The sequence below is a fragment of the Carboxylicivirga taeanensis genome, assembly GCF_051851475.1.
GTDB lineage: Bacteria > Bacteroidota > Bacteroidia > Bacteroidales > Marinilabiliaceae > Carboxylicivirga > Carboxylicivirga taeanensis.
Genome location: NZ_JBPUSJ010000006.1, coordinates 115343 through 173013, shown reverse-complemented (window position 1 = coordinate 173013; position 57671 = coordinate 115343). Strand labels below are relative to the sequence as shown.

Here is a 57671-nt window from a genome sequence, read left to right as displayed (position 1 = left end):
CATCTTTAAGTACTTCAACTACCTCCTCAATGGTTTCATCAACAGGGTTCTCTTGCTGAATTACCTGTAGAATCATATTTAATACCACAAGCACTCTTTGCGACTCGGCCCCTGGCAGCATCATATGCTGAGTAATTGATGGCATAACTATCACATATTGATTGCCATTAAGTTACATAAAAAGCTTTAGAACTGCCTACTGAAAAGTACTTCTACAGGTCGAATTATCATCTTACGTTAATACCAATGAATAAGAGCACATAATAATCGCAAATTGAAAATATATTCCTTAACTTTTTTTATTAAAAATCGCTATAACCAAATCCTGATTTATTGAAAGAAAGTGTGCTAAAGGGAATAGCAGGAAACCATAAAACACTCGAGTTTGATATTAATAACCCTTTAAATGCAACGACTATGTCACACCTTTCATCATTAAACACCTCGGCATTTATGGCTGAGTTAATCGCCAGAAACCCGGCCGAACCAGAGTTCCATCAGGCTGTTCATGAAGTTGTCGAATCACTTGACTACTTTCTAAACGAAAACCCAAAATACAAGCATGCTCAAATTCTGGAACGCATGGTTGAACCAGAACGGGTCATTATGTTTAGAGTTCCATGGGTAAATGATAAAGGCGAAATGCGCGTTAATAGAGGCTACCGAATTGAGATGAACAGTGCTATAGGTCCTTATAAAGGAGGATTGCGTTTTCATCCAACTGTGAATTTAGGCATCCTTAAATTTCTGGCATTCGAGCAGGTTTTCAAAAACAGTCTAACCACCTTACCCATGGGAGGTGGTAAAGGCGGTAGCGATTTTGATCCTAAGGGGAAATCAGACAATGAAGTAATGCGATTTTGCCAGAGCTTCATGACGGAACTCTATCGCCATATTGGGGCAAATACAGATATACCTGCAGGGGACATTGGGGTAGGCGGACGAGAAATAGGCTTTTTATACGGACAGTATAAACGCATAGTGAACGAATTTACAGGCGTACTAACAGGAAAAGGGTTAAACTGGGGGGGCAGCCTCATTCGTCCTGAGGCCACAGGCTATGGCAATGTATACTTTGCTCAGGAAATGCTGAACACCAGAGGAGAAAGCTTTCAAGGGAAAAGAGTACTTGTATCAGGAGCAGGCAATGTTGCACAGTATACGGTTGAAAAAGTTAATGAATTGGGCGGAAAAGTGGTTACCTTGTCCGATTCCAATGGATACATATATGACCCGGATGGCATCTCTCCCGACAAATTGAAATTTGTGATGTACCTTAAAAACAACAAGCGGGGACGCATAAAAGAATATGCAGATAAATATGGCGTTAAGTACACCGAAGGAGAGCGCCCGTGGCATGAAAAAGCAGACATTGCTTTACCCAGTGCCACCCAGAATGAGATTAACGAAACTGAGTCTATCAATCTCATAGCCAATGGCTGCATTTGCGTGTCTGAAGGTGCCAATATGCCATCTACCCCCGAAGCAATAGAAGTTTTTATAGAAAAGGGCATTCTGTTTGGGCCAGGCAAAGCGGCCAATGCCGGTGGTGTTGCTGTTTCAGGCCTAGAAATGGCTCAGAATAGTATGCGCCTAAACTGGACCCGCGACGAAGTTGATAAGCGCCTCCATCTTATTATGCACAGTATTCATCAAACCTGTCGTCAATACGGCACGAAAGATAGTGGATTCATTAACTATGTTGATGGCGCGAATATTGGTGGTTTTGTAAAGGTTGCTGATGCCATGCTGGCTCAGGGAGCCGTATAAGTTAAACATTAAAGCAATATCGATGGATATCCTGTAAGCGTTAAATCGAACGCCAATCCTGACATTATTTTGAGGAGTTGCTCGAAATAAAAAGGGGAAGCCAATTTGACTCCCCCTTTTTACTATATCGATAAGTGATTATCTTTCTTTCACCATTTCGGCTGCTGAGTAGTTAATCTTCAACGCGGCAGCCTTACGTAAAGCCTGCTTAATATCAGTAATAATACCCATTGGACACTCCTTATCAGCTTTAATAGACACGGTCATTTTAGGCTGATCACTCTCACGCATTGCATCGCGCGATTGTGCAATATAACTTTGAATATCCGGTACAGACGCAAACTGGTCGTTCAACTGAACACGTGGTTCACTTCCGTATAAAGCCTGGAACTTTTTAGCAGGAACACCTACGTAGATAAAAGTAACCAACTCTTTTTTCTCCAATTTCGCTAACTCAGTTGCTTGAGCCGGTGCAATTTGCACCTTCAAATCAACCTCTTTCATAGTAGTAGACACCATGAAGAAGAAAAGCAACATGAAAACGATATCTGGTAATGAGGCCGTGTTAATAGCTTGCTGGCCTCCGCTCTTCTTTTTTCTGAACTTTGCCATACTAGTTACCCCCTATGTTTTTAGGTTCAGCCTCGGAAATCTTTTGAGGAAATACATCACGAACAGCACTTTGCTCTTCCTTTTCTAACTCCTCATAAATTTTACCAAATTTCCTTTTAGCTAGATCGTCTCTTAATTCATTATAGGCTCTTTGAAGTTCGTTTTGAACCATCAAATAAGTCTGATATTCAGTATCACGGTCGTTCTGCAGAGAAATTACTCCTTTAGTGACCTCTTGAACACCTAAAAGTTCTACCTCAATCTCCTTTTTCTCAGGAAGATTTTCATCATCCATTGGGTTTAAGATAAACTCTTTAGTTGCTTCTGTCAGGTCTCTTATCTCCATTGGCTTACCTTCTACCAATAATTGGTTCTGACTGTTGATAAGCACTGTGAATACGTTTCGCTCTTTAATAGGCGGCGTATCCTCAGGTTCTTCTTCTACGGGTGGTGGAAGAAGACGTGCTAAACCGGTGTCAGTATCCATGGTAGTGGTTACCAGGAAGAAGATAAGTAACAAGAAAGCAATATCTGCCATTGACCCTGCATTAACTTCTTGTACTTCTCTTTTTGCCATAGACAATTAATTTTATGATCCTTTTTCAGGATCGGGCCATTATTTAAACAGACGTGATAATTCTGTATACAGAATAGCTACAAGCACTATTCCGAACAGCAAATAAGTTCCATAAAGCATAGTACCAGCCATGGTTAACATGCTAGGAACGTTATCGGCACCTTGATAACCTATCAGTTGAAGAGGCGTATCGTCAGACAAGCCATATGCCACTAATGTAATAACTCCTAAAATAGCTATTGAAACTAATGAACGAACAGCATTTCTAGGATTCATCACCAAGTGGAATACTTCAAATAATAGTGATACACCAGCTGTAACATAAATTAATAGCTTTGCCCAGTTAAGGAAAGTCTCTGTATAGACTGGTGTGTCATGTGCTACACCATCTGCTTCTGTTAACCATTCGCCAAAATAGAACATTCCGGCAAATACCAAGGTTATTGCTAACAGCAGGTATAGTACAATATTTAAAATTTTCGAAAGCTTAGTCATAATGACAATTATTTTTTCATGTTATATTTTACCAAAATATCCAGTAGAGAGATTGAAGCATCTTCCATAGTATTTACAATACCATCAATTTTAGAAACGATGTAGTTGTAGAATACTTGAAGGATGATAGCTACGATCAAACCAGATACTGTGGTAATCAACGCTACTTTAATACCACCTGCTACAGCTGTTGCAGAGATAGTACCCATTGCCTGAATGCTATCGAAAGCATCGATCATACCGATTACTGTACCCATGAAACCAAGCATAGGCGCTAGTGAAATAAATAATGAAATCCAGGTAAGACCTTTTTCCAAAAGACCCATTTGAACTGAACCGTATGAAATAACTGATTTCTCAACTACTTCGATACCTTCGTCGAAACGGTCAAGTCCTTGGTAGAAAATAGATGCTACCGGACCTCTTGTGTTACGACACACTTCTTTAGCTGCTTCAACACCGCCGTCATTCAAGGCGTTCTCGATGTTCTGCAACAACTTCTTAGTGTTTGTAGAAGCTAAGTTCAGGTAAATAATTCTTTCGATACAGATTGCTAGACCGAAAATCAAAGCTAAAAGTACAAAGCTCATAAACATTGCACCACCTTCGATAAACTTGGCTTTAATCTGCTTGTGAATACCTTTTGGAGCCTCAGCAACATCTTCTGAAACTGCGGCAGGTTCTTCACTTGGAGCTGTTTGTTCAGCCACCTGTTCTGTAGCTTCGCCAGCTACATTTTCTTCTTCCTGAGCATAAACGGTATTGGCACCGGCACTCAGCATTCCAATTACTGCTAAAAACGCAAATAGCTTTTTCATAGTCTGCTAAAAATTTTGATTTGTATTAGTATTGTTAATACTCAAAATAGTTTAATGTCGTCCCCTTTTCCCTCCTTAACTGTAAGTTACAAAAAGGTTCAAACCCTTTAATTTTTCAGGGTTGCAAATTACAAAAAAAAAGTCAATTACAAACTCTGAACTGTTAATTTTCGTTATTGTCTACACTTTGTTTTACTCACGGAAATGAATTGATAAAACGCAATGTACCAGAGATCTCATTCTAAACTGTAACCTTCTATCTACTAAGCATCAATGCGACACCCGAATAATTGTTACAGCAGAATAACAAAGTGCATTCTAAATATGAATTTCGCCCTGAAGTGATTTCCCCAGCTCTACCTTCACCTGTTCTGTTGACGAACAATTGGCCAAAAGATACATCAACTTAGTTATTGCTGCTTCTGTCGTCATATCGTATCCGCTCACTACCCCAAGCTCGAGAAGGTGAACACCGGTTTCGTAACGCCACATTTCAACACTACCAGCCAAACATTGCGTCACATTTAAAATTATTATATTTCGATCGAGGGCCTCTTTCACCGCATCAAGAAACCATTGGGCAGTAGGGGCATTACCAGAACCATAAGTTTCCAGTACGACAGCCTTAATATTAGGAGCATTTAATATGGCTTTTACAACATCTCTATTTATCCCTGGAAAAATTCGCAACAAGGCCACATTGGTATCCATCTTTTTTGACACCCGAAAGGTGCCATTTAGGGTGGTGTACCTGATGTAAGGATAATTATACTTCAAGTGAATGCCTGCTTCTGCCAGGGGCGGATAATTATCGGAGCGAAAGGCATTAAAATGCTCTGCATTGTATTTGGTAGTGCGATTTCCTCTGAACAACTTATCCTTAAAATAAATACACACTTCGGGCACCAAAGCCTGCCTGTTTTTTTGTGCAGCTGCAATTTCCAAGGCGGTAATCAGGTTTTCTTTTCCATCGGTGCGGATAGTTCCAAGTGGCAACTGGCTTCCGGTAAGAACCACTGGTTTCTTAAGGTTTTGCAGCATAAAACTTAAAGCACTGGCTGTGTAGGCCATTGTATCGGTTCCATGCAATATAACAAACCCATCAAACAAGCTGTAGTTTTCCTCAATGATCTCGACCAGTTTAATCCACACATCAGGATGCATATCTGATGAATCAATAAGCGGCTCAAAAGAGAGACTTTTCACCTGGAAATCAAACCGTCTTAACTCAGGCACCTGTTTAGATATACTTTCAAAATCAAATGGCACCAACGAGTTGGTCTCCGGATCGATAACCATTCCAATCGTACCACCGGTATAAATAATTAATATCTTTCTCTCTTCCATAACCATTAAATTTTAATCTAAATATGGAACAACTGCTTGGCATTGGCAGTTGTTTGTTGCACCACTTGGGAAACCTCCATGTCAAAAACTGAAGCAATAGTTGCAGCCACTTTGTCTAAATAGGCTGGCTCATTTCTTCGTCCACGCATTGGAACCGGTGCAAGGTAAGGTGCATCGGTTTCTAACACCAGCCTCTCCAATGGCAAAACCTTAATGACGTCTCTCAGGTTAGTATTCTTAAATGTTACAACCCCATTAATCCCTACCATAAATCGTTCGTAAGCCAGAATGCGTTTCGCTTCCTCATGACCTCCACCAAAACTATGAAAAACTCCGGTCAGTTGCTCATCTGCCTGCGCATCGAGCACCTCAAAAACTTCAGGAAAAGCATCTCGGCAATGAATAACAATGGGCACCTGTTTTTCCTTGGCCCATTTTATTTGTTGCTCAAAAGCCTCCATTTGCTCTTTACGAAATGTTTTATCCCAGTATAAATCGATTCCTATTTCGCCAATAGCGATATAAGTTCGCTGATCGATGTAGTTCCGTGCAAGCGCTAAAGCCTCCTGGTAATTCTCATCAATGGCGGTAGGATGAATCCCCATCATTGCATAGCAGTAATTGCCGTAGGTCGCTTCTAGCTGATGCATAGCTTCAATCGTTTCAACATCTACGTTGGGCAACAAAATACTTTCAACCCCCTTGGCTTTGGCTCTTTTTACCACCTCTTCTCTATCCGAATCAAACTCAGGAAGGTAAATATGAGAATGCGTATCAATCACTTTTATTCATTTTGGTAAGCCACAAAAATACCAATGTTTATGGAGTTTCAAGCACTCCTGCGACTATTTACAGCCTCTTTCACTTACAAGAAGGCCGCCCCGGGGAGGAGACGGCCTGTATTTGTTGCATCAAGAAATATTTAAACAACACCCTGAGCGATCATGGCATCGGCTACTTTCACGAAACCACCAACGTTAGCTCCTTTGATGTAATTCACTTTGCCGTTTGGCTCAGTACCATACTTTATACATGCTGCATGTATGTCAGTCATGATTTGATCCAAACGCTCGTCCACTTCTTTCTCTGTCCAGTTTAAGCGCATGCTGTTCTGTGTCATTTCCAAACCAGAAACAGCTACACCACCAGCATTTACAGCTTTACCAGGAGCGAATGTGATTTTTTCAGATGCCAGGAACGCTGCCTCAGCAGTACATCCCATGTTCGAAGCTTCAGCAATCAACTGACAACCGTTAGCAATTAGAGTTTTAGCATCCTCCTCGTTAAGCTCATTCTGGATAGCACAAGGAATAGCAATGTCAACTTTCTGCTCCCAAGGCTTTTTACCTGCAAAGAACTGGGCACCGAATTTTTCGGCATAAGGCGCTACGATATCCTGGTTTGAAGCACGCAACTCAAGCATGTATTCAATTTTCTCACCTGTTACACCCTCTGAATCATAAATATATCCATCAGGACCAGAAATAGTTACCACTTTAGCACCATATTCCACGGCTTTTGACACGGCGCCCCAGGCTACGTTACCAAAACCTGAAACAGCAACGGTTTTACCCTTCATCATTTCTCCTTTGGCAGCTAGCATTTCGCGCACAAAATAGATGGCTCCGAAACCAGTTGCTTCCGGACGAATTAAACTGCCACCGTATTCGCGTCCTTTACCAGTTAATACACCAGTAAATTCGTTACGCAGTTTTTTATATTGGCCAAACATATAACCAATCTCACGACCACCAACACCTATATCACCAGCTGGCACATCGGTATTTGGCCCAATATGACGGAACAATTCGCTCATAAAGGCCTGGCAGAAACGCATAATTTCATTATCAGATTTTCCTTTTGGATTGAAATCCGATCCGCCTTTACCGCCACCCATAGGCAGGGTTGTCAAGCTGTTCTTGAAAGTTTGCTCAAAACCTAAGAATTTCAAACCACTCAAGGTTACACTTGGGTGGAAACGGATACCGCCTTTATAAGGTCCAATTGCTGAGTTGAACTCAACCCGGTAACCTCTGTTTACCTGAACCTCACCACTATCATCAACCCAAGGTACGCGGAACATGATCACCCTTTCAGGCTCTGTCATGCGCTCCAATATCTTAGCTTTTTTGTAGTGGGGATTTTCCTGGTAGAAATCCCAAACTGTTTCTACTACTTCTTGCACTGCTTGCAAAAATTCGTCTTCGCCAGGGTTCTTAACCCTAACGCTATCCATGAATTCCTTCATCTTAGCGTCCATATTGAAAAGGTATTAAATGTTGGATCTTGTTAATTGTAATTATTATGGTTCAAAAATAGATATTTTTAGATAACCTCATTATAATTTGTAAGGAAATTTCATTTTTAACACTTCTAATACTAAACCCTGATTAGCTGAATTTTACACTTTATGCAAACATGTTATTTAGCACTTTATGATAAAAATCACCTATTAAAGAACCCCCTAACGCTCAAAAACTGTAAGCAAGTGTCTTTTGTCATGTTTTTGACACATCAGTTATCGCCTTATTTTTGAAGCAAAATAAGCACTTACTATTTACGCTATTGCCCCCTTAAAAAACTGAGACTTTGAAAATAAACCGACCTTGCATTACTTAAGTGCCTCGAACAATACTTGAGCCGGATGCCCGGCTTCGACGCCTGTCCCATCTTTTATCTGGTGTCGACAAGACGTTCCGGCAGCAACAATCAGCGCATCGTCCTTGTGCTTTCTCACATCGGGGAACAACACGAGCTCTCCTATTTGCATTGACAAATCATAATGTTCCTTTTCAAATCCAAACGAACCTGCCATTCCACAACAACCAGATTTAATTTCCTCTGCTTTGTAGTTAACCGGTATCTCCAAAACCCGTTTTATCAAACTGGTGTCAGATAAAGATTTTTGATAGCAATGGGCATGGTATCGGATACTTTTGGACTCTTGTGTAAACAGGTGCCGATCAATCTTCCCCTGTTCCAACTGCTTTGCTAAAAACTCTTCCAGGGTATAGGTATTATCAGCTAACTTTTTTGCGTCATTTCTCAAGGACACATCCACCAAATCGATGTACTCATCGCGAATGGTCAAAACAGCTGATGGCTCCATACCGACCAACAGCTCCTCCTCATTTACAAGCACTGAAAGTTCCTTAACATTTTGATTAGCCAATTTAACAGCCTTCTTTAATAATCCTTTCGAGATATATGTGCGCCCACTCACCCGGGCCGGCAATACTTTTACCTCATAGCCCAAACGCTCCAATAAAAGAACAGTCGCTATTCCAACGTGAACATCGTTATAGTTGGTGAACTCATCGCTAAACAGATACACCGCCCCCTGCTCACCGGAAGTACTTTTGCGCTGACGATTCCACTTATCAAAGCTCACCTTTGACAACTTCGGCAACTGACGTTTTGATGAAATACCAATGTATTTTTCGTTGAGCTGCTTTAACCAATCAAAACCTATACATTTATTATATAGCGAAGAGAAAAAAGGCATCAAGAGTCTATTAACAACCGGTAAACCCGCGATGAGCCTCGAACGTAAGGGAACACCAAACTGACCATGGTAACTATGCAAAAACTCAGCCTTCAACTTTGTCATATCTACATTGCTCGGGCACTCTGTTTTACAGGCCTTACAGGATAAACACAGGTCTAAGACACTTTTCACCTCATCATAACCTAGTTTGGTGGCCGGAATTTCGCCGGCGAAAAACTCCCGGAGCATATTGGCTCTCGCCCTCGTTGTTTGCACCTCACTGCGCGATCCCATATAGCTCGGACACATCGTACCTCCAATCAAATGACTTTTTCGGCAATCGCCTGAACCAGTACATTTCTCGGCAGCTCGCATCATGCCCAATGTAGATGACCAGTCAAACATCACTTCTTTCTCAACATCCCGCCTGGCATGTTTATACCTTAAAGAGGTATTCATCGAAGGGGTATCGACAATTTTTTGAGCATTGAAAATAAAGTTTGGATCAAAAATCCGCTTCACCTGTTTGAACAATTGGTAATTGTGCTCGCCAACCATGATAGGAATAAACTGCCCCCGCAATCGGCCATCTCCATGCTCACCACTCAAAGAACCTTTGTATTTCTTGACAATAACCGCCGTTTCTAATGCAATTTGATGGAATAAATCAACGTCTTCCTGCTGCTTCATGTTTAAAACAGGCCGAAGGTGCAGCTCCCCGGTTCCGATATGTGCGTAGTAAACACATTCTTTACCAAACTTGCGCAGCATACTTTTGATTTCGGCAATAAAAGCTGGTAAATCAGCCGGGCGGACAGCTGTATCCTCAATCACCGGTACCGGACGTTCATCACCAGGCATATTTGCCAATACACCCAAGCCAGCTTTTCTTAAATTCCACACCTTTTTTATATCAGGCCCATACACGACCGGAAATGCATAGCCATACCCTTTCTCTTTCAGGGCCTCAATCATGTCGTTTGCTGAACCATCCACCTCATGTTTTGTATCACGAGCAAATTCAACCAAAAGCAAGGCCTCAGGATCTCCGTTCACAAAAAAGCGATTCTTATTTTGAAGAACATTTTCCTTGGTCAGATCCATAATCGCTTTATCCATTAACTCAACCGCCCCAGGCTGGCAAGCAAGGGCTACTAAGTTAGCTTCCAAGGCCTCTTCTAACGAGTGAAGGTGCACACAAACCAAGCCCTTTTCTTTAGGTGGCAAATCAACAAGCTGCAGCTTTATTTCGGTGGTAAACATGAGCGTTCCCTCCGAACCTGCCAATAGTTTGCACATATTAAAGGTTCCCCCATCTTCCTTAAAGGGATAGTCATACACTAAGTAATCAAGCGCGTACCCTGTATTTCGACGGTTAATTTCAGCATGCGGAAACTCCTTCCTTATAGCTTTTCTATTTTCTTTATCCGTTAATAAATCGCGAATACCGGCATATATCTCCCCTTCAAAGGATTCTTTGCGACATTTCTGCTCAAACTCCCATTTTTGTATTGCCTTGAAGGTAGCCTCTTCCCCATTACTTAGGTAACCTTTTATTTCGAGGGTATGATCGCGTGTACTACCATATAATAAAGAGTGCGCCCCACACGAATTATTACCAACCATTCCTCCAATCATACACCTGTTTGATGTTGAAGTTTCCGGACCAAAGAACAGTCCGTAAGACTCGAGGTGCTGATTCAGCTCATCCAACACAACGCCGGGCTCCACACGCACCCACTTATCCTTTGCATTAACCTCCAGAATTTTATTCAGATAACGTCCTGCATCAACCACTAGTCCGCCTCCAACAACCTGACCTGCCAGCGATGTTCCGGCTGCCCTTGGAATTAACGAAATCCCATGCCTGGCTGCAAAAAGAACGATCTCTTTTATATCAAGAGCATCTTTGGGTGTTACCACCCCCAACGGCTTCTCACAGTAAGCTGAGGCATCGGTACTGTATATCACCCTCGACACCTCATCCAACTCAAGTCGCCCCTTTATTTTATTTCTTAACTCCTCAAACGAATACTGCTCTTCATTCATAATCAATAAGTTTACAACCAAGCATTAATACCCTTTGCGACTCACACAAACAAAATCATAACATATCTGTTTGGTGAATAACACAAGATTATAACGCAGATGACTAGATCAAATTTACAAACACGCAACGATATAGAAAAACTGGTACGCACCTTTTATGGAAAAGTGCGAAAAGATGAGCTATTGAGGCCATTTTTTAATCAGATGATTAAGACGGAGGAAGAGTGGGAAAAACACTACCTTCTTTTAATAGCCTTCTGGGAATTAAACCTATTGGATATTAAAGGGTTTAATGGCAATCCGGCTAAAGCACACCATGGCGTTGATAAAGCCTTCAACCAATCCATTACAACCAACCATTTCGACCGATGGGTGCAGCTTTGGTGCGAAACCATTGATGCACATTTCGAGGGAGCAATAGCAGATAAAGCAAAGCTAAGAGCCAAAAATATGGCTAAAGGCATGTACAAAAAGATTCTGGAACAGCGACCTGGCGGTTTTATTCTTCCGGGCAACGCCTCCGGCTTGCAACTGGGCTAAAATTTTATTTAAAGTATTTTAAGTACTTATTTAACCGCCATTAATCGGTTTTCGTTGACTGGAAACCGTTTTGAATCCCTACAATTAAACCAGCTCTAATTACCCTGAAATTAAAGTATTGACTTATATCATAAAGGGCTAATTTCGGCAAAGCAAATTTTTATTTAATCTTAATAATTACTTATTTTTGTGCCTCCAATAACCAAAGTATCCACTTAAGATTGAATTGACGATAGACAATGAACTTATAGTATGCTTCATTGTTAGATTGACGAACATGAGTTAAAGTTAAATATGGCTGAAGATCAAGATAAAATATTAGAAGAAGTAACCGGTGGTGAATACAAGTATGGCTTTTATACCGACATCGAAATGGAGGAGTTTCCTAAGGGCCTGAACGAAGATACCATCCGTATGATTTCGGCAAGAAAAAATGAGCCGGAATTTATGCTGGAATTTCGCTTAAAGGCTTTTCGTCATTGGCAAACAATGAAGCAACCCAACTGGGCGCACCTGAATATTCCACCAATTGACTTTCAGGACATGATCTACTACGCCGTTCCAAAGAAAAAACCGGAGCTGGAAAGTATGGATGAAGTAGATCCGGAATTAAAAGCTACTTTCGATAAGCTGGGTATTCCGCTTGATGAGCAAAAAGTACTGGCTGGCGTAGCTGTTGATGCGGTTATTGATAGCATCTCAGTTAAAACTACTTTTAAAGAAACACTGGCCGAGAAAGGCATCATCTTTTGCTCCATCAGTGAAGCCATTCAGGAATATCCCGACCTGATTAAAAAGTACCTGGGATCGGTAGTGCCGCATCAGGATAACTTTTTTGGGGCCCTTAATGCGGCTGTGTTCAGTGATGGATCATTTGTTTATATACCTAAAGGTGTGCGTTGTCCAATGGAGCTGTCCACCTACTTCCGCATCAATGCGATGAACACCGGACAGTTCGAACGAACACTAATTATAGCTGACGACGACAGCTATGTAAGTTACCTCGAAGGCTGTACCGCTCCCATGCGGGATGAGAACCAGCTGCACGCTGCCATAGTGGAGATTGTGGCCATGGAACGGGCTGAGGTAAAATACTCAACGGTTCAAAACTGGTACCCTGGCGATAAGGAAGGAAAAGGTGGTATTTACAACTTCGTAACCAAGCGCGGCATCTGTAAAGGCGACTATTCAAAAATATCGTGGACACAGGTTGAAACAGGTTCAGCAATTACCTGGAAATACCCCAGCTGTATCCTACAGGGAGACCATTCGGTGGGAGAATTTTACAGCGTTGCCGTCACCAACAACTATCAGCAGGCCGATACAGGTACAAAAATGATTCACCTTGGTAAAAATACCCGAAGCCTGATTGTTTCAAAAGGTGTTTCGGCAGGTAAAAGTCAAAACAGCTACCGGGGACTGGTAAAAGTGTCAAAAAAAGCAGAAAATGCCCGTAACTTTAGTCAATGCGACTCTCTTTTACTGGGTGATAAATGTGGTGCACACACCTTCCCGTATCTGGAAATCGCCAACAACACGGCCAAAGTGGAGCACGAAGCCACCACCTCAAAAATTGGTGAAGATCAGATTTTCTACTGCAACCAACGTGGCTTAAGCACCGAAGATGCGGTTGGACTCATCGTTAACGGGTACGTTAAAGAGGTCATCAACCAGCTTCCGATGGAATTTGCTGTTGAAGCACAAAAATTATTGCAAATTAGCCTCGAAGGCAGTGTGGGATAAACCCGCCAAACAATTAACACATTTAGAAACAATATTTAGCAACAACATATGTTAGTCATTAAAGATTTACACGCCAAAATAGATGACAAGGAAATATTAAGAGGCATTAACCTCGAAGTTAAACCTGGTGAGGTACATGCCATTATGGGGCCTAATGGCTCGGGTAAAAGTACTCTTTCATCGGTATTGGCCGGTAACGAAAAATTCGAAGTCAACGAGGGTAGCGTTACCTTTAATGATAAAGATTTACTAGACCTGGCACCAGAAGATCGGGCCCGTGAAGGTCTATTCCTCAGCTTCCAGTACCCCATTGAAATACCGGGGGTAAGCATGGTGAACTTCATGCGCACAGCGCTCAACGAACACCGCAAGTACAGAAATGAGGAGCCCTGTTCGGCCAGCGAATTCCTTAAGCTGATGCGCGAAAAGAAAAAACTGGTTGAAATCGACTCCAACCTGACTAACCGTTCGGTAAACGAAGGTTTTTCTGGTGGTGAGAAAAAGAAAAATGAAATTTTTCAGATGGCCATGCTGGAACCCAAATTAGCCATTCTTGACGAAACAGACTCGGGTTTGGATATTGATGCCCTGAGGGTGGTAGCCAACGGTGTTAATAAATTAAAATCGCCTGAAACATCAACCATTGTTATTACGCACTATCAACGACTGCTCGATTACATTGTGCCAGACTATGTGCACGTGCTCTACAGAGGACGAATAGTTAAATCAGCTGGAAAAGAGTTAGCGCTAGAGCTGGAAGAAAAAGGCTACGATTGGATAAAAAAAGAGTTTGAGGATTAAGGTTTAGTGCTTAACAGTAAAAAACAGGCGCATAGTTCTGTTAAAAACAAATTACAAATAGCACCCTTTGCACCTGATGCTCAACACTAAAAACACAGATTATGAATAAAACTTGCCGAATAGTCAATCTGCAAGAAGAATATAGCCAGATATACAAAGAGAATCTTGCTCTTTTGGAAGAAGGTGCTCCCGAAAAAATGAATGCACTCAGAACGCCAGCCTTCACATCTTTTGAGAAGAACGGCATTCCTTCCAACAAAGTAGAAGCCTACAAGTACACAAATCTGCAACCTTTCTTCAAAGGCACTTTTGATATTGCTTTTACCCGAGATGCAGCACTTAACGGCTCTACAGACAAGTTTCAGTGCGATGTTCCCAATCTGGATACCCACAACGTATTCCTCATTAATGGTTGGTTCGCACAACTTGAAGCGCCCAATCAACTTCCCGAAGGAGTAATTGTTGGAAGTATCCGCGACAAAGCAATTGAGCACCCTGAGCTGTTTGAGAAGTATTACGGATATAGCCTGTCGGATGATGAAGATGCCATGGCTGCAATGAACACAGCCTTTGCTCAGGATGGTGCTTTTATCTATGTGCCCAAAAATGTGGTTGTAGATAAACCCATACAGCTCGTCAACATTATGGCGGGAGACAATGATCGCCTGGTATTTCAGCGTAACCTGATAATTGTGGACGACAACGCCCAGCTAAAGGTAATGCTGTGCGATCACACCATTTCGCCACAAAAATTTGTGGTGAATAACCTCACAGAGGTCTATGCCAATGAAAACAGTGTGTTCGATATTTACAACATACAAAATCAACACAACCTTACAACGCAGGTTTCAGGCATGTATGTGCACCAGAAAAGACACTCCAACATACTGACCAATAACCTGACGCTACATTCGGGGGTTACACGAAATAATATTCGTGTTACTATGGATGATGAAAATTGCGAAAGTCATGTATATGGTTTATACCTCAGCGATAAAAACCAGCATGTAGATAACTACTCATTCATAGACCATGCTCATCCGCATTGCGAAAGCTTTGAGCTTTTCAAAGGGGTGATGGATGATTCGGCTTCGGCAGCGTTTACAGGTCGCGTTTTGGTGCGCCCCGATGCGCAACAAACCAACGCTTACCAAAGCAACAACAACCTGCTGTTAACACAAAATGCAAAAATCAACAGCAAGCCTCAGTTGGAAATTTATGCCGATGATGTAAAATGTAGCCACGGGGCCACGGTTGGGCAACTGGATGACGATGCCATGTTCTACCTGCGCTCAAGAGGAATCAACGAGCACGAAGGCCGCATCCTCCTGATGTTTGCTTTTGCCTACGAGGTGATTGAGAAAATAAGGGTAGAGCCCCTCAAAGAGAACATTCGCAACCTGGTAGAAAAACGTTTCAGAGGCGAATTTGATAAATGCGATTCCTGTGTGGTATGTGGCCATCAGGGCGCAAGCGTCAGTTGTCTGTAAAATTATTGAATAGGATAGAACAGGAAATGGGTCAAAGCTCATTTCCTGTTTTTTAGTTAAAGGAAATAATGGATATTAACATTGAACAAATCAGAGCCGATTTCCCAATTTTAAAGGAAATCGTATACGGAAAACCCCTGGTATACCTCGACAATGCAGCCACTACGCACAAGCCTCAACAGGTTATTGATGCTGTTTCAGAAGTATACCTGAAATACAATAGTAATATCCACCGCGGTGTGCATCATTTAAGCAATGTATGCACGGAAGCGCATGAAAATGCACGTGTTAAAGTTCAACAGTTTATTAATGCCAAACACACGCACGAAGTTATTTTTACAAGAGGCACCACCGAATCCATTAACCTGCTGGCAGCTTCCTTTGGCGACACGTTTCTGCAGCCTGGCGATGAAATATTGGTTTCACAGCTAGAACACCACTCCAATATTGTGCCGTGGCAATTGCTTGAAAAACGAAAAGGCATCGTACTGAAGTACATCCCCATCAACCAGGCCGGCGAACTGATTCTGGATAACATTGATGAGCTGATTAACAACAAAACAAAACTGGTAGCCATTGCTCACATATCCAATGCGCTGGGCACGGTTAACCCAATAAAAACAATCATCGATTTAGCTCACAGCAAAAACATACCAGTGATGATTGACGGTGCACAGGCGGTTCAGCACGTTCAGGTAGATGTTCAGGCACTCAACTGTGATTTTTATGTATTCAGTGGTCATAAGTTATATGCACCAACCGGAATTGGCGTTCTGTATGGTAAAGAAGAGTGGCTGAACCAGATGGAGCCTTATCATGGTGGAGGTGAAATGATCAAAACTGTATCTTTTGAAGGAACCACGTTTAATGAGCTCCCCTTTAAGTTCGAAGCCGGCACACCCCACTACAGCGGTTCTGTAGGATTAGGCGCTGCCATTGATTACGTAAACACCATTGGAATCAATACAATAGCACAATATGAGCAGGAGTTATTGAGTTATGCCAGTCAACGACTTGCAAGTATTCCAAACATCCGTTTTTTTGGAACAGCGGCCGAAAAAGCCAGTGTCATCTCCTTTCTCATTGGCAGTGTGCATCCTTTTGACATTGGTACCATGCTCGATAAAATGGGCATCGCAGTGCGCACCGGGCACCATTGTGCACAACCATTGATGCAATACTACCAAATACCGGGTACAATACGGGCTTCGTTTGCCCTATACAACACCAAAGCAGAGATAGATAAATTGGCAGATGCAACCGAACGTGTGGCTCAGCTTTTTGGTTGATTCGGTTTTAATTATCAATTTTACCACACAAATAATTACAACGAACAAACAATGACAATAAACGAAATACAAGAGGAAATCATCGAAGAATTTGCTGCCTTTGATGAGTGGATGGACAAATACTCATACCTGATTGAAATTGGCAACGATTTAGAAGGATTTAAAGATGAGTGGCGACTGGAGCAAAACCTCATTGAAGGCTGTCAGTCAAAAGTGTGGGTGCATGCTGAGCTGCAGGATGATAAGATCATCTATTCGGCAGATAGCGATGCCATTATCACGAAAGGGATTATAGCACTGCTTATTCGCGTTCTGTCTGGCCGCACACCCGATGAAATTCTGAATGCTGACCTCACATTTGTGGAACAAATTGGACTGAAAGACCACTTGTCGCCAACACGCTCCAATGGTTTGCTGGCCATGATGAAACAAATGCGCTTGTATGCTGTTGCTTTTAAAGCAAAGCTTGGTTAATCAGGAGAAGATCAAGTAAGTCGGTAATCAATAAAAATGAGCACCACACAGGTAGCTAACGGCTAAAATTAAAATTATGGGAAACGAGTTTTTACAGCTGGAAGGAGAAATTATCAAGGTCATCAAAACCATTTTTGACCCCGAGATTCCGGTTAACATCTATGATTTAGGATTAATATACGAGATTGATGTCAATGAGGAAGGTAAAGCACGCGTCGTGATGACCTTAACCTCACCAAACTGTCCAGTAGCCGAATCGCTTCCTGAAGAAGTGCATGAGAAAGTGGCTGCCATTGATGGCATATCGAGCGTTGACTTGAATCTCACCTTCGATCCGCCCTGGACCAAAGACATGTTGTCTGAGGAAGCCCTATTAGAGCTTGGACTTTTATAAAAAATACTCTTTACAACGATCAAAAGCTCTCAGATGAGGGCTTTTTTTAAAGAAAACGACTTGAAAATGGATGGACTATATATTGATCTGGTTAAAAAACAAGGCATCAATTACATGCGTCTGATTGCCGGTTTGGCAATGGTGGGAGCCACAATTTACCTTGCCATTTATTCAGAGCAGCAGCGCTTCACGATAACCCACTTGTCGATATTTTTTATCGCCGGACTTTACTACGCCGTTTTAGGAGCCGGCTTCAACCCGCTTTCATTAGTTGGCAAAGCATACATAAGAGTTGATGAAAACGAGATAGCGGTTAAAAAATCAATCTGGTCCAAAGCAATTGATGCCTCGTGGGACATGATCCTTGAAGTACAACTCAACATCACGGCTATTCGTGTCAAATTGAAAAATGGCGACAGCTTTGAGTTTGACTACCAAATGCTGAATGATGATACCGCGCACGAACTTAAAACCCGATTGGCCTTAACAGCCAAAAGCAAAGATATCGAAGTAAATTAATGAATATAATCAGCCAGGCATATCACCAGCAGATTAAACAGAAAGCCCTTGAACTGGGGTTTTCAGATATTGGCTTTGCTGTAATTGAACCACTTACAAAGGAAGAGAAGCAACTGCGCAGCTGGCTTGACGAAGGCTATCAGGCCGGTATGGCGTACATGAATAATCATTTCGAAAAACGGGTGAATCCGGCATTATTAGTCGAAGGTGCCAAAAGCATCATTTCTGTGGTCATCAACTACAAACCCAAAGCCTTGCAAAACGACCCAACGGCGCCAAAACTGGCCCGTTATGCCTACGGAAAAGATTATCACTTTGTAATAAAAGACAAGCTAAACGAACTCTTCCTATATATTAAAGAGCACATCTACACTTCGCTCGAAGGACGTGTTTTTACCGACTCAGCGCCTGTGCTGGACAGAGCGTGGGCCACGCGTGCGGGCCTTGGATGGATTGGTAAAAATACCAACCTGATACACAAACAGCTCGGCAGCTATATACTTATAGGTGAGTTAATCAGCAACCTACCTCTTGAAGCCGATCAACCCATAAAAGAAGCTTGTGGCGGTTGTCGCCGGTGCATTGATGCCTGCCCAACCGATGCACTGGTAGCCCCCTATCAGCTGGATGCCAATAAATGCATTTCCTACCTTACCATTGAACACCGTGAAGCATTGCCTGAGGACCTCAAAAACCAATTTGAAAACTGGGCTTTTGGATGCGATATCTGCCAGGAAGCCTGTCCCTGGAACTGGAAGGCAAGGCCAACGCAGGAAGAAAGCTTTCAACCACACCCGGAGCTACTCCAGCTATCAAAAGAGGAATGGCACCAGATGGATGAGGAGCGCTTTCGAGAGCTGTTTCGTAAGTCAGCTGTCAAGCGCACAAAATACTCGGGACTGAGACGGAATCTCGATTTTCTGCAATAAAAAAACCGGCACAAAGGCCGGTTGATTTATAGTCTCTTTCCCAATAATTAGGCCTTATCAGGATAATAACCTTTAATAATTCCGCGCTGCGAGTTACGAACAAAAAGAATAATCTCATCGCGTTCTTTCGAGGCAGGCATTTCAGCCTCTATCCTTTCAATCGCGTCAGAGTTATTCAATCCCATCTGGAACAAGTAACGGTAGATATTTTGGATATCTCTGATCTGCTCATTGGTAAATGAACGACGGCGCAAGCCAATGGAATTTACACCAGCATAAGAAATTCGCTCACGTCCGGCTTTTACATATGGAGGCACGTCTTTACCAATTAATGTTCCGCCAGCCACCATAACATGCGCACCAATGTGAACAAACTGGTGAATGGCTGATGTACCACCAATAATTGCAAAGTCATCGATAACAACCTCGCCAGCCACCTGAACGGCATTGGCCAAAATCACATTATCACCAACAAAGGCATCGTGCGCTATATGCGTGTAGGCCATTAGCAAACAGTTGCTACCAACCACCGTTTTTCCTTTGGCTTTAGTTCCTCTATTTACCGTAACACACTCTCGTATAGTGGTATTGTCGCCAATCTCAGCAGTCGTTTCCTCCCCAGAAAACTTCAGGTCCTGAGGAATAGCACCAATAACTGCTCCCGGAAATATTTTACAGTTTTTACCAATTCTGGAGCCCTCCATAATCGTCACATTTGACGCAATTGTTGTTCCCTCTTCGATCACGACATTTTTGTCGATGGAAACAAAAGGCTCAATAACAACATTGGGAGCAATCTTTGCCTCCGGATGGATATATGCCAATGGTTGTTTCATTTTTACAGTTGTTTTAGTTCTATATTCATTCCGTTTATGCAAACAGAAACATCTTGGTGTAGATTATTTATTTTTAACGACTTGAGCCATATACTCTCCTTCAGAAACGATGGTATCACCCACATAGGCAGTCCCCTTCATATTGGCCATGCCGCGTCTGAATTCACCTACTAACTCAAGCTTGAAGATAATGGTATCACCAGGCACTACCTTCTTACGTAATTTTACATTATCAATTTTCAGGAAATAGGTACTGTAAGCGCCGGGATCATCCAGCTGACTTAAAATAAATATACCTCCCGCCTGCGCCATCGCTTCAATTTGAAGAACGGCTGGCATAACTGGTTCATCAGGAAAATGCCCTACAAAGAACGGTTCGTTCATGGTCACGTTCTTAACCCCAACAATCGACCGTTCCTTTAACTCGATGATTTTATCAATCAGTAAGAAAGGTGGGCGGTGTGGCAACATTCTCTTAATATCGTTAATATCGCAAACCGGCTCCTTATTCGGATCGTAATGTGGAGCTTCTGGCTTTAGTGCTCGCTTTTTAATTTCCTTACGTAGTATTTTAGCAAACTCAACATTAGCCATGTGGCCAGGACGAGTTGCCATTATACGCCCTTTAATTGGCATCCCACAAAGGGCCAAATCACCAATCACATCCAATAGTTTGTGACGGGCTGGCTCGTTAGAATAAACCAACTCCACATTATTTAAAATGCCTGTTGGCTGCACTTCAACACGAGGCTGATTAAATAAGTCGGCTAACTTATCCAATTCCTCCTGAGAAATTTCTTTATCGATGATAATAATGGCATTATCCAAATCACCACCTTTAATTAAGTTGTTTTTTAACAACGGCTCTAGCTCATGCAGGAACACAAATGTACGACAAGCTGATATTTCTTTTTCAAAATCATCCAAACTATCCAGCGTGGCATATTGATTGGATAGCAGTAACGATTTATCAAAGGAAATTTTCACGTCTGCACTAAATTCCTCATCGGGAAGGGCCATAATTTTAATGCCTCGCTCCTCATCTTCAAACACCATTTTTTCTTTGATCACGAAATAACGGCGTTCTTCATCCTGCTCCTCGATGCCTGCATTTTTAATAGCTTCCACAAAAAATTTGGCACTGCCATCAAGTATCGGCGCCTCGGGGCCATCTACCTCAATCAAACAGTTATCAATTTTTAGGGCCGTTAAAGCTGCCAAACAGTGCTCAATGGTACTTACTTTGGCATCGCCCTTTTGCAACACGGTACCGCGCTGCGTAAAAGCCACATTATCTGCCAATGCATCAATAACCGGCTGCCCCTCCAGATCAATTCGTTTGAATTTATACCCGTGGTTAACCGGAGCAGGCATCAAAGTGAAATTCACTTCAACACCTGTGTGTAAACCTGTTCCTTTTAGGCTTACTGATGTTTTTATAGTTCTTTGTTTTTCAGTCATACTCTTTACTTCTTCAACCTTACGGCGACGAATTATGAATGCTATTCTTCTATTTTCTTCTTCAACTCTTCCAGTTGTGCTTTAAGCTGTGGTAATCTTTTAAACACAACATATGAGCGATTAAAGTCGCCCATTTCCATGGTTGGCGATCCGAACTGAATGGTATTCTCCTTTGTTATGGACTTATTGATGCCTGTTTGCGCACCAGCTTTTGTGCCATTAGCAATGTTCAGGTGTCCGGCTATTCCAACCTGTCCACCAATCATACAATCGCGCCCTATTTTAGTTGATCCAGCTACACCAGATAGCGCTGCTATAACCGTATTCTCTCCAACTTCTACATTATGAGCCACCTGTATTAAATTATCGAGCTTCACCCCTTTCTGAATAATTGTTGACCCCATTGTGGCCCGGTCAATAGTGGTGTTAGCCCCAATCTCAACATGATCTTTAAGCACTACGTTTCCGATTTGTGCCACTTTTCTATATTCATTGTTGGCGTTAGGTGCAAAACCAAAACCATCACTTCCAATGACGGAACCGGCATGTATCGTACAACTTTTCCCAATAACGCAGTTCTTATATACCTTAACCCCTGAATAGATGGTAGTATCGTTATCAATTTTTACATTATCACCTATATAGGCATGAGGGTATATTTTTACCTTATTCCCAATTTTTACATTTTCTCCAATGTAGGCAAAGGCTCCAATATATACAAAATCACCTAAAGTGGCTGATGAGTCAATAAAAGAAGGCTGTTCAATTCCTGTTTTCTGAGGCAAACTCTGCTCATACATTTCCAGTAACTGCGCCAAAGCTTCGTAGGCATTTGGCACCCTAATCAGGGTGGCCTCAATTGGCTGCTCAGGCATAAACGAGTCATTAACAATAACCACGTCTGCCTTAGTTGTATATATGTACTGATTGTATTTCGGGTTAGCTAAAAAAGTGAGTGTTTCGGGCTTTCCTTCCTCTATCTTGGATACATTCCTTACAATCGCTTCTTCGTTTCCTTCGACTTTACCGTTTAATAATTCGGCAATCTGACCGGCTGTAAATTTCATCTATAACAAACGTTTGTTAGACAGCTGCATTAATCGAGCCCACAAAGCATTAGGATATTGTAAAGCTAATTAAATAACAAGCTAGATGTTAAAAAATTTGGTGCAAATCTAGCAAATATATTTACTTTAGAAAAGTGTTGAAGCGGTTTGCAGCTCGGTCTCAATACATTTAGGATAACACACATAATGTTTCCGAACAGTTTTCCCTAACAACGAAAGGTTAAGCATGTCAGAAGCCTTTGCAATATCTTTTAATTCGTTCGTATTGTATAAAATTTCAATTTTATCATCTTTTATACTGTAGGCATTATTCGTGATTGAATCGCTAAATACAAAATATTTTGACTGCTCAACCGAGTCGAGACCATAAACCCTTGAAGTGGCTTCCTGAATCGCCAGAATAACTGTTGGCTCAATAGGTACATCACTTATTTTAATACGCCACAGCTGACGGTTAACAAAACCCTTTGCCAAAGTTGATAAAATAACATCTTCGTGAGAGGTCCACATTTTAATGGAACACATAATATCCTCATCATCCAGCATGGTGTAGTTATTAAGCACTTCACCATTACTAAAAAACTCTTTCTCATCGGGCTTAGACTTCATAAAGTAGAGCAAATGAGGTGGACCAAACAAGACCTCTCCATTGGCGATTAGCCATTTGGCTCGCTGAAGCAGGTGCACCAACATCTGTTCGGCAGCCAAGGCTGTTTTATGCAAGTATACTTGCCAATACATGAGCCTTCGGGCAACCAGAAACTTCTCAATTGAATAAATTCCCTTGGCTTCAATAACCAGCCTATCGTTGACCACATTAAGCATCTTAATTATCCGATCAGAGCCAATCACGCCTTCAGACACTCCAGAGAAAAAGCTATCTCGTTTTAAATAGTCAAGCCGATCCATGTCCAGCTGACTAGACACCAGCTGATGCAAAAAACCTTTGGGATAGCTATTATTAAATATCTGGATGGCGATACTCAACTGCCCTTCAAACTCCTCATTTAACTTTTGCATAATCACTTGAGAAATCACTTCGTGCGATACTTCCACCAAAGAGTGCTCCAAAACATGACTAAAAGGACCATGCCCAATATCATGCAGTAATATAGCTGCATGCGCACCACTTGCCTCTTCTGAAGTAATCGTATGCCCTTTTGAACGAAGCGTTTCAATGGCCGAACTCATCAGGTGCATAGCCCCCAATGCATGCTGAAAACGTGTATGAACGGCCCCTGGATACACCAAATGCGTTAACCCAAGCTGTTTAATTCGACGAAGCCGTTGAAAATACGCATGCTCAGTCAAATCATATAATAAATCGTTGGGAATTTTAATAAACCCATGTACCGGATCATTTATAATCTTTCGTTTATTCACAAGTGCTTACTAATTGATTGGCAAGCAATATACAAAATTCGCAGGAGACCACAGGCGGATTGTTAAATGAAGCAAACCCTCGGTTATATCAACTAAAAATAACACGCCTGGCCCTTGTCCTAAACAGCTAATAAAAAACGAGCTATTTGGATAAGTGCACTGATTTTATTATCTTTGCGCTGGATTTACCGAGTGAAAGACTTAGGGGGCTATCTTGTCCCCTATTTTATTAGACAATAGGCATGATAACTGAATCAGTAATTAAAAACATTATAGACGAAAAGCTAGAGGCAGATGAAATGTTTCTGGTAGAGTTAGCTGTGAAGCCAGGCAATAAAATTATTGTGGTGGTGGATAATGATAATGGTGTGCCTATCAGCTATTGCATAGAACTAAGCAAATTCATTGAAGCCAGCCTTAATCGTGATGAGGAAGACTTTGAGCTTGAAGTGGCTTCCGCCGGAATAGGTCAGCCTTTCAAAGTTAAAAGACAGTACTTAAAAAACATTGGTCGCACCGTAGAAGTACTAACTGCTGAAGGAAAAAAATTCAGTGGAAAGTTGCTGTCAGTGCAAGACGAGAGCTTTACCGTGGAGGTAGAAGAAATGGTTAAAGTAGAAGGGAAAAAGCGAAAGGAATTGCAGGTGAAAACGGTAAATTGTAATTTTGAAGAAGTAAAACAGGTAAAAGACATTATATCTTTTTAAATATTCCTTAGGGTATGGAAAATATTAATCTGATAGATACGTTTTCGGAGTTCAAAGAGCTCAAAAACATTGATCGGGCAACAATGATCAGTGTATTAGAAGACGCATTTCGAAGTGTTCTGATCAAGCGTTTTGGAACAGATGAAAACTTTGATGTAATCATCAACGATGACAAAGGAGACTTTGAAATATGGCGCAACCGCGAGGTTGTTAAAGATGAAGAGTTAGAAGATGAAAACCTTCAGATTTCTTTATCAGAAGCTAAAAAGATTGACGAAGATTACGAATTGGGTGAAGAAGTAACCGATGAAGTTAAATTTCTGGACTTCGGCCGTAGAGCCATCTTAAGCTTGCGTCAAAACCTGTCAGCCCGTATCCTTGAATTGGAGAAAGATAACATCTACCACGCCTACAAAGACCGCGTGGGTGATATCGTTACCGGAGAAGTTTATCAAATTTGGAAACGCGAAATTCTGATTATTGATGATGAAGGCAATGAACTGATTTTGCCAAAAGCAGAGCAGATTCCTTCAGATTTTTTCCGCAAAGGAGATAGCGTAAGAGCAGTTGTTGTTAAAGTAGAAATACGCAATAACAGCCCGCTCATTATTCTTTCACGCACATCGCCAGTGTTCCTTGAGCGCCTGTTTGAACTGGAAGTACCCGAGATTTTTGATGGATTGATTACCATCAAAAAGATTGTCCGAGTACCCGGTGAAAGAGCCAAAGTAGCCGTTGAATCCTACGATGAGCGAATCGATCCGGTGGGAGCCTGTGTTGGTATGAAAGGCTCTCGTATACATGGTATAGTGCGCGAGCTGCGTAACGAAAATATCGATGTGATTAACTATACTTCCAATACCCAATTATTTATTCAAAGAGCATTAAACCCGGCAAAAATCACCAATATCAAACTGATAGAGGATCAAGGACGTGCTGAGGTTTACCTGCGTCCGGAAGAAGTATCATTAGCAATTGGTAAAGGTGGTTTAAACATTCGCCTGGCTGGGCAGCTGACTGGCTACGAATTGGATGTTTACCGCGAATCAGACGAAGATGATGAAGATGTAAAACTGGATGAATTTTCAGATGAAATTGACAGCTGGGTACTGGACGAACTAAAAGCAATAGGTTGTGATACAGCTAAGTCCGTACTGGACTTATCGATTGAAGACCTTGTGAAGCGAACAGATTTAGAAGAAGAAACAATTCAGGAAGTTAGGAAAATATTAAGTGCCGAATTTGAATAATTCGCTATATTTGCCCGCAAAGAATTGAATCCGAACAAAATAAAACGATAAGAAGAGTCCTATTTATATGGCAGTTGGAAAAAGACTTAGTAAAGTAGCACGTGAGTTCAATGTTGGACTCCACACAATTGTGGAATTCCTGCAGAAGAAGGGTTTCAAAGTTGAAACTAACCCCAATACTAAAATCTCAGACGAGATGTATTCTCTTCTGGCGAAAGAGTATAGAGGCGATTCACATGTTAAAAAAGAATCTGAGAAACTGGCTAAGCTCAAAGAAAAGTCGAAAAAAGAATCTATCTCTTTAGAAGACATCAGAGATGATATAGAGCCAGTGAAGGAAAAAGAAAAACCGGATGTTAAGCCGACTGCCAAGGATGAATCTGGACCTAAAGTTGTAGGAAAAGTTGATTTAGATGCCTTAAAACCGAAGAAGAAAGAGGCTCCGGTTGAAGAAGCTAAAAAGCCAAAAGCAGAACAACCCAAAACCGAACAACCAAAGCCAGAAGAACCAAAGTCGGCCAAAAAACCTGTCAAAAAACCAGAGCACATCCCTACCAAGGTAGAACCTGTAGAGGAGATGAAAGTTGTTGGTAAAATTGATTTAGAGAAAAAGCCGGTTAAAAAAGTTTCAGAGAAACCTGTGGAAGAAGTCAAAAAGCCGAAAGCAGAGGAAAATAAAAAACCTGCTGAAGAAAAGGCGAAACAAAAAAGTGAAAAGCAGCCGGAAAAGGCTACTGAAGATAAAACTGAAAGTGATGATGCTTTCCGCCCAACCCAGGTGAAGAAGCTTTCTGGTCCGACAGTTGTTGGGAAAATAGAATTGCCTAAAACACCAACCAAATCATCCGATAATAAGGATGCTAATAAAAATGCGAACAAAAAGCGGAAGCGGAAGCGCATTAAAAAGGACAAGGAAAAGGTTGATATTAGTCTGAAGCCACAACAGAGTGGCGACAACCGACAAGGCGGCGAAAGAAAAGACACCCGCCCGCGTCAGCGTCCGACTAAGGCTAAAAAACGCCCGATTAAAACAGAGGTTAACGAGGAAGACGTACAAAAGCAAATTAAAGACACCTTAGCTCGTTTAACATCTAAAGGGAAAAGCAAAGGAGCTAAGCACCGCCGCGAAAAACGCGAAATGCAATCGCAGCGTCAGCAAGCCGAGCTGGAAAAAGCAGATCAGGAAAAGTCAATATTGAAAGTAACAGAGTTTGTTACGGCCAATGAATTGGCGAACATGATGGATGTACAGGTCAATCAAATTATCTCAACCTGTATGAGTCTTGGTATGTTTGTTTCCATTAACCAGCGTTTGGATGCTGAAACACTTGCATTGGTTGCAGAAGAGTTTGGTTACACCATTGAGTTTGTGAGTGCCGACGTTGTTGAGTCAATAATGGAAGAAGAGGACAAAGAAGAGGATCTGATTGAACGTCCTCCAATTGTAACCGTTATGGGACACGTTGACCACGGTAAAACTTCGTTACTTGACCATATTCGTAAAGCAAATGTAATAGCCGGTGAGGCCGGAGGTATTACACAGCACATTGGAGCCTACAGCGTGAAGCGTGAAGATGGCCGTCAGATCACCTTCCTGGATACACCAGGTCACGAGGCATTTACCGCCATGCGTGCAAGGGGTGCTCAGGTTACTGATATCGCCATCATTATTGTTGCTGCCGATGATAATGTGATGCCTCAAACAGTTGAAGCCATCAACCACGCAGCAGCAGCAGGTGTACCAATTGTTTTTGCAATTAACAAGATTGATAAACCAGGTGCAAATCCTGATAGAATACGCGAGGAACTGGCGAACATGAACTACCTGGTTGAAGACTGGGGTGGTAAGTATCAGTGCCAGGAAATTTCGGCCAAGAATGGTGTTAACATCGATGAGCTGCTTGAGAAAGTGTTGCTCGAAGCTGACCTTCTTGAGCTGCGGGCAAATCCGAATAAACGAGCAATTGGTTCAGTTATTGAATCATCACTAGATAAAGGCCGTGGTTACGTAACAACCCTATTGGTTCAAAGCGGAACCATGCGTGTGGGCGACATGATGTTGTCAGGGTCGCACTACGGACACGTTAAAGCAATGTTTAACGAACGTAATCAAAAGGTAGATGAAGTAGGTCCATCAGAACCAGCATTGGTGCTTGGTTTAAATGGAGCTCCTCAGGCCGGTGAGCGTTTTAACATTATGGAAGATGAGCGCGAAGCAAAAGATATTGCTACCAAACGTGAGCAATTGCAGCGCGAGCAAGGTATGCGTACCAAGAAGCATATTACTCTGGATGAAATCGGTCGCCGTATCGCTATTGGAAACTTCCAGGAGTTAAATGTTATTGTGAAAGGTGACGTAGATGGTTCGATTGAAGCCCTTTCTGATTCATTGATTAAACTGTCAACTGAAGAGATTCAGGTGAATGTTATTCACAAGGCTGTAGGTCAGATTTCAGAATCAGACATTATGCTTGCAACTGCCTCAAACGCCATTGTTATTGGTTTCCAGGTTCGTCCATCAATAGCAGCACGTCGAATTGCAGAGAAAGAAGAAATTGACATTCGCCTATACTCTATCATCTACGATGCTATTGAAGAGCTTAAATCAGCAATGGAAGGTATGCTGTCGCCTGAAATTAAGGAAGAGATTACTGCAACCATTGAAATACGCGAGACCTTTAAAATCACTAAAGTTGGTACCATTGCCGGTTGTATGGTGAAAGAAGGTAAGATTAAGCGTAACAACAAGATTCGATTGATTCGCGAAGGCATTGTAGTCTATACAGGCGAACTAGGTTCACTGAAGCGCTTTAAAGACGATGTGAAGGAAGTTGCAGCCGGGTACGAATGTGGTTTGAACATTGAAAAATACAACGACATTAAAGTGGGTGACATTGTTGAAGCCTACGAAGAAGTTGAAGTAAGCCGTAAATTGTAAGTATACCGCTAAACACTATAAAAGAAATGGTCATCTAAATAAAGATGACCATTTTTTATATCTACATGACTGGTAATAACTAAATCAAGCCGGATTTAAGAACTTTCTCTAAATCTTCAGGGGTATCAATAGCCACAGCCTGCTCATCGGTCTCCTCCACCCTAATGGTGTAACCATTTTCGAGCCAGCGTAACTGCTCTAAGGATTCCGCTGCCTCCAGCACGCCAATTGGCAACTCTGTAATCTCATTCAGAATATCTGAGCGGTAGCCGTATAAACCAATATGGTTAAAGTATCGATGCTTTTCCACCCACTTTTCTTCAGCTTCACCCCTTAAATATGGAATTGGAGAACGACTAAAATAAAGCGCATACCTATCCTTACTAACAACAACCTTAGGTTTGTTAGGGTTAAACAAATCTTCCTTAACTTGAACCGGTTTGACAAGAGTAGCTAATTCAGTCGCACTATTTTCGAAGCACCCAGCCAACTTCTCTATTTGCAGCGGGCTGATGAAAGGCTCATCACCCTGAATATTGATGACAGCATAATACTGCTCCTCCTCCAACGCTACAATTTTACGCAACGCTTCGGCGCAACGATCGGTGCCGCTCTGGTGGTCAACCGAAGTCATCACCACCTTCCCACCAAAAGCTTTAACAGCCTGATCAATACGCTCATCATCCGTTGCTACATAAACCGTGCTTAAGGTTTGGCAAACTTGTTCGTACACGCGTTGTATCATGGGTTTCCCCCCAATATCGGCCAATGGTTTACCCGGAAAACGTGTTGAACCATAGCGGGCCGGAATAATTCCTAATATTTTCTTTGTCGCCATATTCATAACAATAATTTATACAAAGTTATGAACTTAGGCCCATAAATAAATTTATTTGCCAGAAGATGAGAAAACAATCTTTCGCTTTTAACAAAAATTGTTACATAATGGGGAGCCTAAACGACCGATAATTGTAACTTTGTCAGTCAGTCTGCTAAAATAGCAGGCTTTTAACACGGCTAGAAAGATAACCTTAGATAGAATGGATTTACAACAGATCAAACAACGATTCGGAATTATTGGTAATTCATTTGGCCTAAACAGAGCTATTGATGTAGCAGTTCAGGTGGCTCCTACGGATCTATCTGTGCTGATTACAGGAGAAAGCGGAACAGGTAAAGAGGTATTTCCGCAAATCATTCACCAGTCGAGTGCACGTAAACATGGTTCATACATAGCCGTTAACTGTGGCGCTATTCCCGAAGGCACTATCGACTCTGAACTGTTTGGACACGAAAAAGGAGCCTTTACCGGAGCCCTTTCCGATCGCAAAGGCTATTTTGAAGAAGCCAATGGTGGCACAATCTTTTTAGATGAAATAGGCGAATTGCCCCTAAATACACAGGTCAGACTATTAAGAGTGCTCGAAGCCGGTGAATTTATAAAGGTAGGCTCGTCAAAAGTATTGAAAACCGATGTTCGGGTGGTCGCCGCCACCAATGTGAACATGGAAAAAGCCATTAAAGAGGGAAAATTTAGGGAAGACCTATACTACCGCCTCAACAGTGTACCCATCACTATCCCGCCACTGCGCGAACGAAGTGATGACATATACCTGCTATTTAGAAAATTTGCCAATGATTTTGCCACGCGCTATCGCATGCCGGCCATCCGACTGTCTGAAGATGCCAAGGAGCTGCTGGTGCGGTATCGCTGGCCAGGAAATATCAGACAACTAAAAAATATTACCGAACAGATTTCGGTCATTGAGCAAGAGCGTGAAATAAATGGCGAAGCAATGTCCAAGTACTTGCCATACCACTCTGGCGACAATCTGCCGGCCATTATCGACAGCAGCAGTAAAAAAGAAGCCGACTTCAGTAACGAACGGGAAATCTTGTACAAAGTGCTTTTCGACATGAAAAAGGACATGAATGACCTTAAGAAGCTGGTACTTGACATGATGGAAAATGGCAATGTCAGTTCCCATGGGGAGCATGCACAAATTATTCAAAAGCTTTACCAGAGTGAAGACGGTGACTTTGTTTCGGCCAACAACAGCATGAAACCGATGCCCTACTCAAACACGGTCAGTGATGAGGGCAACGATTCGATACAGGACACTGAAGAATTTGTGGAAGAATCTCTGTCATTAGCGGATAAGGAGATTGAATTAATTAAGAAAGCACTTGATAAGTACAATGGACGCAGGAAACAAGCTGCTGTAGAACTTGGAATTTCTGAACGTACTTTGTACCGTAAAATAAAAGAATATCAAATAGAACGATGAAAACAGTATACAGTATTATAGCAGCAATATGGGTACTTACCATTACTGCCTGCTCAGTTAGCATGACCATGAGCGGTGCTTCAATCCCTGAAAATATTAACAAATTTTCTGTACAGTATTTTGACAACAGAGCGCCGCTAATTAATCCGGTACTGAGCCAAAATTTTACAGAAGGCCTGAAAGACCGTATTTCCAACGAGTCACGACTAGCTCTGGTAAATGGCACGGGCGATGTGGATTTTTCGGGCGAAATTACAGGCTATAGTGTCCGTCCCATGGCTATTCAGGCCGATGCGGTTTCGGCTGAAACACGCTTGTCGATGACAGTGAAGGTTCGCTACAAAAACTACAAGGACCCTAAACTTAATTGGGAAAGTAGTTTTTCAGCCTTTAGAGATTTTCCTTCAGATCAGAATATTAACGCTGTTGAGAACGATCTGACAACTGAGATGATTGAAGAAATCACCGAGAATATTTTTAACAAAGCATTTGCCGACTGGTAAACCACAAGAAGCATCAATTAGATGAAGAAAACTGATTTTTTTGAGTTAGTAACGCACCCCGAACGCCTTAACGAGGAAACACTGCCGGCACTAAGTGAAATAGTGCAAGAGTTCCCTTGGTTTCAGGCTGCACGCATGCTATTACTGAAAAATCTTCATACAATTGAACATGTGCGGTTTAATGGGGAGCTCAAACAGTCGGCTGCCTATATAGCCGATCGTAAAAAATTATTCGAACTCATTCATTACACGGCAAAAGCAAGTCCGGTAATTGAAACCATCGAACCGGCCGAAGAAGAACACGAGTTAGTAGCTGCTAATGAAGCATCTGCTATTGAGCACCAAACAGAAAGCCGTCCTAAAAAAACCATTGGCATCACCACCAGGTTGAGCTCCATCAACAATTATTTTCAAACAGATGACACTTTTGAAACCGAAGATGGAGACCAGATTGATTTTTCCGTTTTTTCCAATAAAAAGACGGAGGAAAAAGAAAGCAATTCGATGGTGATGCCAAGTGCTGACTTTTTAGGCTACGAATCGAACCAACTGGTAGGTTATGAACTAAAGGAAAGCATTAACCCAGAGGAAAAGAAAGATGAAAGCCACTCATTTTCCGACTGGCTAACCATGCTGCGCCACGCTCCTGTTGAACCTCAGGAGCAACCTGTTAAGAAGAAGTCACAGCAGATAATTGATAATTTTCTTAGAATTGAAACCCCTAAAATTGTGCCGCCTGTAAAACAGCAAACAGAAACAGAACCGCCCACTGAGCCAACGGAGGAAGTTGATAATGGAGACGACTTGCTATCTGAAACTTTAGCAAATATTTATATTAGGCAAAAGCACTATGATAAAGCAATTGGGATATATGAAAAACTCCGTTTGAAATATCCCGAAAAAAATGTTTACTTTGCACGTCGCATTGACGACTTAGAAAAATTAACAAATTAAATAATTGAACGAGATATGTATACTTTTGTTTCGATATTAGTAATCTTAGTAAGTATCTTCTTAATCCTTATTGTTTTAGTTCAAAACTCTAAAGGAGGTGGTTTGGCATCTAACTTCTCATCACAAAACCAAGTGATGGGCGTGCGTAAAACAACTGATTTCCTCGAAAAAGCAACCTGGACACTGGCAACTGCTTTATTAGTATTGTCATTTGTAGCTGTAATAGCATTGCCTAAAGGGCAAATGGGCGGTGCTGAGATTGATGAGAAATTAAATACGCTTCCGTCGCAACAGCAAGAAGTTCCTGCATTCCCAACTCCTGCTCAGGGAGACGATACCGAAGCTACGACTGAAACACCTACTGAAGACGCTAACTAAGCAAAGGGATGTTTAAAATATTAAAAAAGTGTCAGTGCTGCTGACACTTTTTTTTATGCCTGTAAATTTGACCTTACAGAAAGTGATCTCGTGTCAGTCCTCTGCAAAAACGTCAGTGAATCTTACAAAAATATGTCATAAATTGCTTTGGCATACTTTGTGAGAAGGAAGCCTTCGTAAAAACTGTTATAACATTAAAAAAACGATTAGATATGTCAGAATTAAAAGGAAGAATCTTAGCCGGTAAAATTTTGGTTAAGCCTCAGGCAGCTGAGACAAAAACAGCAAGCGGAATTATTATCCCTGATTCAGCTAAAGAAAAACCATTACAGGGAACTGCTGTTTTAGTAGGAGCAGCTAAAAAAGACGAAGTAATGGAAGTAAAAGTTGGCGATGTGGTATTGTACGGTAAGTATGGTGGTACTGAGTTAACAATTGATGGTGAGGACTACTTGCTGATCTCTCAGTCTGATGTATTGTACATCCTTTAATAAGCAATAGTTTACTCGGTTTGCTGGCCAAGCTGAACAGCAGGTACCAGCTCACTAATTATTAACAAACTATTTTTTTAATCCTGAATATTTAAAAAGACATAAAATGGCTAAAGAAATTAAATTTAATATTGAAGCCCGCGATTTGCTAAAAGAAGGTGTTGATGCTTTGGCAAATGCCGTTAAAGTAACATTAGGTCCTAAAGGACGAAACGTGGTTATCGATCGTAAATTCGGTGCCCCTTCCATTACTAAAGATGGTGTATCAGTTGCCAAAGAAGTGGAGTTGTCTGACCCTTATGCAAACATGGGTGCTCAGATGGTAAAAGAGGTTGCTTCTAAAACTGGTGATGATGCTGGTGATGGAACAACTACTGCTACTGTACTGGCACAGTCAATCATTAACGTTGGTTTGAAAAACGTAACAGCAGGTGCCAACCCAATGGAGCTGAAAAAAGGTATTGACAAAGCGGTTGCGGCAATCGTTAAAAATATCAAAGATCAGGCACAAGAAGTTGGTGAGCACAGCGAAAAGATTGAGCAAGTAGCTACTATCTCTGCCAATAACGACAGCGAAATTGGTAAGCTGATTGCTGAAGCAATGGAAAGAGTAAGCAAAGAAGGTGTTATCACTGTTGAAGAAGCAAAAGGTACTGAAACAACTGTAGAAGTTGTGGAAGGTATGCAGTTCGACCGCGGTTACATTTCGCCCTACTTTGTAACCAATACTGATAAGATGGAAGCTGACCTTGAGAATCCTTACATCTTGATCCACGACAAGAAGATTTCCACTATGAAAGATCTTCTTCCTGTACTGGAACAAACAGCTCAAAGTGGTCGTCCTCTGATGATTATTGCTGAAGATGTGGATGGTGAAGCTTTAGCTACTCTAGTGGTTAACCGTCTGCGTGGTTCATTAAAAGTGGCTGCTGTTAAAGCACCTGGGTTTGGCGACCGTCGTAAAGAAATGTTGCAGGACTTAGCAGTTTTAACTGGTGGTACTGTTATCTCAGAAGAAACCGGCTTAAAGCTTGAAAATGCAACGATTGAATTGCTTGGTCAGGCTGAAAAAGTAACAATCGATAAAGAAAATACAACTGTTGTAAACGGTGCTGGTGCTAAAGAAGCTATTGAAGCTCGTGCTAACCAAATTAAAGCACAAATTGCCAACACAACTTCTGACTATGACCGTGAGAAACTGCAAGAGCGTTTAGCTAAAATTGCAGGTGGTGTAGCTGTACTTTATGTAGGTGCTGCTTCTGAAGTTGAAATGAAGGAAAAGAAAGACCGTGTTGATGATGCGCTTAGCGCCACTCGCGCAGCTGTTGAGGAAGGTATTGTTCCTGGTGGTGGTGTTACTTACATCCGTTCTGTTGCTGCCTTAGAAAGCATCAAAGGAGAAACAGAGGATGAGCAAACCGGTATTGAAATCATCAAACGTGCCATCGAAGAGCCATTGCGTCAAATTGCATTCAACGCTGGTAAAGAAGGAGCTGTAATCGTTCAGAAAGTGGCTGAAGGTAAAGATGACTTCGGTTACAACGCCCGCTTCGACCGTTACGAAAATCTGTTGGAGAGTGGTGTAATTGACCCTGCTAAAGTAACTCGTATTGCACTTGAGAATGCGGCTTCTATCGCAGGTATGTTCTTAACTACCGAGTGTGTATTGGTTGAAGAGAAAGAAGATGCTCCTGCAATGCCAATGGGTGCTCCAGGAATGGGTGGCGGCATGCCAGGTATGATGTAAGAATCATCACAAACAAATTATATAAAGAGGGGAACTGCTTAGCGGTTCCCTTTTTTATTTTCCTCCTGCTACGGTGGAATGTATTTAAGCATTAACCAGAATTCGATAAAATTTCAAGACGTATACTGCAATAAATATCTGATTATCAGCGTATAGTTTCAGAGTAATGGTGAACTATTGCAATAAAACCTGAAGTAGTAAATCAGTTATTTAAACAAAGCCCGCTTATATTATCTTATTATAATGCGATCTTTGATAACTCTATGGTCAGATTTTAATTAAATAAGTATCTTTGCGATCCTTATCTTTCAATAGATAAGCCTGTTATAAGTAAATAATTGTAGATGAAGAATATACGCAACTTTTGCATCATTGCTCATATTGACCATGGGAAAAGTACCCTGGCCGACCGTTTGCTGGAATTCACCAAAACCGTTTCAGAGAAGGATTTGCAAGCCCAGGTACTTGATAATATGGACTTGGAGCGTGAACGTGGCATCACGATTAAAAGTCATGCCATACAAATGGATTATGAGTTTGAGGGTGAAAAATACGTATTGAACCTGATTGATACCCCCGGACACGTGGATTTCTCCTATGAGGTTTCGCGCTCCATTGCCGCTTGTGAAGGCGCCCTGCTCATTGTTGATGCCACTCAGGGCATCCAGGCACAAACCATATCGAACCTTTATCAGGCCATTGAGCACAATCTAGAGATCATCCCCGTGATGAATAAAATGGATTTGCCCAATGCCATGCCCGAAGAAGTGGAGGACCAGATTATTGACTTAATAGGCTGCGATCGAGAAGATATCATCCGGGCCAGTGGTAAAACAGGTGAAGGGGTGGCTGATATTTTAAGTGCCCTGATACACCGTGTACCGGCGCCTGTTGGTGATCCGGAGGCGCCATTGCAATGCCTGATTTTTGACTCTGTTTTTAACTCGTTCAGAGGCATCATCGCATATTTTAAAGTAGTAAACGGCACAATTAAAAAAGGCGACCTGGTTAAGTTTTTTAATACCCGCAAGGAGTACGACGCCGATGAAGTGGGCGTATTGCGCCTAAACATGGAACCCCGCAAAGAACTGAGAACAGGCGATGTGGGTTACATCATTTCGGGCATTAAAACCAGTAAGGAAGTAAAAGTTGGAGACACCATTACCCATGTTAAAAATGGATGCACCAAAGCTATTGGCGGTTTTGAAGATGTAAAACCGATGGTGTTTGCAGGCGTTTATCCTATTGATGCGGAGGATTACGAAGACTTGCGCGCTGCCATGGAAAAGCTCCAGCTCAATGATGCCTCTCTAACCTACGAGCCAGAATCATCAGCAGCTTTAGGATTTGGATTCCGCTGTGGGTTTTTAGGACTGCTACACATGGAAATTATTCAGGAGCGTCTGGATAGGGAATTCGACATGGCAGTAATTACCACCGTGCCCAACGTACCATACATTGCCCACACAAAAAAGGGCGAGATCATTAATATCCATACCCCATCCGAATTGCCGGAGCCAACAGTTCTTGAGAAAGTTGAAGAACCCTATATCCGGGCATCGGTCATTACCAAAAGTGAGTACATTGGGAGTATTATGACGTTGTGCCTGGGCAAACGGGGAGAATTGATTAAACAGCACTACCTGACTTCAGATCGTGTGGATCTGGCATTTGATATGCCGCTGGCAGAAATTGTATTTGACTTTTACGATAAGCTTAAAAGCATCTCCAAAGGTTATGCCTCATTCGACTATTACCCGATTGAATTCAGAGCCGCTAAACTGGTTCGTTTAGATATCCTGCTCAATGGAGAAAGTGTAGATGCCCTGTCATCACTCATTCATTTCGATAATGCGCAAACATTCGGTCGCCGCATGTGTGAAAAGCTGAAGGAGCTTATTCCGCGTCAGCAATTCGACATTGCCATTCAGGCAGCCATTGGCGCCAAAGTTATTGCCCGTGAAACAGTCAAAGCTGTGCGAAAAGACGTAACAGCCAAGTGTTATGGTGGTGATATTTCCCGTAAGCGGAAGCTGCTTGAAAAGCAGAAAAAAGGAAAGAAACGCATGAAGCAAGTTGGTAATGTAGAGGTACCACAAAAAGCTTTCCTGGCGGTATTGAAATTAGACTAAATGGAATGACTCCTTGTTGGGAGGCGAAAATAACTCAAAGTCCGCTTAACTAAGTTAAGCGGACTTTTTTGTAAAACCCTACTTTTTCCCAGGTTCTGAACTCTGAAAAGTTATTATCGATTGTAAGAAGCTTTAAGGTTACATAGTGCAAATTGCAACAGGTAGCAGAAAGAAGGCGGTCGCACACCGATACAGGCACTCTATGCCTTCAGGCAGAACTTTGCATCAATCTCTATCAATAAACCGTGTCAGTACCTCTACAAACACATAAAAGCGAATGCTCTTTCGAACATTCGCTTCAGAATTAAATTAATCAAAATATTACTGACATGTACGTTTAGCCGGGCCAATCATATTTTCCGGTTTTAATATTTCCTTCAGCTGTTCTTCCGACAGAATGCCCTCTTCCAGCACAATTTCATACACCCCTTTGCCTGTTTTTAAGGCCTCTTTGGCGATGCGTGTGCTATTTTTGTAGCCTATGTGCGGATTTAAAGCGGTAACAATACCAATGCTCTTAAGCACCATGTTTTCACAAACATCGGCATTAGCTGTAATGCCATCGATGCATTTTAGGCGCAGGGTGTCCATCCCTCTCATAAGGAATTGAATCGATTCCAGAATGCTATGGGCCAATACCGGCTCCATTACGTTCAATTGCAACTGACCTGCCTCTGCTGCAAAGGTTACCGTCAAGTCATTACCTATTACCTTATAGCAAATCTGGTTCATCACCTCGGGTATCACCGGGTTAACCTTACCTGGCATAATGGATGAACCCGGCTGCATTGGCGGCAGATTAATTTCATTTAGTCCGGCGCGCGGACCAGACGATAACAAACGCAGGTCGTTACAAACTTTAGATATCTTAACTGCCATGCGCTTTAAGGCAGAAGAATAAATGACATATGAACCTGTATCGGGTGTTGCCTCCACCAAATCAGAAGCCAGCACAATGGGATAGCCTGTAATGTCGCACAGATGCTTGACACACGCGTCTGAATAGCCTTCGACCGAATTAATACCAGTTCCGATGGCTGTAGCCCCCATATTTACTTCCAGGAAAAGATTGGCATTCTGATTCAGGCGCTCAATCTCTTCGGATAAAGTCATGGCATAGGCACAAAACTCCTGACCTAAGGTCATTGGAACAGCATCCTGCAATTGCGTGCGCCCCATTTTAATGATATCGGCAAACTCCGTTCCCTTGCGCTTAAAGGCCTCCACAAGCTGCTGCAGGTGCTCAATCAGAATATAGTTCATCTTGATGAGCGACAATTTGATAGCTGTTGGGTAAGCATCATTAGTCGATTGCGACAAATTAACGATATCGTTAGGGGAACAATACTCGTACTGTCCCTTTTCATAGCCCATTAACTCCAATGCACGGTTGGCAATCACCTCATTGGCGTTCATGTTAGTACTGGTGCCGGCTCCGCCCTGAATCATGTCAATAGGAAACTCCTTATCAAACTTTCCTTCCATCACCTCTTTACAGGCTTGTACAACGGCATTCTTTACTTTATCATTTACCAAACCCAGTTCATGGTTGGCTTTTATTGCGGCCATTTTTACAGCTCCAAGAGCCCAAATAAAATGACGGTAGTGGCTCAGACGAGCAGTAGATATATTAAAATTTTCGACGGCACGTTGTGTTTGCACTCCATAGTATGCATCAACGGGTACTTGCAATTCTCCTAGTAAATCGCTTTCAATACGTGTTGCCATAATAAGTGGTTTTAATTTGTTTTAAACTGCAAATGTTGAAGTTTTTTTATGATAGAAACATGTCTTTCGTCACTTACTTATTAGGGGGTCAGGCCGTATAAAACCAGTTTAAAACCCAACCTGCCCCTTTTTGATTAAACTGGCATGGGGCAATTGCAGCAAAAACAGAACAATGACCTTTTATATGAATAAAGTTACAAACTGTAAGTTCATGGATTTGTGAGGGGCGATGTAATTTAGAATGAGACTAAACAAGACCTGAGAAATGTGTAATAGTTTAACCTGATATGGGAGGTATAGATACAAAAAAAGGAGCCCAGAGGGCTCCTTTTAATAAACTATTGGTTAAGTAATTATTACTTACTAATCCACATTTTGTTTGACACAAAATTATCACCATCATTGCCTAATGCAGCTTGACGCTCCATTGCTGCGTTGATGTGCTCTGTATTGTTCATACGCTCTCTGTCTGGGTAATCCAAACGACGAGGACGAAAGCCACCTGTTACACCACCATTGTGGAATGGTGTTGAGAAGAATGCATCTGGTGTTTGAACCACACCTGGTTGTGCATCCTTAATGTTTTCCCAAGTGTATTCAGGTAAATCAATATTTTTAGAATATGGAATGCCTACTGGAGTTACAGAAACCAGTGAACGGTTCCATAAAGCAAAGGCTTCATAACCATTTAGGAAAAGTGACTTCCAACGCTCCAACTGAATTGTTTCAACAGTTGCTGCACCTAAATTAGCAATGTAATCAGCTGCCATATCCTCGTAAGTCCTAACATCACCAGTCGTTTCCTTATACATTTCCATGTAGGTTGCAGGCGAAGCGCTCTCCTTATAAAGCGCTGGGTACTTGCTCATGTTCAACTCAACAGCTTTTGTCAGGTTAGAAGTAGCATCACCAGGAACATTCCATCCCTTAGCAGCAGCTTCAGCAAGAATAAAATAAGCTTCGTCACCACCAAAAATAACGGTTGGTGCTGTGCGCGAACCTACTGTTTCGGGGTTAATAGCACACATAGTACGGTACTGAGCATACTCGGCATCATAAACATAGGAATATAGAGTGTCTCTTACGACATCACCATTGACGTCAGTAATAACATCTCCGTTTTCATCTTTCTTATCAATGATTACGTGCTTGGTTTTACCCATATCACCTCCGTTAAGGTAATAGTCGCCGTACACATCAACACCTTCTGCTTTCATTAAACCACGAACCGAGAACGATGTTTCAGCCCCACCTCGCAATGGATTGAAAATAACGGGCTTCCAGGCTTCACCAGGACGGGCCGCTTCTTCAAAAGGATTGAAGTATGTTTGTCCGGTCCAAGCTCTATACTCTCCGCCTTGACTGATGATCTGACAAGCCGTGTAGAACAAACGAGGGTCTTTATTCTGCTGCGCCAAACGCAGGTACTCTTCACCAAGGAAAGCATGAGCAAAACCACCCGCTTTACCATTAATCGCTGAACCAGAACCATTCTCGTGGATACCCCACGCGCCACCGATTGTGCTATGCTTCAATAAGGCTGCTGAAGTTTTCACATCAACCTCAGTAATGTAACCAGCTGCATTAGCTGCTGCCTCTTCAACAACATTTTGTGCCCAAGCTGCATCGGCAGTAGATGCACGCATACCAATTCTTAACAATAAAGAGTTCGCTAAACGCGCCCATGCCTGACGTTGCTCCTCAGCTGGCAAGTGACCATACACTAAGTCATATCTATCACCAAATGGATCATTCTTACTGGTCAGCAAAATATCTCTGGAAGCTCTTAGTTTAGCAACCATTCCTTTATAGATATCCTCCTGAGAATCGTAAGCCGGATAGAAATTTAACTCATTGAAACCTAAACCAGCTTCCGAGTATGGAATGTCCCCGTATAAGTCGGTTAATCGCTGAAAAGATAGTTCCAACATGATGTCGGTTTGCGCCAGTTTCACGTCTTTAGAACCGTCTACGTTATTTTCATTTAAGGTACGCTGCATATCACGACCGTCCTTAATCGTGTTGATGAACAACACTGACCATTTTGCCTCTGAAAAGCCATCTGACAAATCAAAACCCTGACCTGTGCGGTATCCACACTGGGTAACTCCTGATAAAGGACCAGTCATAATTAGGTTCCCACGCCATTCTTCATGTCCGGTACCGGCATACATCAACTGTACCTTACCAAACTGAAAACCAGCGTCCAAATCTTCAACCCGGTTCGGGTTGTCATTAATTTTTTCAAACTCATCGGTACAGGCGCTAAACATGGTTAGCACTGCAGCGAATAATAATATACTTAGCTTTTTCATTCTGATTAAAATTTCACGTTAACATTGAAACCAAAGCTTGCTGGTAAAGCCATGTTACCATATTCAATACCCTGACCTCCGTTACTGATTGAGTAAGTTGATTGAGGATCAATATTGTCAGTAGAACGGTAAAGGTATCCTAAGTTTTTACCGAATAAACCTACCGATGCACTCTTGAAGTACTTAGAGTCTGCAAACAACTGATTTGGTAAACGGTATGACAGACTTAGTTCGCGTAGAGACACGAAAGAAGCATCATATACAAATAGCTCATCAATTGATGCTAAGGCACCGTAAACATCCTCTGGACGAGCTGTTGTTGTCTGCCCTTCTAATTCAGCCGGGCTCCATGCTTGTCCTGCAACGTATTCGCTTCTTCCAAGTGTATTTTCGTGCTTACCCATTGCATAAGCCGAAGCTTCTGTAGCTGAGAAAACTTCACCACCAAACTTAGAATCGAACAACACGTTTAGTGTGAACTGCTTATAAGTTAAGGTATTGCTCCAACCTAACATTACCGGATGATAAGCACCACCTAATTTTGTATACTCGTTAGAAGCTTGTGGTAAACCATTAGCACCAATCACTATGTTACCATTCTCATCGCGAACGAAAGTACGGCCCATGATGGCACCATATTCTTCACCAACAGCAGCAATAACGTTCACACCTCCACCTCTCATCAGGTTCAGCTGAGTTACATCTTCAGCTAATTCGGTTACCTCGTTAATGTTGTAAGAGAAGTTAAGTGATGTATTCCACGAGAAGTTCGCATTGCGGTATGGAGTCGCATACAATACAGCTTCCCAACCTTTGTTTTCAATCGAACCAGAGTTAACAATCGCATCGTTGTAACCTGAGGCATTAGATGCATCAACAGGCATAATCTGATCGTCAGCTACTGAGCTATAATAGGTTACATCTAATCCCAAACGGTTATTCAGGAACTTGATATCAGCACCTACCTCGTATGAAGTCATAATAGAAGGCTTTAAGGTGGAGTTAGGGACAGTTGCTCCATCTACACCAGCCACAATATTATTTCCTCCACCCCAAGTTGGATGTGGGTTATCATCTGGCTTATATTGTAGTAACAGTTGATAAGGATCTGTATCAGAACCTACCTGCGCCCATGAACCACGTACTTTTGCGAAGGTAATCCAGCTTGGCATCTCCACCATTTCAGATACAATCACAGAAGTACTTACAGATGGGTAGAAGTACGAGTTGTTATCAGAAGGTAGTGTTGACGACCAGTCGTTACGTGCTGATAAATCAAAATACAACATGCTGCCATAACGGAACTGCGCTGTACTGTATACAGAGTTGATGCGCTTGCGGTTATAGTCAACAGACTGTGAGTTGTCTTTACCAAAACCAGGACGTTGTAGCTCAGGCAATGTAAATCCTACAGAGAAAATACCTAAACCTTCATACTCACGATCCATGCGCGATGCACCAGCATTAACCGTTAAACCAAACTTATCGTTAAAGTTACGATCGTAGTTCAAAAGGAAATCATAGTTAGACTCCACTTCGTCCGCCTTCATCATATTACCGCGACCCTCATTGTAGTAAGGTGTACCAATTGGGTAAACCGACTCATTAGCAAAGAAAGTCATATCGCTACCAGCTCTCACCTGTGCGTTTAAGTGATCAGTAATGTTCAACTTGGCATTCACCAATGACATTACGCGCTTTTTACGATACTGGTGATCAATTTCATTTGTTGTCCAGTAAATGTTGCTGTTACCATCAGTTCCTAAACCAATTGGCAGACCAGTTACAGGATCTTTGTAGTCTTTCAAATCGCTTAATGCGATGTTATTTGGAACACCCAATAACTGTGAAGTTGGGTTAAATGGTGTTGCACCCATCATGGCGTTCTCAGAATCCTCGTCAGTATAAGAAATCTTAGCGTTGATTTCTAAACGATCGTTGAATGCTTTTGTACCACCTGATACATTAAATGTATTACGGTCGTAAGAAGTTCCGGGAACTAAGCCATTGTTAGTTGTATTAGAATAAGACAAACGAAGGTTCGCTTTCTCTGTATTGTGGTTAACAGCCACAGAGTTCGTCCATGTCATACCTGTATCAAAGAACTCGCGCTCGTTGTCGTTAAATTTGTAGTCTTTTTGCTCGCCACGGTAGTTTACATACGACTGAACATCGTCGTACTTAGCACCCCACATAGTAGTTAACTCTTTACCGGCAGTCATGGTTTGTGGCGCTTCGCCGTTTGTACCCTGACCGTATACTTCCTGCCACTGAGAATATACTCGTGCTCTGTCGAAAGTAATGTTCGAGTTAAAATCAACGGTAGTACCTTGTTCACCCTTACCTGACTTAGTAGTTACTAATACTACACCATTGATAGCACGCGAACCATATAAAGCCGTTGCAGCAGGACCTTTTAATACTGAGATATTTTCAATATCATCAGCCGAAATACCTGACAAACCGTTACCTGAGTCAACACCTCCGTTATCCGCGTCATCGGCGTTAGAGAACTGAGTGTTTGAGATAGGCACACCGTCCACCACGTATAAAGGCTCATTAGAACCTGAAAGCACAGCAGCACCACGAATCAGTACAGATGATGAACCACCCGCACCCTGCGATGAAGTATTAATCTGAACACCAGCCATACGACCAGAAAGTGCACCCATTGGGTTAGCATCTTTCATTGTTTCAAACGCTTCTTCACCTACTTCTACTGCAGAATAACCTAGTGCTTTCTTTTCACGTTTAATACCAAGAGCTGTTACTACAACCTCGTCAACGTTCATTACATCTTCTTGCATAGTCACATCATAAGAAGCACCTGGTGCTACTGCGATTTCCTGACTAGCAAAACCAATGAAAGAATACACAATAACACTGTTAGCAGGAACTTCCAGCGTAAATTGTCCGTCTAAGTTAGTAATTGTACCCATGGTTGTTCCTTTTACAGAAACGTTAACACCTGGGATACCCATACCAAACTGGTCAAGCACTGTACCAGATACTTTTACGGTTTCTTCCTGTGCATTAGCTACTACCTGTACATCATCAGCTACAATCACCACCTGATTATCGTACAACTTATAGCTTGCATTTTCCAGTACTTCGTTTAGGATTTCTTCAACACTCTCGTTGCTAGCATCAACCGAAACGGTTTGCATAACATCTACCTGCTCCTCGTTATAAACGAATACCATATCACTCTGTGCCTCAATTGCTTTTAAACACTCCTGAAGTGTTACTTCCTTAAGATTAAGGCTAACCTTTTGCTCTTTCAAACGGCTAGATGCAAATACATCGTTCGAGCCAACAACAAGGATTAAACAGGCTATAAAAGCATGTTTAATCAAATTTGTAGCCCTTACCGGAAAGAAGGATTTTGATTTCCCAGTGAAATTCATAAATTTGACTATTTAATTAAATGATTAAAATTTATTTGAGAGGGTGTGTTTTTGACCGATCGCACCCTTTTTTTGTTTTCTAAATTCAACTCTATTATTAATTATTTCATAAGTCATCCCAGTTAAGTCGCACAATGCCTGATACACCTGTTCGGGATCATCATCCAAAAGCAACTTACCGCTTAGCTGGCTGGGTATATTTAGTAATTCGTTGGTTATTATTAATTCACTATTATAATAGTGCTCAATTTGCTGAATCAGTTTGGACAGGCTATTCTTATTAAGCATCAGGTAACCATCCTTCCACGAAGTATAGAATGCAGTATTAACAGCACTTACACTGATCTTGTCCTGACTGGCTGTGTACTGGCTCATTTGCCCGGGCTCCAAAATAGTTTTTTGCTTATCAAACACTGCCTTCTTCTCCACCTGTAAAGAGCCGTTCACCAATACGGCGGATACTGAAGCGCTATTTTCGTAGGATTGAATATTAAAGGTAGTGCCAAGCACTGTATATATCATCTCGTCAGTAATCACTTTAAAAGGCTGACTGGCGTTATGGCTAACGTCAAAAAAGGCTTCTCCAAATAACATCACCTCCCTTGAACTCTGGCGATCGAAGTGAACGGGAAACAATAACTTACTTCCTGCATTGAGCCATACTTTTGTCCCATCAGCGAGTGATACCTGTGCCGTTTTACCATACGGTACAATTATCTGATTAACTCCCGGCTTTTCATCAGCTTTCTCGACAGGCGCCTCAACTAACTGCTCTTTATCAATACTCACTATGCTTCCTTCCTCCTCTACCTCTACAATAGAATGTGTGTTTTTCAGAGCTAACTGCTCTCCATTAGAAAAACTTAAAGTGGTATATTCAGGAATCTCCTCCGTTTCTACCAGGTAATCGGCATAAATACTTTTTTGTGGTTTGAGCAGATAGAAAGAAACACCCACTACTAAAGAGATAGAAGCTGCCAAAGAAATAAACCCAAGCATTCGCTTACTCCTTCGGTTTGTTTTGAGCTGCTCTCCATAACGATTGGTAAAGCGTTGCCAATCGTCGCCTGCTTTTTGAGGTGTATTGACTTGCTCCTTTATTTTAACGAAACGCAACTTATTAGCCTCTGACTCACTGATCCAGTCGTAAATAGCGGCTACTTCCTGTGCTGAAGCAGTGCCATCCACATATTTTTTAATCAGAGTTGTTATATGTTGTAGTTTTTTACTCATTATGCGTTCTTACACCTCTATTACAAGCACGTATTTAATACCCCACATTATTTTTCTACTTTTTTAAAAAAAATTAAAACATGAAGGTGAAAACAGCTGTTTTCAGATGCTTTAAACGCTCCCTTAATGTCTTATTGGCGAGTGTAATATGCCGCTCTACACCCTTGGTGGAAATTTCGAGCTCTTTGGCAATATCAACATGGGAATGGCCTTCAATTTTTGATAGTTTATACACTTCCCGGCGTTTTTCGGGCAAGGTATCTATGGCCTTTCTAATTTCAGAATAGACGTAAAAATCATCCGCTGAACTATCTTCTAAATCAAAATCTAACTTATAAACGCGATCGATAGCCTCGTAATGAGATGCAAAATCAATAAATTTATCGTGAACTTTTTGCTGCTTCAGTTGATTGATACATTGATTGCGAACAGAACGATAAACCAACCCTACCAGTGACTGACTACAATCTATTCCTTCCCGATTGTTCCATATTTTAAAAAACGATTCCTGCACGATGTCTTCAGCCACATCCGTTTGATTCAAAAACATTGCGGCATAGTTAAGCACCCTTTTAAAGTAGGACTGATAAAAAGCTTGAAAAGCCTTTATATCTCCTGCTTTAATCTGCATAGCCATCTTCTTTTCCTGGATCATACCACTTTTTAAATAAGGCATTTAAACTGTTAGCTGTAATTTATGAAGGTCGAAATTACACTTCTTAACATACCCCAACAATGGACAAATGTTCAGCTAGGTGTGTTAATGTGTATCCCCTTTTCACTCTATTCATAGTCTGTAACTTACAACCCGAATCACCATTCACCACTTTGGAAGAAACCCTTTTGAAACCTGAGCAATGTCATGTAAATAACATTTTTTAACACTCATTTAAGGCCTAACACCCTACATTTGGAACATAACACCCCTACCCAAAGCGGAAGATCGGAAAGAGAACACCCCTGTAAATGCAAAAAAGCCACTCGAAATACGAGCAGCTCCCTTTTATTTATAATCAAAGAAACCTAGTCCTTGTGTTCTAAATCATTGACATCGTATGTTTGAAGAGGGTTTTTAGCCAGCTCTGCATTCATTGAACGATTTGCACAAATATCAACCGCTAAATAGATAGCTTCCCTAAAAGAATCGGGTTTGGCTTTATCCTGTCCGGCAATTTCAAAAGCCGTACCATGGTCAGGGGAAGTTCTGATAAAAGGCAACCCTGCTGTGAAATTAACTCCCTTGGAAAAAGTTACGGTTTTAAAAGGAGCTAAGCCCTGGTCGTGGTACATCGCCAAAATAGCATCAAAGTTTTTAAACTGCTCACTACCAAACAGGCCATCGGCAGGATAAGGGCCAAGTGCCATAATGCCTTCTTCTTTTGCTTTATTGATAGCCGGAATGATAACCTCTTGCTCTTCGCTACCAATAACTCCTCCGTCTCCGGCATGCGGATTCAGCCCTAAAACAGCAATGCGGGGGCGACGAATGGAAAAATCCTGCTGTAATGAACGGTTGAGGGTACGTAATTTTGACAGGATGCTTTCTTCAGTTACTTTAGAAGGCACATCTTTAATTGGCACATGACCAGCCACAACTCCCACTTTCATCTGCTCCGAAACCATAAGCATTAATGCCTCTCCCTCACCCGCAACCTGATGCAAGTATTCGGTATGCCCTGGAAAATTAAAGGAGTCGGACTGTATATTCTGTTTATTTATCGGCGCAGTAACAAGGACATCTATTTTGCCATCCTTTAAGTCTCTAACTGCCAGCTCCAATGCCTTAAAAGCTGCATCGCCGCCAATGCTGGTGGACTTACCCAACTCGACACGAATGTTATCATCCAAACAGTTGATGATATTCACCCGCTTATTATGTGCATCCTCCACACTGTTGATGCTATTTAAGCTAAAATTTGGAATGTTTAAGGCTTTACGATGGTAGGCAGCTACCTTTGATGAACCATAAATAACCGGCACAAATGAGTCAAACACTCTGGCATCAGACAAAGTTTTAAAAATTACTTCGTAACCAATACCATTAATATCTCCGTGGGTGATTCCCACTATTATTTTTCTTTCACTCATATCTTACATTTTTCTGTCGCACACATTGTGTGACAGTTATTGAGCATTAAAATTAACATTATTTACTAAACTAGTACCTGTTCTTCAAAAACTCATATAATAATCGTACGCCAACGCCAGATGCTCCATTGCCCCGATAGCTATCCTCTTTTTTAACAAAGGCAGGACCAGCAATGTCCAGGTGAATCCATGGATAGTTAACAAAATGGCTCAAGAACTTACCCGCAGTAATGGCGCCAGCTTCACGGCCACCCAGGTTCTTAATATCAGCGACCTCCGATTTGATGAGTTCCCCATACTCTTCCCAAAAAGGAAAACGAACCACCCGCTCGTAAACCAGGTTTCCGGCGGCCTCAAGAGCTTGAAAATCTTTATCGGGAGCTGTTCCCATTCCCACAGTGCCATATTGCCCCAGTGCCATTACTGCACTGCCTGTGAGTGTGGCCAAATCGATGACCAACTCGGGCTCGTATTTTTCTGCGTACGACAAAGCATCTGCTAAAATCAGTCTTCCTTCCGCATCGGTATTAAGTACCTCAACTGTTTTCCCGTTGTGCATGGTTAAAACATCACCTGGCACAATGGCGTTACCTCCAGGCCGGTTATCAGTAGCCGGGATCAGTCCGATAACGTGAACTGCTAGCTTATTGGAAGCAATGGCCACAAAAGCACCAAGCACAGAAGCAGCCCCACCCATATCCGATTTCATATCATCGAGGCTTCCGGGAGGTGTTTTCAGGTTGATGCCGCCTGTATCGTAAACAACACCCTTACCCACCAACACAATAGGCTTCGAATTTTTGGCCTCTTCGGGTTTCCATTCTAATACATGAAAAGCCGGTGGATCAATACTTCCCTTATTGACCCCAAGGAGTCCGCCAAATTTTAATATTTCGAGCTTCGCTTTATCGAATATTTCCACATCAAACCCGTGAATTGCCCCTAATTCGCTAATGGTTTCCGACAACTCTTCAACATTGAGTGTCGACACTGGTTCATTAACTAAATTACGGGTGACAAAAACAGCGTTACATAATTGACGCAGTTCATCCAACTCTCCCTTATTAAGCACAGCGGAGGCCACCCAAACAGTGAAATCATTAGGCTCCTCTTTTTTATCGGTTTTGTACTTGGTAAACTGGTAGGAGGCTAAAGCCAAACCTTCTGTTAACGCCAGTGTCAACTGCTTTTCTCCAATCACGTCATATATACAAACCCCTGTTTGCTTATCGGTTTTGAGACTGTTGTATATTTGTGCCCCATCCTTACGCAAAGCCTCGTAAAGATTGTTGGTAAGTTCCCCTTCAGAAACAACTCGCACATAATAAACAATGTGGTAGTTCTGAATAGTAATGAGCTTTTCTTTAGATTCCAGCTTTGCTTCCACAAAAGCAAGTGCTTCTTTGCTAAAACCAAAATCTTTGAGTACATTAACATCCTTCACCAGAAAAATATTTCGCACGTTTTGGGGCCTTTCGGCGGTATGTTTTATTGTTAATTGCATAGTGTTAGATTATTCTGATAGTTCATTCAAATCCTCATTCGGCGGCTGATTCTGTGCTTTAAAGTACTCTCTTATCATTACTTTTTTCATCTCTCGATGAATGATTAGTTCTGTTAAAGCATCTTCGTAACTCACATCTCCCATCTCTTTCTGATAAACAGCTACCTGTGTCTCTGTAACATCAATACGGTACAAAAAGTTGAGAAAACTGGAATAGTGCGCCGTCATAATTTCACTAATATAGCCTCGCATCTGGGTAAACACCTCAGTGTAAAAACCTTCGGTATTTCCTGAGAAGGTTACTTCAAAACCAAATTCTGCAAAATCTTTAATGATTTGTGCAGCTGCCTTTTTGATCAAATCTTCTCGCCCGCAAGCTTGTCTTAAGGCTTTACTGTTGAGTTGAGGCAGCATGACTTTGTTTAAATTTAAGCGTATACATCAACGCCTCCATCTGGCGAATCTTATCACGTTTATCTGGCCGTTCTGGGGAATAAACAAAACCGTCGGTTACTACCACCCGGTTATTCGCCTTATCATAATGAGCCTGTAGAATAAATGGGCCACCCATCATGTCGTTCTGCACTTTCCACAGGCCTCTTAATTCAACCACCTCATTGTCATTAATGGTTGTTTGCTTATAAATGACTGGAAAATGATGTTCGGTAGTCATAAAAGATCCTTCAGACGGACCAGGAACATTTTTATGCAGAATGGAATCGCGCTTATTTAGCAAATATTCCTTCGAAAATGTTCCTTCTCCCACATATGGAAACTCATAAACGAACATCCCCAAGAAGCCCCAGTGAGCCGATTCATTCATCCATATGAAAGATGACGTTGACTTTTTGTTATTTAAGTTATTAGGAACAGACAAACGAATATTAAAGGTTGAGTCCACCCGTTTAATAAGCTCATCGCTCAAATTCTTTTTATAAGTGGAAATGTAGCGTTCGCGTTCGGCCTTGTTGAAAAAACTAAGCATTCTTAGCTGATGCTCTTCAACCAGTTGACGCAACATGGCTGTATCCTTAGCGCTAATAGTAACAACCGCCTGTGGCCTGGCCCACCTGTCCTTGTAATATTTAACGGCCTCATCTTTAACATTCGCATTAACAGTAACCACAACGATATTACGTATGGTTTTCATAAAACTGGAAAATGTGCGATGAGGCGCCACGCTCATTTTAAAATGAGGCTCTTCCTGCGGCAAGCCCAAATACGTTTCGCGCAGCAAGTCCTGCAATTCAATTCCACCTGGCGACTTTTTAATCTTATCATCCATAATCACCAACATCTCACCGGCTTTACCGCCTACATTAGGCTTGTAGCCCGTGTCTTTATTCTTACAGGCAAACGATAAGGCAACTAAACCTATCAGTAAATATTTATAATATCTCATGTCTATATTTAATTTGATTAGATTTTAAAATTATTAATTCTCTAATAATCGGCCCATTGCAAGCACTAAGGTACTAACTTCCTTTCGGGTTTGGAAAAAGAGGTTGCCGGCTGGCAGCATTAACATTGCATAAACGATTAATGTATAAAACAGGTTTAATCTGCCTGGCCTCTTCTGTCACAAAAAAATAGGCTGATCTTTCAACCGGTTTCCAAACAATCAGCTCTTGATCGATGTATAAATTGCGGTTAGGAAGATTGTTCCAATAAATAATATCGCTGATCCGACAGTGGTTATCGATGGCAATCTTGTGAAAAAACTCTCCTTTTCGAACAATGTGCACCGTGTGTTGACGTCCACTTTTATCTCCTACCGGAGCGGTTATGCTACCTGGAGCCATCGCGCCAATCAAGCTCTTTTCGGCTCGCACAAAATTTAACACGCCGCTTTTAGGCAGAAAAATACAAACCGCCTCCCCATCTACTGGTATATATTTTTTTGTATAGGCTGGATTTAGCCATTCAACCACCTCCATTGGGACTTGAGCTGCAGTCTGTATCTGATCAAATGTGAGTGATTTATGTATGTATACAGTATCCACCTCATCAAATTTGACCATTGGCGGATTAGCTGATACATCGTGACGCTGATAGTTGTTCATCACATAATTGACAGCGATAAAAGCGGGCACGTAACTCTGAACTTCCTTGGGCAGATAGGGTTGTAGCTCCCAGAAGTTAGTTTTGCCTCCTGAGCGCTCTATCGCCTTCTGCACCACCCCAATACCACCATTATAGGCTGCCAACGCCAGCTGCCAGTCATTCAAATTACGATAAAGGTATTTAAGATAACGGCAAGCCGCTTCCGTACTTTTGACAGGGTCGCATCGTTCATCCACATAGTTATCTACCTCAAGATCAAACATGCGAGAGGTATGATACAGAAATTGCCACAAGCCCATAGCACCAGACTTTGATTTGGCGGTTGGTTCCAGCGCCGACTCTACAATGGCCAAATACTTTAGCTCTAATGGTAATTCATATTTGGCTAAATACTCTTCGAAGAGGGGAAAATAGAATTCGGAACGCCCAATGATGTTGGCTAAATGCTCCCTCCGTTTTACAGTATAAACATCAATAAAAGCCTGTACTTTTGCATTGTAATCGAGCTTAACCATGCTGTTCTTATCCAGTTCGCTCAAACGCTTTTCATACATCCAGTCCGGATAGTGAGGATAGTCGTTTACAGACCAAAAACTTGCTTGAGCGGCGGCACCCGACACTAGTATTATCAGCGCTGTTATTAATCGTAGCATTAACTTTTATTTTTTGCCTTTCAACAATACACCAAAGGCCAATCCTCATAGAGGCTCGGCCTTCGCAATATAAAATTGTTCGGATTGTGCTTACTTGGATGAATCATCGATGGCCTCATTCTTCTTATCGCCATCTGATTTATTTTCATCGTCGTTACGTGCTTTCTTAAATTCTTTCATACCCTGGCCAAGACCTTTCATCAATTCCGGAATTTTGCGTCCGCCAAATAAAAGCAACAAGGCAAGTATAATAAGAATCCATTCTGGTCCGCCCGGTAGTGCCCACAATAATACGTAACTGTTCATCTCTTAATAGTTTTATTATACAAATTTAATAAACTTGCTTATTTAAAGAAAGCTTTAAAGATATCATTTCCATTGGCAAATAACAGCAGACCCAAGAGTAAAATCATACCGGTTATTTGTGCATACTCCATAAACTTATCGCCAGGCTTACGACCAGTAACAATTTCATACAGAAGAAATAGAACATGGCCACCATCCAGGGCAGGTATTGGTAAGATATTCATAAACGCCAGAATCATTGAAATTAAGGCGGTGTTAGACCAGAAAATATACCAATCCCAAGTAGAGGGGAATAGCTTACCCATCGCACCAAAACCGCCCACCTGTTTGGCACCTTCCTTGGTGAAAATGAGGCGTAGCTGCTTTACGTAACCTACTAAAATATCAACTCCTTTGGCAATTCCTTTCGGACAAGCCTCCCAGAAGCCATACTCATGCGTCTGAATGTCTACGTAATTATTTGGACCCACCAGGTAGAAACCAATCTTACCCGATTTAGGAACAACCAAATTAAGCGACATCAGGGAGTCCTGGCGCATAATACCAAGCTCAACTTCCTTTTCCACATTGGTGGTTAACATCTGTGAAAATTCGTTGTAAAAAGCAGTTGAAGTGCCATTTATACTAACAATGCTATCGCCGGCGAGTAACCCAGCCTCATCGGCTCTGGACCCTTTCATTAAATCCTCAACCACAACCGGGAAACGAACTTGTGCAAAAACCTTCACTTCCTCGGCGATTATCCGCTGATCATAGTCCTCGGGTATAGTTAGAACTAATACCTCCGCTCCTCTCTTTACAGTAAGTTCCTGTGCTTTTTCCAAAAGTATGAAGCGGGCAATATCACTACTCTCTTCAACTTGATGTTCATCAACCTTTAATACTATATCACCATCTTTCAGGCCAATTTCTTTCGCCACTTCGTGATAATATAGCCCATGCTTAGCCGATTGTACCGGAACATATTCTTCGCCCCAAGTATACAACACCATCCAGTAAATAAAAAAGGCCGTTATGAAGTTAACTAAAACACCTCCAACCATTATCAGCAGACGCTGCCAGGCGGGTTTCGACCTAAACTCCCAGGGTTGTGGTGGTTGAGCCATCGCTTCCTTATCCATTGACTCATCAATCATACCGGATATTTTAACGTATCCCCCAAGTGGCAACCAGCCAACACCATATTCGGTTTCGCCCTTTTTATATTTAAATAATGTAAACCAAGGGTTGAAAAACAGATAGAACTTCTCTACCCTTGTTTTAAACAAACGAGCAAAAAAGAAATGACCAAATTCGTGCAGAATTACCAGTAATGATAAGCTGAGTAATAACTGCACTGTTTTTATAAGAATCTCCATCAACTATTTTTTCTTTTATTAGGCAACAAATATATTCTTTTCGAACTAATTACCTGTTATTATTTTCTTATGCTTAATTTATTATTGCGCTCCAGCTACTTTAGAACAGTTCAATTGACAAAAAGCTCACTTCGGCAGGCTATTTTTTAAGGATTAACTCTTCTGCAATAGCCCGGGCTTCTGAATTTGTTTGTAAATAATCGTCGAGGCTAGGTTGATCAACCACAGTGGCTTTCATCATGGTTTTTTCAATAATATCCGACATTTCGACGAATCCTACCCGTTGATTCAAAAATCCATCGACAGCAACCTCATTGGCCGCATTCAGAATACAAGGCATGTTTCCTCCTTTTTTCATGGCCTGGTAGGCTAAATCCAAATTACGGAACACCTTTATATCCACCTTTTCAAAGGTCAACTCCGGATAGTCCAGAAAACTAAACCTGGGAAAATCAGAAGGATAACGTTTTGGAAAAGTCATTGCATATTGAATGGGCAAGCGCATATCGGGCAAGCCAAGCTGAGCTTTTATGGAACCATCCTCAAACTGCACCAGCGAATGCACGATGGACTGTGGATGCACCACTACTTCAATATCATCGGGTTGTACATTGAATAGCCAACGTGCCTCTATGGCTTCGAGCCCTTTATTCATCATCGAAGCACTATCAATGGTAATCTTATCCCCCATGGACCAGTTTGGATGGTTTAAAGCCTGGCAACGGGTTACTTTGCGTAAAAAGTCCAACTTTTGTCCTCTAAACGGCCCACCTGAAGCAGTAAGAATAATTTTCTCAATTGGGTTATGAAACTCACCTGCCAGACATTGAAAGATGGCTGAATGTTCAGAGTCAACCGGTAGGATACTGACTTTATTTTCGAGCGCCAGCTTGGTAATAAGATCACCCGCTACCACCAGCGTCTCTTTATTTGCCAGTGCTATTTGCTTACCAGCTTTTATAGCATTTATTGTTGGTACGAGCCCAGAAAACCCAACCATTGCAGTCAGTACAATATCAATTGAACTGCTTTGTACCACCTGAGCAATAGCCTCCTCTCCTGCATAAACCTTTACATCTTCATTGGCTAACGCTTCACTTAGTGGCTTGTATTTATCCTTATTCCCTATCACTACACTATCAGGCTGATACTTTCGAACCTGTTCAATAAGCAGTTCAATATTGTTATTGGCTGTTAAAACCTCCACTTCAAACTGCCCGGGATGGGCATCAACTACCTCAAGGGCCTGGGTTCCAATAGAACCTGTTGAGCCCAATATTGCTATCTTTTTAGACATTAACTATTTCTGTTGTGTATTCTATTCAAAAGACATGTATTGCTCAGCATCCAGTGGCACACCATTGTACCACAATTCAAAGTGTAAATGCGGCCCTGTAGTCAACTCACCTGAATTTCCAACATTGGCAATAGCCTCCCCGGCCTGAACTTGATCGCCCATACTCTTTAGGAGGGTTTCGTTATGCTTATAAATGGAAATTAAGTTATTTGAATGCTGTATTTGAATGACATAACCTGTTTCAACAGTCCATCCTGTAAAAACAACCGTTCCATCAAGGATGGCACTTACCCGGCTACCTGGCTTTGCAACCACATCGACCCCAAAATGGCCCTGAGTTTCACCAAACTTATTCACCACAACCCCTTTGAGAGGTGTAAACAAAAAGCTGTGCTCCAACTCAAACTTCGTTCCCTTATTTCCTAAAACAGCCAGATTAAACTTCTCCTCCCGCTCTACTAACTCACGAAAGATAGAGTCTTCTTCAGACTTTTTGAAAACAATGTTATTATTTGCCCCTTCAGTTTCTGCATCTTTAACATCCTCTGGCAGTGCTCCTTCCGGCACTTCCCCAGATATAATGGCCCTGACATCCTTAAAGAACTTATCGCGTCGCTCAATTTCCATTATTAGACTATCAACCCGCTCCGAATTTTGTATTATCAAACGCCTTTGCTGACCATCCGGGTATCCGGGAATGTACTCTCTTAGTCCGGTAAATGCAATTAAAAAAATGACCAACACAACCAGTACCGAAAGACTAACGCCCACAACTGTGAAAACATTTAGCCGCGATAAGCGCATACCAAATACCTCTTCGTAGGTTTGTTCATTAAAAATTGCCAATCGGTACTTATGCCGGAGTTTATCGACTAGTTTCTTTCCTTTTTCTTCTCTTGCCATTAAGCTAAAATTCAATTGTAGCAAAGGTAAAAAAACTCGTTAGAATACATTGAAAAACCATTTAAAAGAAGTGGCGAGATTTGCTGCAAGCCCCTACTATCAGCAACTTTGATAGCTTTACCTTTCCCGAACAACCCATATCATTGGAATCTAAAACGACGATGATGCATATTTTAGTCCTAAAAAAAGTGCAGTTGATGGACAGATTTATTTTTAATAATCAAGGAACATCCATTGGACTATAAAAAATAAACACTCATGGAATACGGCGGCATTCCTTTGGTAGGGAAAGTATTCACATATAATTTTACATCGGAAACAACACACCCGAACTGCAATTGTGAAAGTAAAAAAGGAGAGACTATGATTATTAAATTAATTACAGGACTTGGTGAAATACGCATGCATAGGAAAGTAGCCGGAATCGAATTTCCCAAAAAAAATGAGCTTCAAGTTATTTTTAAGGATACGTATGCCGACCTTTTAATTCCTATTAGTTCGGAAATGGACCACCAACTTTTAGTTGGTATCTTTTACGACTACTTGAATCAACCTGAAAGTAAACTGGTTGTAGCATAGTAATAATAAATCAATAGCCATTGCAGTAGCGACTATTTCTTATTGAGATAGTCGCTACTGCTTTTTTATTCACTAACTTAACACAAAACAAATGGCTGTATGATGAAACACATCTCTTTATTTCTATTTGCTGCCTCTATCATGCTTTCCACTACAGCACAAGATAGACTAACCGGGCACGGACATGCCACACGCAGCGAAGTAATTGCACAAAATGGAATGGCTTGTACCAGTCAGCCCTTAGCCACACAAATAGCTATTGATATCTTAAAGAAAGGTGGCAATGCCATTGATGCTGCCATTGCAGCTAATGCCGCGCTGGGCCTAATGGAGCCCACAGGTTGCGGCATTGGCGGCGACCTGTTCGCAATCGTTTGGGATGCCGAATCAAAACAACTCTATGGACTCAATGGCAGCGGAAGATCTCCCCAGACCCTTAGCATTGCCTATTTTAAAGAGCACAAGCTATCCAAAATTCCGGCTTATGGCCCCCTACCAGTAAGTGTGCCTGGTTGTGTAGATGCCTGGTTCGAACTTCATCAACGCTTTGGAAGCCTCTCAATGCAAGAGATACTTAACCCGGCGATTACTTATGCAGAAAACGGGTTTCCCTTGAGTGAATTAATCGCCTACTACTGGAAGAAATCGGTTAAACTTCATGCGCACTTTCCAAATGTAACAGATACTTACACTACCAATGGCACAACACCAAGTAAAGGAGACATCTTTAAAAACCCATACCTGGCAGACACTTACAAGCAGCTGGC

At 41.8% G+C, this 57671-nt stretch carries 50 protein-coding genes (2 of these 50 running past the window's edge); 22 read left to right on the top strand and 28 right to left on the bottom strand.

Annotated features, from left to right (window positions below):
* Positions 1-145 carry the 5' portion of a PEP/pyruvate-binding domain-containing protein gene (locus tag ACSX1H_RS11215; RefSeq protein ID WP_439183990.1) on the bottom strand. It extends 4067 nt beyond the left edge of the window, so the window shows 145 of its 4212 coding nt (coding positions 1-145); its start codon is at positions 143-145; its stop codon lies beyond the left edge, outside the window.
* A 188-nt stretch (positions 146-333) separates the two neighbouring features.
* On the opposite strand from ACSX1H_RS11215, the gene gdhA (ACSX1H_RS11210) reads away from it, so the two are divergent.
* Positions 334-1770 carry an NADP-specific glutamate dehydrogenase gene (gene gdhA / locus ACSX1H_RS11210; protein WP_439183988.1) on the top strand — a complete coding sequence of 479 codons (1437 nt, stop codon included), beginning with the start codon at positions 334-336 and terminating at the stop codon, positions 1768-1770.
* Positions 1771-1908: 138 nt separating this feature from the next.
* On the opposite strand, the gene ACSX1H_RS11205 is transcribed toward gdhA (ACSX1H_RS11210), so the two are convergent.
* The 8 genes from ACSX1H_RS11205 to ACSX1H_RS11170 all read right to left on the bottom strand — a co-directional run bounded on the left by ACSX1H_RS11205 (position 1909) and on the right by ACSX1H_RS11170 (position 11155).
* Positions 1909-2382: an ExbD/TolR family protein gene (locus ACSX1H_RS11205; protein WP_439183987.1), complete on the bottom strand. Its 474-nt coding sequence runs from the start codon at positions 2380-2382 to the stop codon at positions 1909-1911.
* A 1-nt stretch (position 2383) separates the two neighbouring features.
* Positions 2384-2959 (bottom strand): ExbD/TolR family protein, encoded by a 576-nt coding sequence (locus ACSX1H_RS11200; RefSeq protein ID WP_439183985.1) that lies wholly within the window; start codon positions 2957-2959, stop codon positions 2384-2386.
* Between the two features lie 39 nt (positions 2960-2998).
* Complete coding sequence (locus tag ACSX1H_RS11195) at positions 2999-3454, bottom strand: hypothetical protein (RefSeq protein WP_439183982.1); 456 nt, start codon at positions 3452-3454, stop codon at positions 2999-3001.
* An 8-nt stretch (positions 3455-3462) separates the two neighbouring features.
* Positions 3463-4272 (bottom strand): MotA/TolQ/ExbB proton channel family protein, encoded by an 810-nt coding sequence (locus ACSX1H_RS11190; protein WP_439183981.1) that lies wholly within the window; start codon positions 4270-4272, stop codon positions 3463-3465.
* Positions 4273-4590: 318 nt separating this feature from the next.
* Complete coding sequence (locus ACSX1H_RS11185) at positions 4591-5619, bottom strand: asparaginase (RefSeq protein ID WP_439183979.1); 1029 nt, start codon at positions 5617-5619, stop codon at positions 4591-4593.
* A 17-nt stretch (positions 5620-5636) separates the two neighbouring features.
* Positions 5637-6401 (bottom strand): TatD family hydrolase, encoded by a 765-nt coding sequence (locus ACSX1H_RS11180; protein ID WP_439183977.1) that lies wholly within the window; start codon positions 6399-6401, stop codon positions 5637-5639.
* Positions 6402-6541: 140 nt separating this feature from the next.
* The gene (gene gdhA / locus ACSX1H_RS11175; RefSeq protein ID WP_439183975.1) at positions 6542-7879 is read right to left on the bottom strand and encodes an NADP-specific glutamate dehydrogenase; all 1338 of its coding nucleotides are present in this window, start codon (positions 7877-7879) and stop codon (positions 6542-6544) included.
* A gap of 351 nt (positions 7880-8230) precedes the next feature.
* Complete coding sequence (locus ACSX1H_RS11170; protein ID WP_439183974.1) at positions 8231-11155, bottom strand: FAD-binding and (Fe-S)-binding domain-containing protein; 2925 nt, start codon at positions 11153-11155, stop codon at positions 8231-8233.
* A 99-nt stretch (positions 11156-11254) separates the two neighbouring features.
* Here ACSX1H_RS11170 and ACSX1H_RS11165 point away from each other — a divergent pair, with 99 nt between their 5' ends.
* The 9 genes from ACSX1H_RS11165 (at position 11255) to queG (ending at position 19334) form a co-directional block, all read left to right on the top strand.
* Positions 11255-11695 carry a group III truncated hemoglobin gene (locus tag ACSX1H_RS11165; RefSeq protein WP_439183972.1) on the top strand — a complete coding sequence of 147 codons (441 nt, stop codon included), beginning with the start codon at positions 11255-11257 and terminating at the stop codon, positions 11693-11695.
* A 294-nt stretch (positions 11696-11989) separates the two neighbouring features.
* The gene (sufB, locus tag ACSX1H_RS11160) at positions 11990-13438 is read left to right on the top strand and encodes a Fe-S cluster assembly protein SufB (protein ID WP_439183970.1); all 1449 of its coding nucleotides are present in this window, start codon (positions 11990-11992) and stop codon (positions 13436-13438) included.
* Between the two features lie 48 nt (positions 13439-13486).
* On the top strand, positions 13487-14239 hold the full coding sequence (gene sufC / locus ACSX1H_RS11155) for a Fe-S cluster assembly ATPase SufC (protein WP_439183968.1): 753 nt from the start codon (positions 13487-13489) through the stop codon (positions 14237-14239).
* 101 nt (positions 14240-14340) lie between these two features.
* Positions 14341-15729 (top strand): Fe-S cluster assembly protein SufD, encoded by a 1389-nt coding sequence (gene sufD / locus ACSX1H_RS11150; protein ID WP_439183967.1) that lies wholly within the window; start codon positions 14341-14343, stop codon positions 15727-15729.
* A 68-nt stretch (positions 15730-15797) separates the two neighbouring features.
* Positions 15798-17018 (top strand): aminotransferase class V-fold PLP-dependent enzyme, encoded by a 1221-nt coding sequence (locus ACSX1H_RS11145; protein WP_439183965.1) that lies wholly within the window; start codon positions 15798-15800, stop codon positions 17016-17018.
* 51 nt (positions 17019-17069) lie between these two features.
* The gene (locus tag ACSX1H_RS11140; RefSeq protein ID WP_439183964.1) at positions 17070-17492 is read left to right on the top strand and encodes a SufE family protein; all 423 of its coding nucleotides are present in this window, start codon (positions 17070-17072) and stop codon (positions 17490-17492) included.
* Between the two features lie 76 nt (positions 17493-17568).
* Positions 17569-17886, top strand: a complete 318-nt coding sequence (locus tag ACSX1H_RS11135; RefSeq protein ID WP_439183962.1) for an iron-sulfur cluster assembly protein — start codon at positions 17569-17571, stop codon at positions 17884-17886.
* A gap of 33 nt (positions 17887-17919) precedes the next feature.
* The gene (locus ACSX1H_RS11130) at positions 17920-18405 is read left to right on the top strand and encodes a hypothetical protein (RefSeq protein ID WP_439183961.1); all 486 of its coding nucleotides are present in this window, start codon (positions 17920-17922) and stop codon (positions 18403-18405) included.
* A complete protein-coding gene (queG, locus tag ACSX1H_RS11125; protein WP_439183959.1) occupies positions 18405-19334 on the top strand; it encodes a tRNA epoxyqueuosine(34) reductase QueG in 930 nt (309 codons plus the stop codon). Before ACSX1H_RS11130 ends, queG begins: the two co-directional genes overlap by 1 nt.
* Before the next feature lie 47 nt (positions 19335-19381).
* Here queG and lpxA read toward each other — a convergent pair whose 3' ends face one another.
* The 4 genes from lpxA to ACSX1H_RS11105 form a co-directional block, all read right to left on the bottom strand.
* A complete protein-coding gene (gene lpxA, locus ACSX1H_RS11120) occupies positions 19382-20170 on the bottom strand; it encodes an acyl-ACP--UDP-N-acetylglucosamine O-acyltransferase (protein ID WP_439183957.1) in 789 nt (262 codons plus the stop codon).
* A 63-nt stretch (positions 20171-20233) separates the two neighbouring features.
* Complete coding sequence (locus tag ACSX1H_RS11115) at positions 20234-21631, bottom strand: bifunctional UDP-3-O-[3-hydroxymyristoyl] N-acetylglucosamine deacetylase/3-hydroxyacyl-ACP dehydratase (RefSeq protein WP_439183955.1); 1398 nt, start codon at positions 21629-21631, stop codon at positions 20234-20236.
* Positions 21632-21672: 41 nt separating this feature from the next.
* Positions 21673-22698 carry a UDP-3-O-(3-hydroxymyristoyl)glucosamine N-acyltransferase gene (gene lpxD, locus ACSX1H_RS11110; RefSeq protein WP_439183954.1) on the bottom strand — a complete coding sequence of 342 codons (1026 nt, stop codon included), beginning with the start codon at positions 22696-22698 and terminating at the stop codon, positions 21673-21675.
* A gap of 126 nt (positions 22699-22824) precedes the next feature.
* Entirely contained in the window at positions 22825-24081 is a 1257-nt protein-coding gene (locus ACSX1H_RS11105; RefSeq protein ID WP_439183953.1) for an HD domain-containing protein, read from the bottom strand.
* Between the two features lie 242 nt (positions 24082-24323).
* Here ACSX1H_RS11105 and rimP point away from each other — a divergent pair, with 242 nt between their 5' ends.
* From rimP to infB, 3 genes are all read left to right on the top strand, one after another.
* Positions 24324-24788, top strand: a complete 465-nt coding sequence (rimP, locus tag ACSX1H_RS11100; protein WP_439183951.1) for a ribosome assembly cofactor RimP — start codon at positions 24324-24326, stop codon at positions 24786-24788.
* A gap of 14 nt (positions 24789-24802) precedes the next feature.
* A complete protein-coding gene (gene nusA, locus ACSX1H_RS11095; RefSeq protein WP_439183950.1) occupies positions 24803-26038 on the top strand; it encodes a transcription termination factor NusA in 1236 nt (411 codons plus the stop codon).
* 67 nt (positions 26039-26105) lie between these two features.
* Positions 26106-28976: a translation initiation factor IF-2 gene (infB, locus tag ACSX1H_RS11090; RefSeq protein WP_439183948.1), complete on the top strand. Its 2871-nt coding sequence runs from the start codon at positions 26106-26108 to the stop codon at positions 28974-28976.
* A 79-nt stretch (positions 28977-29055) separates the two neighbouring features.
* On the opposite strand, the gene kdsB is transcribed toward infB, so the two are convergent.
* Positions 29056-29820 (bottom strand): 3-deoxy-manno-octulosonate cytidylyltransferase, encoded by a 765-nt coding sequence (kdsB, locus tag ACSX1H_RS11085; protein ID WP_439183947.1) that lies wholly within the window; start codon positions 29818-29820, stop codon positions 29056-29058.
* Between the two features lie 196 nt (positions 29821-30016).
* Here kdsB and ACSX1H_RS11080 point away from each other — a divergent pair, with 196 nt between their 5' ends.
* The 7 genes from ACSX1H_RS11080 (at position 30017) to lepA (ending at position 37469) form a co-directional block, all read left to right on the top strand.
* On the top strand, positions 30017-31264 hold the full coding sequence (locus ACSX1H_RS11080; RefSeq protein ID WP_439183945.1) for a sigma-54 interaction domain-containing protein: 1248 nt from the start codon (positions 30017-30019) through the stop codon (positions 31262-31264).
* The gene (locus ACSX1H_RS11075) at positions 31261-31767 is read left to right on the top strand and encodes an LptE family protein (RefSeq protein WP_439183944.1); all 507 of its coding nucleotides are present in this window, start codon (positions 31261-31263) and stop codon (positions 31765-31767) included. Before ACSX1H_RS11080 ends, ACSX1H_RS11075 begins: the two co-directional genes overlap by 4 nt.
* Before the next feature lie 21 nt (positions 31768-31788).
* Positions 31789-32721: a tetratricopeptide repeat protein gene (locus tag ACSX1H_RS11070; protein ID WP_439183942.1), complete on the top strand. Its 933-nt coding sequence runs from the start codon at positions 31789-31791 to the stop codon at positions 32719-32721.
* A gap of 15 nt (positions 32722-32736) precedes the next feature.
* The gene (gene secG, locus ACSX1H_RS11065; RefSeq protein WP_439183940.1) at positions 32737-33099 is read left to right on the top strand and encodes a preprotein translocase subunit SecG; all 363 of its coding nucleotides are present in this window, start codon (positions 32737-32739) and stop codon (positions 33097-33099) included.
* Positions 33100-33311: 212 nt separating this feature from the next.
* Positions 33312-33590, top strand: a complete 279-nt coding sequence (locus ACSX1H_RS11060; protein ID WP_439183939.1) for a co-chaperone GroES — start codon at positions 33312-33314, stop codon at positions 33588-33590.
* Between the two features lie 106 nt (positions 33591-33696).
* Positions 33697-35337: a chaperonin GroEL gene (gene groL / locus ACSX1H_RS11055; RefSeq protein WP_439183937.1), complete on the top strand. Its 1641-nt coding sequence runs from the start codon at positions 33697-33699 to the stop codon at positions 35335-35337.
* A gap of 344 nt (positions 35338-35681) precedes the next feature.
* A complete protein-coding gene (gene lepA / locus ACSX1H_RS11050) occupies positions 35682-37469 on the top strand; it encodes a translation elongation factor 4 (RefSeq protein WP_439183935.1) in 1788 nt (595 codons plus the stop codon).
* Between the two features lie 321 nt (positions 37470-37790).
* Here lepA and aspA read toward each other — a convergent pair whose 3' ends face one another.
* The 14 genes from aspA to ACSX1H_RS10980 all read right to left on the bottom strand — a co-directional run bounded on the left by aspA (position 37791) and on the right by ACSX1H_RS10980 (position 56325).
* The gene (aspA, locus tag ACSX1H_RS11045) at positions 37791-39197 is read right to left on the bottom strand and encodes an aspartate ammonia-lyase (RefSeq protein ID WP_439183934.1); all 1407 of its coding nucleotides are present in this window, start codon (positions 39195-39197) and stop codon (positions 37791-37793) included.
* 356 nt (positions 39198-39553) lie between these two features.
* Positions 39554-41512 carry a SusD/RagB family nutrient-binding outer membrane lipoprotein gene (locus ACSX1H_RS11040; protein ID WP_439183932.1) on the bottom strand — a complete coding sequence of 653 codons (1959 nt, stop codon included), beginning with the start codon at positions 41510-41512 and terminating at the stop codon, positions 39554-39556.
* Between the two features lie 5 nt (positions 41513-41517).
* A complete protein-coding gene (locus ACSX1H_RS11035; RefSeq protein WP_439183930.1) occupies positions 41518-44919 on the bottom strand; it encodes a SusC/RagA family TonB-linked outer membrane protein in 3402 nt (1133 codons plus the stop codon).
* Between the two features lie 24 nt (positions 44920-44943).
* Positions 44944-46152: a FecR family protein gene (locus ACSX1H_RS11030; RefSeq protein ID WP_439183928.1), complete on the bottom strand. Its 1209-nt coding sequence runs from the start codon at positions 46150-46152 to the stop codon at positions 44944-44946.
* A gap of 73 nt (positions 46153-46225) precedes the next feature.
* Positions 46226-46828, bottom strand: coding sequence for an RNA polymerase sigma-70 factor (locus tag ACSX1H_RS11025; protein ID WP_439183927.1), 603 nt, complete (start codon positions 46826-46828; stop codon positions 46226-46228).
* 347 nt (positions 46829-47175) lie between these two features.
* Positions 47176-48240, bottom strand: coding sequence for a 4-hydroxythreonine-4-phosphate dehydrogenase PdxA (gene pdxA, locus ACSX1H_RS11020; protein WP_439183926.1), 1065 nt, complete (start codon positions 48238-48240; stop codon positions 47176-47178).
* A 70-nt stretch (positions 48241-48310) separates the two neighbouring features.
* Positions 48311-49744: a leucyl aminopeptidase family protein gene (locus tag ACSX1H_RS11015; protein ID WP_439183925.1), complete on the bottom strand. Its 1434-nt coding sequence runs from the start codon at positions 49742-49744 to the stop codon at positions 48311-48313.
* Between the two features lie 9 nt (positions 49745-49753).
* Complete coding sequence (locus ACSX1H_RS11010; RefSeq protein WP_439183924.1) at positions 49754-50158, bottom strand: hypothetical protein; 405 nt, start codon at positions 50156-50158, stop codon at positions 49754-49756.
* Positions 50136-51146, bottom strand: coding sequence for a DUF4837 family protein (locus ACSX1H_RS11005; RefSeq protein ID WP_439183923.1), 1011 nt, complete (start codon positions 51144-51146; stop codon positions 50136-50138). The genes ACSX1H_RS11010 and ACSX1H_RS11005 overlap by 23 nt, the downstream gene beginning before the upstream one ends.
* A gap of 73 nt (positions 51147-51219) precedes the next feature.
* On the bottom strand, positions 51220-52461 hold the full coding sequence (locus tag ACSX1H_RS11000; protein ID WP_439183922.1) for a lytic transglycosylase domain-containing protein: 1242 nt from the start codon (positions 52459-52461) through the stop codon (positions 51220-51222).
* Between the two features lie 90 nt (positions 52462-52551).
* A complete protein-coding gene (locus ACSX1H_RS10995) occupies positions 52552-52767 on the bottom strand; it encodes a Sec-independent protein translocase subunit TatA/TatB (RefSeq protein ID WP_439183921.1) in 216 nt (71 codons plus the stop codon).
* Positions 52768-52805: 38 nt separating this feature from the next.
* Entirely contained in the window at positions 52806-54125 is a 1320-nt protein-coding gene (gene rseP, locus ACSX1H_RS10990) for an RIP metalloprotease RseP (RefSeq protein WP_439183920.1), read from the bottom strand.
* A 139-nt stretch (positions 54126-54264) separates the two neighbouring features.
* Positions 54265-55422, bottom strand: coding sequence for a 1-deoxy-D-xylulose-5-phosphate reductoisomerase (locus ACSX1H_RS10985; RefSeq protein WP_439183919.1), 1158 nt, complete (start codon positions 55420-55422; stop codon positions 54265-54267).
* 21 nt (positions 55423-55443) lie between these two features.
* Positions 55444-56325 (bottom strand): M23 family metallopeptidase, encoded by an 882-nt coding sequence (locus ACSX1H_RS10980; RefSeq protein ID WP_439183918.1) that lies wholly within the window; start codon positions 56323-56325, stop codon positions 55444-55446.
* A gap of 258 nt (positions 56326-56583) precedes the next feature.
* On the opposite strand from ACSX1H_RS10980, the gene ACSX1H_RS10975 reads away from it, so the two are divergent.
* Complete coding sequence (locus ACSX1H_RS10975) at positions 56584-56904, top strand: hypothetical protein (RefSeq protein ID WP_439183917.1); 321 nt, start codon at positions 56584-56586, stop codon at positions 56902-56904.
* Positions 56905-57003: 99 nt separating this feature from the next.
* On the top strand, positions 57004-57671 hold the start of the coding sequence (gene ggt, locus ACSX1H_RS10970) for a gamma-glutamyltransferase (protein WP_439183916.1). Its footprint extends 1021 nt past the window's final position; 668 of the gene's 1689 nt are visible here — the first part of the coding sequence; the start codon lies at positions 57004-57006; its stop codon lies beyond the right edge, outside the window.

Bases quoted from the DNA above. Each gene is read 5' to 3' on its own strand.
- lpxA (WP_439183957.1), bottom strand. From the start codon at position 20,170: ATGAAACAACCATTGGCATATATCCATCCGGAGGCAAAGATTGCTCCC.
- pdxA (WP_439183926.1), bottom strand. From the start codon at position 48,240: ATGAGTGAAAGAAAAATAATAGTGGGAATCACCCACGGAGATATTAAT.
- ACSX1H_RS11205 (WP_439183987.1), bottom strand. From the start codon at position 2,382: ATGGCAAAGTTCAGAAAAAAGAAGAGCGGAGGCCAGCAAGCTATTAAC.
- ACSX1H_RS11015 (WP_439183925.1), bottom strand. From the start codon at position 49,744: ATGCAATTAACAATAAAACATACCGCCGAAAGGCCCCAAAACGTGCGA.
- ACSX1H_RS10975 (WP_439183917.1), top strand. From the start codon at position 56,584: ATGGAATACGGCGGCATTCCTTTGGTAGGGAAAGTATTCACATATAAT.
- kdsB (WP_439183947.1), bottom strand. From the start codon at position 29,820: ATGAATATGGCGACAAAGAAAATATTAGGAATTATTCCGGCCCGCTAT.
- ACSX1H_RS11075 (WP_439183944.1), top strand. From the start codon at position 31,261: ATGAAAACAGTATACAGTATTATAGCAGCAATATGGGTACTTACCATT.
- lepA (WP_439183935.1), top strand. From the start codon at position 35,682: ATGAAGAATATACGCAACTTTTGCATCATTGCTCATATTGACCATGGG.
- ACSX1H_RS11140 (WP_439183964.1), top strand. From the start codon at position 17,070: ATGACAATAAACGAAATACAAGAGGAAATCATCGAAGAATTTGCTGCC.
- gdhA (WP_439183975.1), bottom strand. From the start codon at position 7,879: ATGGACGCTAAGATGAAGGAATTCATGGATAGCGTTAGGGTTAAGAAC.
- ACSX1H_RS11010 (WP_439183924.1), bottom strand. From the start codon at position 50,158: ATGCTGCCTCAACTCAACAGTAAAGCCTTAAGACAAGCTTGCGGGCGA.
- groL (WP_439183937.1), top strand. From the start codon at position 33,697: ATGGCTAAAGAAATTAAATTTAATATTGAAGCCCGCGATTTGCTAAAA.
- ACSX1H_RS11030 (WP_439183928.1), bottom strand. From the start codon at position 46,152: ATGAGTAAAAAACTACAACATATAACAACTCTGATTAAAAAATATGTG.
- ACSX1H_RS11060 (WP_439183939.1), top strand. From the start codon at position 33,312: ATGTCAGAATTAAAAGGAAGAATCTTAGCCGGTAAAATTTTGGTTAAG.
- ACSX1H_RS11170 (WP_439183974.1), bottom strand. From the start codon at position 11,155: ATGAATGAAGAGCAGTATTCGTTTGAGGAGTTAAGAAATAAAATAAAG.
- secG (WP_439183940.1), top strand. From the start codon at position 32,737: ATGTATACTTTTGTTTCGATATTAGTAATCTTAGTAAGTATCTTCTTA.
- nusA (WP_439183950.1), top strand. From the start codon at position 24,803: ATGGAAAATATTAATCTGATAGATACGTTTTCGGAGTTCAAAGAGCTC.
- aspA (WP_439183934.1), bottom strand. From the start codon at position 39,197: ATGGCAACACGTATTGAAAGCGATTTACTAGGAGAATTGCAAGTACCC.
- infB (WP_439183948.1), top strand. From the start codon at position 26,106: ATGGCAGTTGGAAAAAGACTTAGTAAAGTAGCACGTGAGTTCAATGTT.
- ACSX1H_RS11005 (WP_439183923.1), bottom strand. From the start codon at position 51,146: ATGAGATATTATAAATATTTACTGATAGGTTTAGTTGCCTTATCGTTT.
- rimP (WP_439183951.1), top strand. From the start codon at position 24,324: ATGATAACTGAATCAGTAATTAAAAACATTATAGACGAAAAGCTAGAG.
- ACSX1H_RS11035 (WP_439183930.1), bottom strand. From the start codon at position 44,919: ATGAATTTCACTGGGAAATCAAAATCCTTCTTTCCGGTAAGGGCTACA.
- ACSX1H_RS11135 (WP_439183962.1), top strand. From the start codon at position 17,569: ATGGGAAACGAGTTTTTACAGCTGGAAGGAGAAATTATCAAGGTCATC.
- ACSX1H_RS11070 (WP_439183942.1), top strand. From the start codon at position 31,789: ATGAAGAAAACTGATTTTTTTGAGTTAGTAACGCACCCCGAACGCCTT.
- ACSX1H_RS11000 (WP_439183922.1), bottom strand. From the start codon at position 52,461: ATGCTACGATTAATAACAGCGCTGATAATACTAGTGTCGGGTGCCGCC.
- ACSX1H_RS11185 (WP_439183979.1), bottom strand. From the start codon at position 5,619: ATGGAAGAGAGAAAGATATTAATTATTTATACCGGTGGTACGATTGGA.
- ACSX1H_RS11190 (WP_439183981.1), bottom strand. From the start codon at position 4,272: ATGAAAAAGCTATTTGCGTTTTTAGCAGTAATTGGAATGCTGAGTGCC.
- queG (WP_439183959.1), top strand. From the start codon at position 18,405: ATGAATATAATCAGCCAGGCATATCACCAGCAGATTAAACAGAAAGCC.
- sufC (WP_439183968.1), top strand. From the start codon at position 13,487: ATGTTAGTCATTAAAGATTTACACGCCAAAATAGATGACAAGGAAATA.
- ACSX1H_RS11025 (WP_439183927.1), bottom strand. From the start codon at position 46,828: ATGCCTTATTTAAAAAGTGGTATGATCCAGGAAAAGAAGATGGCTATG.
- ACSX1H_RS11130 (WP_439183961.1), top strand. From the start codon at position 17,920: ATGAGGGCTTTTTTTAAAGAAAACGACTTGAAAATGGATGGACTATAT.
- rseP (WP_439183920.1), bottom strand. From the start codon at position 54,125: ATGGAGATTCTTATAAAAACAGTGCAGTTATTACTCAGCTTATCATTA.
- sufD (WP_439183967.1), top strand. From the start codon at position 14,341: ATGAATAAAACTTGCCGAATAGTCAATCTGCAAGAAGAATATAGCCAG.
- sufB (WP_439183970.1), top strand. From the start codon at position 11,990: ATGGCTGAAGATCAAGATAAAATATTAGAAGAAGTAACCGGTGGTGAA.
- ACSX1H_RS11115 (WP_439183955.1), bottom strand. From the start codon at position 21,631: ATGACTGAAAAACAAAGAACTATAAAAACATCAGTAAGCCTAAAAGGA.
- ACSX1H_RS11195 (WP_439183982.1), bottom strand. From the start codon at position 3,454: ATGACTAAGCTTTCGAAAATTTTAAATATTGTACTATACCTGCTGTTA.
- ACSX1H_RS11040 (WP_439183932.1), bottom strand. From the start codon at position 41,512: ATGAAAAAGCTAAGTATATTATTATTCGCTGCAGTGCTAACCATGTTT.
- ACSX1H_RS10980 (WP_439183918.1), bottom strand. From the start codon at position 56,325: ATGGCAAGAGAAGAAAAAGGAAAGAAACTAGTCGATAAACTCCGGCAT.
- ACSX1H_RS10985 (WP_439183919.1), bottom strand. From the start codon at position 55,422: ATGTCTAAAAAGATAGCAATATTGGGCTCAACAGGTTCTATTGGAACC.
- ACSX1H_RS11165 (WP_439183972.1), top strand. From the start codon at position 11,255: ATGACTAGATCAAATTTACAAACACGCAACGATATAGAAAAACTGGTA.
- lpxD (WP_439183954.1), bottom strand. From the start codon at position 22,698: ATGAAATTTACAGCCGGTCAGATTGCCGAATTATTAAACGGTAAAGTC.
- ACSX1H_RS10995 (WP_439183921.1), bottom strand. From the start codon at position 52,767: ATGAACAGTTACGTATTATTGTGGGCACTACCGGGCGGACCAGAATGG.
- ACSX1H_RS11080 (WP_439183945.1), top strand. From the start codon at position 30,017: ATGGATTTACAACAGATCAAACAACGATTCGGAATTATTGGTAATTCA.
- ACSX1H_RS11200 (WP_439183985.1), bottom strand. From the start codon at position 2,959: ATGGCAAAAAGAGAAGTACAAGAAGTTAATGCAGGGTCAATGGCAGAT.
- ACSX1H_RS11145 (WP_439183965.1), top strand. From the start codon at position 15,798: ATGGATATTAACATTGAACAAATCAGAGCCGATTTCCCAATTTTAAAG.